The organism is Stenotrophomonas sp. Bg11-02 (genome assembly GCF_002836635.1).
Lineage (GTDB): Bacteria > Pseudomonadota > Gammaproteobacteria > Xanthomonadales > Xanthomonadaceae > Stenotrophomonas > Stenotrophomonas lacuserhaii.
Window position 1 is genome coordinate 57018 of record NZ_PJAY01000052.1, and the last position, 55592, is coordinate 112609.

Genomic DNA, 55592 nt, shown 5'->3' on the forward strand with positions numbered 1-55592 from the left:
CTCTGATGATCGCCGGAGGTAATAGCCGCACCGTGGCACAGGCGGCCGCTGAGCGTCTGGCGCAGGTCAACGAATCTCTGCCGGCCGATATCTTTGCAGAACCGGTGCTTGACCGAAGCGTGCTGGTCAACTCGACCGTCAAGACGGTCGCCAAGAACCTGACTGAAGGTGCTCTGCTGGTAGTTGTGGTTCTCTTCCTGCTACTGGGAAACTTCCGTGCAGCAGCCATTACCGCGCTGGTGATTCCGCTCTCGTTCCTGTTTGCCGTTATCGGCATGAACAAGTTTGGTATCAGCGGCAACCTGATGAGCTTGGGCGCCCTGGATTTCGGCATTCTTGTAGATGGTGCGGTGATCGTGATCGAGTCCACCCTGCTGATGCTGGGCAAACGCCGAGCAGAACTTGGCCGGCCTCTGAATGCCATGGAACGGCTCCGCGTGGCGGCAGATTCAGCCAAGAAGATGGCGCGTCCTGCGGCGTTCGGGCAGATGATTATTCTGCTGGTGTTCGCACCGATCCTCACCTTGGAGGGCGTTGAAGGTAAGACGTTCCAACCGATGGCAGCTACTTTCATGCTCGCCCTGATTGGCGCATTTATCTTCTCCTTTACCTTCGTGCCTGCAATGGCTGCGCTCCTTGTGAGAGATCCAAAGCCTCATGCGAACAAGGACGGCAAGGATTCTCACGACAATGAAGAGCACGAGACTGCAATCATCCGCGTCCTGAGAAGGCGCATTGAGCCAGCAATCCAAGGTGCCATTCGTAGGCCCAAGGCTGTGCTTGCTGGCGCTCTGATGATGCTTGTGATGGGCGTGGTCGGCTTCACGATGCTGGGTCGGGAGTTCATGCCAACGCTTGATGAGGGAAACCTTGCCATGCAGGCGCTTCGCGTTCCCTCGACGTCCTTGGAGCAATCGCTGGCTATGCAACTGGCGCTGGAGAGGTCCATCGCGGCTGAGCCTGAGGTAGTGACCGTCTTCTCAAGAACAGGTACTGCCGAAGCTGCTATCGATCCAATGCCAACCAACATCTCTGACAGCGTGATCGTGCTCAAACCGCGCAAGGATTGGCCTGACTCTTCCTTGAGCAAGGAGGATCTAATCGCCAGGTTTGAGAAGATCGCAGCCTCGCAGATAGGTAACAGCTTCGAGTTCAGTCAGCCCATCGAACTGCGCTTCAACGAGTTGATCTCGGGTGTGCGTACGGATTTGGCTGTCATGATCTACGGCGACAACTTCGAGCAGCTTCAGGCTGTTGCCGATCAGGTTGCGCTGAAGCTGAGGAACGTGGAGGGCGCTGCGGATGTTCGTGTGGAACAGATCTCTGGTCTGCCCACGCTCAATGTAGCGATCGACCACCTTGCAGCAGCACAGTACGGTCTGACGGCTGCAGATGTTAGCGACGCCCTTGCAACGGGCATCGGCGGCGCGGCGGCCGGCAAGATCTTTGAGGGGGATCGTCGTTTCGATGTCGTCGTTCGCCTCGGAGACGATGCCCGCAATGATCCCGATCAGCTTGCATCACTGCCAATTGCAACTCCCACCGGCGGGATTGTGCCCCTCTCATCTGTTGCACGCATCGACATCAGCGAGGGACCTAATCAGATCAGCCGGAACAACGGTAGCCGGCGTGTAGTGGTTCAGGCCAATGTACGCGGCCGTGACTTGGGCGGGTTCGTAGGTGAAGCCCAAGCTGCAGTGAAGGATGTTCAGTTGCCCCCGGGTGCACACATGACTTGGGGCGGGCAGTTCGAGAACCTCCAGCGGGCGGAAAAGCGACTCTTGACCGTCGTGCCGATCGTGTTCCTGCTGATCGGTAGCCTGTTGTTCATGGCACTGGGCAGTGCAAAGGAAGCGGGCCTCGTGTTCAGCTGCGTTCCGCTAGCACTGGTCGGCGGCATTCTCGCTTTGCTCGTTCGTGGCATGCCGTTCTCGGTGTCTGCTGCAGTCGGATTCATTGCGGTTTCTGGCGTGGCAACGCTGAATGGTCTGGTGCTCATGCAGGCTATTCGAGAGCGCCTGGACGCCGGCGATAGCCCTCTGATTGCTGCGATGAATGGCGCCGGCAGCCGAATTCGGGCCGTGGTGACCACCGCGTTGGTCGCCATCGTCGGCTTCATTCCGATGGCTATTGCGAGTGGTTCGGGTGCCGAAGTGCAGAAGCCTCTGGCTACGGTGGTCATTGGTGGCTTGTTGACTGCAACGGTCTTGACGCTGCTTGTCTTGCCGACCTTCGCGGGGCGACTGGCCAAGTCAGATCCTAAGGTGGAGCCGGAGACCGCCCACTGATTGAATGAGTGTTTGGGCCCGGCAGCGCATCTGCCTGCCGGGCCTCCCGATCCAATCTCTTGACGTTGGAGGCAATACGTGAACATGACCACAGAAGTCGAACTGCCGGTCGTACTCCCCGGCGTACCTCAAGAGGACCACTGCGTACAGAGACTGGCCGATGAGCTGGAGGAAATGGCCGGTATATCACGCGTGCATCTGCGCGGGGTAAGCGCAGGAGCTCCGGAGGCCCTATGCATTCACTATGACCCCGAGCTGATCTCACTTCAGCGCGTGCGCGAACTAGCGTCGTCTATGGGGATTGGCCTGGGTGAGCGATACGGCCATCTGTCCTTGGAGATGGACTCGTCCGTGCATGCCCGCAAGGCAAGGACGATCGCGGGGCAGCTACAAGCTATACCCGGTGTCGTTGAAGCGACCACCAGCCCTGCTGGAAGGGTGAACATCGAGTACGACCGGACCCAGACAGGAGAAGCTGATCTGAGGGCGAAGCTCGAGGATTTTGGAGTGGGAAGGAGCGGCCCCGCCCCCGACCAAGGCGCGCAAGGTCAGCACGAAGGTCACAATCATAAGGATGGGCAGGACCATGCTCATTCCCATGGTGGAATCCTTGGTGCCAACAGTGAGCTACTGTTCTCACTCGCATGTGGCCTGCTCCTCCTGATTGGCTTTGCACTTGAAAAGCTCGGCTTGCTCGCAAACGACTGGGTCCCTACTTCTCTTTACGTGGCTGCCTACCTGTTCGGAGGTTGGTTCACGCTCCGCGAAGCTATTGAGAACATCAAGCTAAAGCGCTTTGAGATCGACACGTTGATGCTTGTTGCGGCGGCAGGTGCTGCTGCGCTGGGCGCATGGGCAGAGGGCGCACTGCTTCTGTTCCTCTTCAGCCTCGGCCACGCGCTCGAACACTATGCGATGGGCCGCGCAAAGAGAGCGATTGAGGCGCTTGCCAAGTTGGCCCCGGAGACAGCCAGGGTTGTCAAAGACGGGAAGGTCACTGAAGTCCAGGTTGAGTCGCTGATACCTGGAGACGTGGTGGTTGTTCGTCCCAATGATCGGATGCCGGCGGACGGATTCGTTGTTAAAGGAACCAGCAGCGTTGATCAAGCGCCTGTAACCGGTGAGAGCATCCCGGTAGATAAGCTGCCGGTAGGTGATCGTGCGCTGGCGCGGGTGCGTCCGGACTCCGTTGAGATGCAGTCCCGCGTCTTCGCCGGCACCATTAACGGCTCCGGCGCAATGGAAGTTGAGGTGACCCGCCGATCAGGGGAGTCGGCCTTGGCCCGCGTCGTCAAGATGGTGAGTGAGGCCGAGACCAGAAAGTCGCCAACTCAACGCTTCACCGACAAATTCGAAAGAGTATTCGTTCCGGCAGTTCTGATTCTGGCAGTGCTGTTGCTTTTCTCGTGGGTAGTGATCGACGAGCCATTCCGAGATAGCTTCTATCGAGCGATGGCAGTACTGGTCGCGGCAAGCCCGTGCGCACTGGCTATTGCCACACCAAGTGCCGTTCTGGCCGGTATTGCTAGAGCGGCCCGGGGCGGAGTGCTCATCAAGGGTGGCGCCCCGCTAGAAGAACTGGGAATGGTTCGCGCCATCGCGTTTGACAAGACTGGAACCCTCACCGAGGGAAAGCCGCGAATCACCGACATTAAGGTGATGCAAGGCTCTACAGAGCAGGAACTGCTGCAGGTTGCGGTCGCCGTAGAGGCCTTGAGTGATCACCCACTGGCGGCAGCCATTGTTCGAGATGGCAACGCTCGCTTGGGAGAGGTTCCCGTGCCAGTAGCCACGGATCTCGCTAACTTCACTGGAAGCGGGGTTCAGGCGAGGGTGAATGGCCTAAACGTCTGGATCGGAAAGGCAGAGATGTTCGGCACCGGCGGCATCAGCACCCTGACTGCGGAGGCGCAGTCGGCCATCGACGAGCTTCGCAACGTTGGACGAACCACGATGGCAGTTCGCCTAGGTGACCGTGATATCGGTGTCATTGGCCTTATGGATACGCCGCGCCCAGAAGCACGAGAAGCATTGGACAAGCTGCGAAGCTTGGGCATCCAGCGGATGATCATGATTTCCGGCGACCATCAGACAGTGGCACAGGCCGTGGCAACGGACGTGGGCCTAGACGATGCTTGGGGCAATCTAATGCCCGATGACAAGGTGAAGGCCATCCGCCAGCTCAAGGATACGGAGCGAGTGGCGATGGTTGGTGATGGTGTGAACGACGCGCCTGCGATGGCGAGTGCGAGCGTCGGCATCGCGATGGGCGCCGCGTCCTCGGACGTTGCTCTGGAGACGGCCGACGTAGCACTCATGTCCGAAGACTTGAGGCAGGTAGCGTTCTCAGTGGCGCTTAGTCGACGCACCCGAAGTGTGATCCGCCAGAACGTTTACGTGAGCCTGGGCGTAGTGGCGGTGTTGGTGCCTGCGACAGTCATGGGTCTTGGGATTGGTCCTGCTGTAGCAGTGCATGAGGGATCGACTCTGTTGGTCGTGTTCAATGCGCTGAGACTCCTCGGCTACCGCCAATCCTGACATGCGCATTCTATTGATTGAGCGCGACCTCAAGGACGCAGCGCAAATTCTGGACTACTTCGAGTCCCGTGGTCATCAGCTTGATGTAGTGGCCGATGGTCTGGCGGGCCTACATCTGGCGGCTACCAATCTATACGACGCAGTCGTGCTTGACTGGTTGCTTCCTCGCATGGAAGGACTGGAGGTTCTTAAAAGGATGCGGCTTGACCACGGTGTTCCAGTGCCGGTTTTGATGCTGACCGCGAAGGACGACCTTTCGGACAAGATCACCGCGTTCCGCTCTGGTGTCGACGACTATGTAACCAAACCTTTTGATCTCACCGAGCTTGAGGTTCGACTGGAGGCCTTGGTCACTCGCACAGAAGGGCGGGTGACAAGGAGACAACTGGTGGTTGGAGATCTGACGTTAGATCTTAGGACATTGGAAGCTACAAGGGCTGGAAGGCGACTGCATCTTTATCCAGCTTGCCGGAAGCTCCTTGAGGCGCTGATGCGGGCAAGTCCTGCCGCTGTCACCAGGCAGCAACTGGAGAGCCGGCTTTGGGGCGATAACCCTCCTGACGACGACCTTCTGCGTTCACAGATGTCCAGCCTTCGCCGAGCTCTTGACGGCCCGTTTGATGAGAAAATGATCCAAACGTTGCCGCGCTTTGGTTATCGGCTGATATCAGTATCGGCACCTGTGCACTCGCCCCCTGCTAATGGTGAGGAGCAGCCATGATCTCGGAAAGGTCAGTGCAAACGTGGTGCGGCCAACTTCTTGGCTGTGGGCGCTGAGCGGCTCATGAGCATGTTGAAGCTCTCGGCTCTTCCGCTTGCTGCGTTCATGGGCGCAGCAATTTGGGGCGCTGCAGCCATGGTGCCGTTCGCACCAGGGCCGGACGAAGATATGTTCTGGATACCGGTGTCCTTAGCACTTACGAGCGCGGCGATAGCATCGGTTGCCGCAATCCTGCAAGACATGTTCTTGTTCGGACTGAAGAGATGGAGAGGCTTCAGTAAGGCCTACCCCAGTCTTTGCTCTGAGTTGGTCCCTTTCGTACTGTTCCCGATCGGTCTCACTCTTTCCGGAGCCGCAGCGTTCGATCCAATATTGCTGAGCTCTGTTCTTCTTTTGATTGGATTGTCATTTGGGGAGACGCTAACGTCTGCCGCGTACTACAGAGCTCGGGCAATGCCCACAGCGCTAGTAGTTTTTGTTGAGTGCAGCGCCCTCGTGTTTGCAGCATACATGTACCGGAAGGGCGTGCTAACAAACGTCAGCGTTACTAGCCGATCTTGGTTTGCGACATCTGTTGCATCCATGGGTCTGCTTTCGTTCCTTGTGGGCCGGTATTGGACAAATCTTCTGCGCGATTCTGAGGTGAAGTTCTCGCCCTTACTCAAGCGGCTCCTGGTAACCTTCATAGCTGAGGGGTCGACAACGGAATGGAGTCAATGGAGGCTGAAGCAACGTACGAAGAAGCGGAAACTTCCACAGAATCGGTCGAAATCGGCTTGAAAATTAGCTCTAGCTCTCCTCTGAGCGGACGAGGTAAGCACATATTCCAAACTTTGGGCGGCGGTGAGATGGCCGGATTTGAATCCTCGCTGGAGCGGTACTGGCTCCGGCTAGGCTACGTACCGCGATGTACCCACCACCTCGTTTCCCGTTAGAGTCTGCTACTGAGTCATGCGTTTTGCGTCAAATCCGCTGACGTCAAATTCGGCCATGACCGAGCCTTGCTGATACACATTGAACTCCACTCGGAGGCGCTTGGCTTTACCCAGCTTACTCGTGAGGGTCTTGTATCCCGGGATGAAGACCATCTCGCTGCTGTTGTCGGATGGCTCAGTTCCGGTGAAGGTTTTGGCGGACTCATCGTCGAATCGGATACGCACGGGGCAGGAGCTGAAGCTATGGCACAGGATCTGCCCCTTCTCGATGCTGACCATTACATCGTTGCCCCATCGAGGGTGACGCCTGATCGTGAGCTCTGCCTTCTGCCGGCCTGAGTAGGGGAAGTCAAAGTTGAAGCTGTTGGTGCTGGTTACCCGTGCCGTGCGGACGGGTTTTCCCGACATGTCATCCTGCTGGGTGGAATAGGACCACTGCAGGCCTATCGGGTTAAGCTCGGCGTGGAGTTGAGCCTCCAGCTTCGGCCGCATTGCATCAGCCTCCTTGGCTTGGGCCGAGCCGGCATGATTCTTGAGGATCAGCGTGAGGTTCGCCAAGCGTTCGGAAGTTGGCCGGGCCTGGTCCTTTGCGGCAGCCAGAAGTTCGGGCGCAGACACCTCGACCGTTGTTGCCTTCGCAGCGCTCTGGTCCGATGCGTGACCGGAGGCTGCCCCGCTCTGGCTGGCAGTGCCGCGGCTTGCCGATGGAGTGGCTACTTTCGTCTCGGGCCCCATGCCGTAGCCCAAGACCAACAGGACGAGAAGGCCGACGAGTCCAAGCATAACGAATGTTCCACAGCCCGACTTCTTCGGTGCTGGGCGCGGTGCCGGAATGGAGGTCGCAACAGGCGCTGCTGGCGCGGCTCGGTTCAGATCTGAAGACGGGCCCAGCGGTGGTGGAGTTGGGATGCCAGGAGTCGGGTTGACTCCTGCGGACATCGGGAATCCACAATTCGGACAAGCCGAAGCCTGATCACTGATTTGCTTGCCACATTCGCGGCAGTTCACCAAAGCCATGGCACCCCCTGTGCACACTTTGCCGAAGACAACGCTGTTCCAGGCCGAGGTGTTGCCCTCGGCAGTCCAGCCCTACGCGAATCGTAGCAGCGCATCGGCTGACGCGGCCATAGGACATGACGTACAGAATTTATAAAAAGCGACAATGCACTGCTGCTGCTGTAGGGAAGGTCACTACATCCCTAAGCGCCTTCGCAGAATGCAGGAAGACGGGTTGCTACCGGGAAACCGCGGCCACGTAAGGAGATTGATACTTTCCTGCGGTCCTGTGATGCAGGTCATTTAGGTAGCTTAATAGCCCATCAGAGATGGCTTGTTCGTCAGCCGCCACGGACCTTCCGAAGATGCTGGACAGGGCGCTGTTGACGTCCGGACGGGATCTTACCTTGGCCGATACATAGGCCAACCCGAAGTGGCCGATGATGATTGCGATGGCGTCCTCCAGGCAGAGGATCTGAGCCCAGCTGAAACTTCCTTCCACCGTCCCGCCGACCTTGCACAGCGCAACGAGCGATCGCTTGTCGCCGGTGATCAGGCCGGCGCTACTGTCCTCACAGAGCGCGGCAAACAGGGCCAGCTCTCCGCCATCTATGTCCGGTGTGCCATCCAGCAGGGCGTAGTTCGCCGATTCAACCAGAACCACGACCTCGCTCGCCTGCGCTACGAGTAGGTTGAGCTGCTCAACCGCCAGCGCGCTCCCCAGTTTGGCAAGCGCCTTGGCGGGATTGGCTGCGTGCAGCTGGAACCGCAGCTGGGCCAGGATCGAAAAGTCCCGAAGCTCGACCCGCAGGGCGGTGGCCATGTCCTGAAGGAGGCCGTACTGACAAAGCGCTTTGGCGGCGTCACTGTCCAAGAGGTAGTGCTTGGCGCTCATCAGAATCCTTGCATGCTGAGCAGGTAGGCGCGATTGTCGTCCGTGAGCCTGTCAACATCGCAGTTGGCCAGGAAGCGATCCTTGAGCAGTTCCTTTGCGTTGGCCTGGTCTGGGAAGTAGCCAAGGGCCTGATTAGCCAACAGCCAGTCATCATGATCGCGTGCGTAGCTCAAGATGATGTGTCCTGGGTCGACACTGAGGCTGTCGCCGAGACTCATGGCCATGTTTACCAGCTGGGCAGCCGACATCGTGCCGTGGTTATCGAGGGGAAGGGTAAGTCGCCCGTTGCGTAGCATGGCCAGTGCAAACTGATCGGCCTGGCGCTCCTCTGCGTCGCCATGCTGATCCGCCTCACGCTCGATAGCCTCCGTGATGGCGTCCATTCCCTCATCGATCAGCACGCCGGTACCGGCGACGTGGCCAAGGCAGATATGGGCCAGTTCGTGGGCTAGCACGAACAGCTGCTTTGCATTCTGGCCAGACTGGAAGCCTAGGACGATCACCGGCCTGTCTTCAATCCGCATGGCCATACCGGTAATGCGTTTGCTGCCGCGGGGGAGCTCCTTCAAGAACAGCACGGGGATACCGTGCTGCCAGCAGAAATCCAGCAACGACCCGAATCCTATTGCCGCAGCCCCGGTCGAGGTGCGCACCCTCTTGGACAGCTCCTTGGGGTCTGCCGGGAGCGGGTCGGCGGTGCCATCAGTGCAATACAGCGCAAGCTTGCCCAGGGCCATGCCCAGGCTCGAGCAGACCTGCAGCTCGCTCACCAGCGTGGCAGATCTCTTTTTGTAACGGGCAGGGCGATTTGAGGCGAGCACTTCAAGCTCACCGCTGTCACCAAATCGGACATCCAAGCCAAGCCGTTGCTTGAGTATCGAGGCAAACTCGATAGCCCCGCTGCTTGTCTTGAAAAGTGCGTTGTCCCACCAGTCCGGTAAAAGGCGAGATACAAAACTCTTAGGGTAGCCGGCCGCGCCGAGCGCGTGATATGCGCTCTTGACCGTCACCGTTGGCGTGTTCTTGTTCATCCTTGGCCTCCGTTGGGCCTAGGCCAATTCTTACATGTGGGCCCGCTGGTGGGCAAAAAGAAGCTTCGCCAGGCGATGAGCGTGCCCGTCGGTTCCATCCCATACAGCCGACAGAGCATCCATCAACACCTTGGACTCCCCGGGATCACTGGTGCCCTCGTATGCATCAATGCCTGCATATTTGCATAGATGCTTCAATGTCCGAGTAACGCGCTTGGGCCCACCGAACAAATTCCGGTAGACCTGAGGCTGGCCAATGCTCGCAGCGCGGGCAATCGCAGAACTGGTGGTGAGCCCGTCTGCCTCAAACCTTCCACGCAACTCCAGAGCCAGGCGGTGCGGCTGCTTCAGACGTTTCATGCAAATAGATATTGTGAAGTGCATATAAGCATAACTATGATATCCTCCCGCTGTACACCCCTCCGCCTTGGTTCCCATGAGAGAGCTACAGATCAAACAGGCTTTGGCCGGCCATCTGGCGAGGCAATCTGCTGTCCAAGCGATCTCGCTGCTGGAAGAGCTGCGGCTGCACGGTGGGGAGGTGCGGGCCGATCTGGTGCTGGTTGAGGATATGCATTGCTTTGAGATCAAGAGCGAGGCCGATAGCCTGTCCCGGCTGATCAATCAAGGCTCTCGTTACGGCTGGGTCTTCGATCGGGTCACCTTGGTCATGGCCCCCTGCCACGTGGCCAAGGCTATGGACCTGTTGCCGCCTTGGTGGGGTGCAATGGTGGTCGACGCTGAGACGGGTACCTTCCAGTGCTTGCGCGAGGCGGGCTTGAATGTCCGGCACAAGGCCGCATCCCTCGCTTCCATCCTGAACAAGGAGGAGGCATTGGAGGTACTGCGCTTGGAAGGGCAATTGAGAGGCTGGAAGAGCAAGAGCCTGTACCTGATCCAGCAGCACATCACCGAGACGCTGAGTCTGGAGGAGATCAAGGCACACATTCGCACTGCGCTGCTCGTGCGGGCGAACAGCGCAGTGGCGCTCCACTAATACTGTTTTTTCAGCACATAGCTGATGTGATGTGTCCAGAACTCAGAGATGTGCAGATGGCCGCCGGCTTTGTTCTTCAGCGGAACGGCTGGATCGACCCGATCTGCAATCAGGCGATCGCCGAATGAGAACGGGGCTCCCAAGAATTCGTTGGCATACACCGTGGTCATGACCTTGGAGATGGCGATCGACTCGGCCTTGGTGGCGTTCTGACCGCGTATGATGCGCCACTTGTCATTCAGGGCGTAGCGAATGATGACCCGATTGCCTCGCCGCTTGAGCGTCTCTTCGGACCAGTTGGGGTTGAGCGGTCCATAGTCGGCGAAGCCAATGAGCGTGTCCGGTGCCAACGCATTGATCTGCGTCCATAGCTCCCAGTCCTTGCGCTTTACCTCGCCAGCACCATTGATGTGAGCCAGCGATGCAGGGAAGGAACCCGACGCAAGGTGCACGTGCTTGAAGCCCTGGCCCTTCAGCGCCTGCAGGGAAGCCGCTAGCACCGGTCGGTTTGCAGCAGAGATCGCCGGCGTCTGGCCCAAGTCGACGATGAGTCGCTCCACCCGTTGTCGTAGTCCGGGGACTTCAAGGGCGGCCTTAACAATCAGGATTGCGCCTGGCGCATCGCCTGGCTCAGGGAGGCGCAGACGAAGGGCTATCTTCCTGTTGCCCAGGGATGGCCCAATGGCCGGGAAGTCCTTTGCCGCGGTGGCGGGGTTGAGGACCGGCGTGACCAGCTTGCCTGAGCCGCCTACCACCTTTAAGAACTCGTTGAGTTCCTTGATGCGGCTGGCATTGAGGTCGCCATCCGGATTGGAGTAATCAATCAGCGCTGGCTGCTTCCATACATCAGCATAGGATTCGAGCATGGATGCGTGCTGCCCAGGCAAGCGAACCTCGATGCACGGCAGGGTTCGCCCCACCACTGGAGCAACCAGCTCGGACAATGCGCGCTGCTCGAATTTCTGCCACTTGATGATCGGAACATATTGCGGATGCGTGTCGAATCGAGCCGCCATGGCCCCCTCCTTGGCAGTTAATATGTCCTGGCGAGCCATTGGTGGACATCGCCAGCAATATCACTCCTGAAGGAAACTCCCTCCATGGAGTAGCCCAGATACTCTTAGGGTTTTGAGAAAGAGTCAAATCACCCGACCCAAAGACCGAGCGCCATTTCATTTAGGCAAATGCCGGCTTCTCTCCATGCTCTTCAGCTGGCAAGCCCGTAACCCCGCACCGGTGCCCAATGCAATTGACACGGAGTGTGTGATGTCCGCAGCGGTACGCCACCGCCCAAAAATTTTAGGCTGGAAGCCGTAAGCCGCAGCAGTGGTACGCCGTTGGTTGCTCCGGCGGGGAGGTGACGAACGTCTGCGGGGACGGATCATGCCTGGGAAACGGGAGCCGGCCTCAAATTATCGCGTCAAGTACTGAGGGCGCAGTTCTGTGATAAGTAGCTCCTGATCCCTAAACGTTTTGGGTCAGGACAGGCATCGGCAACCATCCACCGCAAGCAGCGTGCTTGGAGGCCAATCCGTCTTGAGCCAGGTTGTGGTACTCACAGGTCGCCAGGCGCTGGTGTATCCAGCGCCTGAGCGCCAACCATCATTGGCTCTGTGGCGACACCTCCTTCGTCAGGATGGGAGGTCGACGGAACTCGATGCGGATGTCCAGGACCTAATGGCTGATCCGCCTCGCGAGGGGCCTGCGTAACACCGACTGAGAGGGGAGCTGGGCATGATCGTGTACCTGGGATGGGGTTCTCTGGTGTGGCAGCCTCGTGATCTATCGATGGTCGGGGGCTGGCGGGAAGATGGGCCGCCCGTGCAGGTGGAGTACCTGCGGCAGTCAGGCAACGGACGCCTTACCCTGGTTCTAAGCCCGAACACATCTGCGCTCCCATCGTTCTGGACCGTCTACGACGGTGGAGAGGATGTCCTGCAGGCCAAAGACAGCCTGCGTGCTCGTGAGAAAATTCTGCCTCGCAACCTTGATCGCCATGTTGGCGTCTGGCTTTCCGGATCAGCCGATCCGGCCGGCATCCCTGGGTTGCAGCAATGGGCTGCGGCCCGTGAGATCGACGTAGTTCTATGGACGGCCTTGCCGCCCAAGTTCAATGGCGAAGATAACCTGATTGCCAGTGCGGACGAGGTGCTGACCTACCTCAGTGATCTCAACGGTGAGGTGCGGGAGCGGGCAGAGGAGTACATCCGCCGCACGCCTTTGCAGATCGCGACACCCTACAGGCGGGACATCGAGCAACAGCTCGGGTGGACCCCGCTCTAGACGCGAGCGGCCGAAGGGGCATCTTGCCGACGATTGGAGAGCAGCAGTTACGCGGTCAGGATGAACCGTACGACATTGGCCAGCATCGCGCGGTCAATCTCGCCGGCGACACCGGGGTGCCGAATCGACCTCACCGACAGCCCATGCTCATGGTGCTGAAAGAAGTAGGCATCAAGAGAACCGAGGAACAGCTGCGAAGCGCCTACTCTTCGAGTAGGTGGACTATGAAGACCTGAGAAGCGAGCGAGGATGGCGCTGAGGTGCTTCGACGCCGCCGTCGACCTGGCCAGGTGACGAGCCGGCTAGGTCGTCGTGATGGGAGGGGCGACTGACGGTTCTATGGGGGGGGGCCAGAACGGGGTCGGAAGTATGAACGAATGTGCGACTTCCGACCCACCATTTAAGCTGTTTCAGTCGCAGCAAATCTAAGTTCTTGATTCTCGCCGGTAAAAAATTAGCTCGTAGCTTGCAGTGACAGGTGATCGTGCTAAAACTGAGTTGCCGGCACTGCCAGCCTCGACCTGCCGTCCAAGGGGACTGTCGCGAGTACTTTCACCAGTGATTAGAGAAATGGAAAGGAATGAAGCAAATACCGACACGCCCAGCACGTTAGATCTCATCACCAATTTTGGTGTGACGACCTTCAGTGCAGCATCCGGGCTCAGCGTTGATCGTAAGCACGCGTTCATGAGCTGGGCACAGTGCTCTGACATCCCGGACCAACTGGAAGTCACAAAGAGCCACGCGTGGACGAACCTGAAGGCTCTGCAGGGTGCGATGAACGATGCTCATCCCTTGCGCGGTCCAATTGACAGCGAGATCGATGATCTTCAGTCTGGCATGCAGGGCTTGGAGGAACGGATCTTGTCCGCCCAATCTCCTGACGAACTGGCGCAGGCTGTTCTGGAATACCAGGAACCGGTAAATGCCGCCGCCAGCATGTGGTCCGCGCGCACGCCGGGCACCAACTCCGGTGAGTCCTAAGGACGCACCGCCCGAGTCCCTAATAACTCGACAGATGTAACGGAAGGGCGTGCCGTACCCGGCACGCCTTCTTCTTTTGGGTGGAGTCCTGCGCCTCTGCTTTGGGATGCCATCGTGACCAAATGGCCTGTCATGGCCTGGCCGGGACCTGTGCCGGATAAGGTCGGATTTTGAGAGTATTCTCGGACCAGACCACAAGGAGGTTTTTGGACCATGCCTCAACCATCGGTTGGCCAAATCGAAGACGTGAAAGGTGCCGCGGTTCGGACTTTCATACGGATCTCGCAGGCGTGGCGGCTGTCTGACAATGAGCAACGCCAGATCCTTGGGGTGCCCGACCTGCCTCGGTTAGATGAGTCCGTGGAAGGAATGGTTGATGATTCGGTCCTTTTGCGGATCGGGTACATCCTTTCGATCTACAGGGCCTTGCACACCCTGTTCCCTGATGCGGCTCAAGCCGATACCTGGATCCATCGCGCCAACTCTGCGCCATTGTTCGGTGGTGACCCGGCCGTCAGGCCATTGTGCAGCGGGGCTGCTGGTAGCTTGCAGGCGGTCCGGGACTATCTTGAACTTCAATTGGGGTAATTCAGGTGCTGTCCCTACCAGGTCCGAGCCAGCGTACGACACCGAAGCACGGCGGGCTGATCCTTGTCAGAAGGCTTAAGTGATCGACAAGCCCTTGGGGAGGGGCAATGTAAGTGGACGCGACCTTTGAGGGGCCAGACATGAAGCCCTCTATCCTGGCATTGGACCTGGAAGGAACACTCATCTTTAACGCCATCAGCCAGATCCCACGGGCTGGCCTCTATGGATTTCTTGAGGATGCGCGATCGCGATTTGGGGAGCTGGTGATGTTTACCACCGTTCCTGAGGACCGGATGCGCAGCATCGCCGCCCTGCTGGTCAGCGAGGGCAGTGCTCCGGCCTGGTTCGCGCAGCTTCGATATGTGAAATGGTCCGGCAAGACCAAGGATCTTAGCTTTGTGTCTGCTCGCCTTGGCGAGGCGCTATTACTGGATGACCATGGCCCCTACGTCCACCCCGGGCAGGAGAAGTTCTGGGTGGAGATACCGCTGTTCGGATCTCCTTATCCGCTGGAGGACGAAGGCATGAAGGTCGCGTAACAGCAGCTGTTTAAACGAATCGAGACACTGCAAGCTGCCAAAGATCGCTGATCTGAGCCTGCCTAGGTTGGCCTATTCACTTCCGAAAAGTGTGGCTGGTCCCGACGCCACTGTGCAGTTCGGCCGCGCATGGAAGATGGTGCGCGGCACTGTGGCCAGTCGACTGGATCAGAGCTATGTGTCGCCGGAAAGTACCCCAAGGGTTGCTGTAACGGCATGAGCTAGTCGCGTTGATCGTGACTCGTGACACTCTTAGATATCGGCTTAATGCGATTGCTTTAGCGGCATGGATCAGGCTCAGGGTTCATAAAAAACTCGCAGCTAGTTGGCTCCTTACTCGCCAGCTACTAGGTGATAGAGAGTTCGTCGCCATCATTGAGGCATCCAAGCAGGCGTTCCATTGCGAGGCTGAGGCCGTCGTCTTCTGCTGGATAGGGAGATCCAAACAAAGGAATTTTCACCCATAGATGCTCTTGGCCAGGATGCACATAGGGGCCGTAATCATCGAGTAACAGCGCTTGACCTAGATGTGGCGAAATGAGTCGTAGGTCCTTTGTCTTCCCCGACCAGTTGATGTACTGGAGTGATGCAAACCAGTCAGGGGCACTGCCATCTCGAGCCAGAAGTGTGGCGATGGTCCGAAATCGCTCTTCGGGAACAGTGGTGAAGATCATCAATCGATCAAATCGCGTTCGGACGTCCTCCAGGAACCGGCAGAGTCCGGGCCTGGGAATCTGACTGATTGCATTGGAGATGAGCGTTCCTTCAAGGTCCAGCGCCAAGATTGTCGGCTTCATCCCCTGTCTCTGCGAAAGATGCTTGCGCACACATTGCTCCTTTGGCGTGTCTCTGTCTATCTCGCGCGCCTACTGGTTAGGCGAATGCTTGAGCCCGTAGTTCGCAGTGGGGCCGGTTGGACTGGGTTACCTGTTCCAGTAGCTTGCAAGTGACACCGAGGCGGCAGAAGGTTCGTTAGGCGTGAACGATCACTCTGACTCAACTGCAGCGACTCCCAGACGAATCAATAAGTTGTGATTGGGGTCTTGGCGTCCGCCTGCATTCATTCTCAACAATGAACGTCCGACCTCGGCAATCAATGGAAATGACAACTGAACGTAGACCCCCCATGCTTCGATGCTCTTCCGGCGGACAGCCACGTCGCGGTGCACAAGCAAGGATCGGCTTGCGAAAAAGAAATCCGCAAACATCTCATGCACGGTCATTGCCAACACCTCGCTTCGCTAGGGCCTCACGTAGAGAAGCGATCTGGCCGCGGAGGTGAGCATTCTCATCGGATAGGCGGACGTGTTCCTCCTTGTCCCTAAAGGTCGCAGTTCCGCGTATACGTCGCTGTACATCTCGTACGTAAGCAGCTTGGCTGCCAAGGCTTTCTTGGCCAAGTGCACTTGCGATTGACATCGCGATTGCATCGCCTCCTGTGTCTAAGCCCAGTTCAATGCGGGCGTCCAACTCGCGCTCCAGATAGGCGTTGGTGAATCCGCGTCGCCAAGCGTGAAGCCCAGCTCCCCTGGGCCAAGCAAGCGCAATGCGGGCCTTGCTAAACATCGTGGATACAGCGCCAGCGGTGAGTGGATTCCCGGTCCTCTCGTTGAGAAATACAGCGCGACTCACACTATCCGTACGTTGGATGATCGCGCGTCTTTCGTTGTCGATGTAATCAAGCACCTGCAATGCAGCGCCAGCGGGCACACTGAAACTATTGCTGTAGCCAAATTTCTGTGCCGATGGTGCTATCTGTAGGTCCGTGTCAGGCCGATTGCGTGCGGGATCGAAGTCACCTGTGGTCAGGCTGAGGATCGATCCCCGTCGCCATCCGACGGCCCACGCCAGCCCAAAAAGAAGGCAGTTCCGACGCGCCTGATCTGGCGGGCAGGTATCGTAGAAGTACTCGGTGAGCGCGGCGCGATCGGCTTCACCTGGTACAAAGCCCATCCTGTGCTTGCTACGTTCTCCGGCATTGCGGAAGGTCAACGGATAGCGCTTACGTGGTGAAGCTATCTTTTCGGATCTTTCATCCACCAACGTGCTTGTAATCTGGCAAGCTGTGCGACCGAGTAGACGACGGCCGTTGCCATACACGTAATCCCGCTGTAACCAAGCGTAGAACAAGTAAACGTTGCGCAAGTCAAGGTTGACTGTGCGCCGCCGGGCCTGCTGGTCGCCACTGCTATTGATCGCATCACGTGCCATCAGCCCATCGCGGAACTGTTTGATCAAGTTATCCGAGGCTTGCCACAGTTCAAGTCTCCGTTCGGCTAAGTATCGATACCACTTCACCAGTGTGTAGGCGCGGTTTTCAACCGTCTTGTTAGCCAACTGCTGCGTATCAATGCAGTCAATGATGTAATCCAAGAATGGCCAGTCAGTATGGCCATCAGATCCCGTTAGATGCCAGAATATCCGTCCGTCATGGGCGCGGTCCTTACGTAGGACGACTCTGTCGACGCAAATCAAATTACCACCTCCACTCGGTCGTTGAGTGATACGGGGTCGGTGATCTTGGGCACGGCTAAAGATATCAACTGGTCAGAGCTGGAATCGATCTTCAGCATCTGGGTGGCAACCACGACCGTGCGCTGGTTGGCAAGGCAGTGAACTTCCTCCCACCAGCCGATAGTTGGCGACTGTGCCGTCGGCCAGACGATGATCAAGGTTTCGAATTCACTCCCCTCGAACCAGCTATGGGGAGCCGTTCCAGTGTGCATCTCGACGATGTTGGTGCATCGCATGTGTTTGTGATGCCATTGCCGCAGAAGGGCATCGCGCTGGGAATCGCTCAGCCCCACCACACACACCGAACCCTCTAAAGCAGCTTGATAGCATACCCCCAGTAGTGCAGCCTCGAGCTGCTGTTGCGCTATCTGAAGCACCAAATCACCTTTGCGGTCAGCCCGTCGAGAGTCGTACGAAGGCAGCTGTAAGACACCATCTGAGTCAATCGCGGGGATACGTCCATCATCGGTGACTAATTGCGCTAGCCGCGTCTCCTCCGATTCGCAGCGCTTCAACATCGTCGCCACGACATCGTCCCCAGATCGTGCTGATCCATCATCGACGACGGTCAGGCAGCATACGTGCCGCACGTTGGCCAGAATGCGGGCTAAGACACGAACCCTGGCTCTGGCGGTGACCCATATCACCCGGGTCGCGCTTTCCAGCAAGGCGCAGGGCATGCCGATTTTCTGCTGTTCCACGATAGTGGCGCCAGGCAATCGAGTCCGTAGACAGTTGGTGACGACCGCGCTATCAGTCACGACAACTGTGATGCCACCCTGTGGCGCGGTTTCAAGGCGGCTATGTAGCTGTGCGATTTGGTTGGTATCCGTCCACCCTCGCACCCAGTGAATTCTTCTCGGCTCCGAGGGTTGCGCGTCTACTTCTGGACGATCCGCAGGTTCCCAAGCGCCGCCTGCATCGCCGCTACACATCATATGGAGCCGCGTTGCAACGAATGTGATCACATGGCTTGTTGCATCACTGATCCACGCATCCCGTGGGGCGTTGACAATGCGGCCAGATTGACACGAAGCAGAGATAGCTAGCGTTGCACCTACGCGATCACCTAAGACGCTCACCAGCGCCTCTCGCAAGTCGGAATCCGGCAATGCATCCCGTCCAACATCGAGCGCCTGATGCATCAGGTCATCCACGGCGCCACGCAGCCGACGAAGGTCGTGAGATTGAACGCCGAGATTGCCCGCAATGGCGTCCACCGTAGCAAAGGACGCAAAGGCGAGCATTCTATAAGGGTCATCGTTTAGCATCGCAGCGGCAGCTTCGCCATAATGGTCCAGCATATGTGCGGCCAACTCGTCGCTTGCTTCGTGCTCGTTCATCTCTCGCACCAATGCCAAATGGTGGGTCTGGCGCTGCCAGTACTCCACAGCTTGCGTGGCCCAGCAGTCCGCTAACGGGTGGGGGGCGAGCACTTCCGCGAGTTCTGTGTATCGGGCTCTAGTAAGAGCATCACCAAGTGATCCGGGCCAACGCTTCTGCCAGCGCGCCGCCCGGTATTTCACCAAGCCTGGAATGTGGTAGCTCAGAAAGCGTGAAATCAGAGCACCTGGGGGCAGGGCGCGCTCTCCGCGCTGAACTTGCCATAGCTCTCCACCCATAGGGTGATGCATCGCCCTCCCCAAGAATCTCCATACCTGCCCTGTCTTGGGTCCAGCGGGCAGTACGCCAGTGGGAACATGGATGCGCCAAGCTCCATTCTCGGTTTGCCAGCGTACAAACAGGCCAGCTTCATCAATCTCCAGTACGCTTTCAATCATGCCGATGTGCCACACCGGATCCTCGTTCGCTAATGTGCCCTTCATGATCGAATGATCCGACCGGATGACAGTAGCCATGAGACGGACTTCAGTTGACGCTTGAGTTGCGCGTTCTCTTCGCGCAGTCTGGCGAGTTCGTGCTCGATTACCGCCTGAGTGGGGCATCTGGTGTTTGAAGGATAAGACAGGGAGTCGTCGCCACCATCCAGTGAATCTATCAGTGCGCGCAGGTCGACGTTACTGTTGGCCGAAGACCGGCTAAGGCCAACCAAGCGACACAGAGCAGCACGGTTTACCCGACCACGAATTCGCGGAACCCTATGGCCCTCGGTGAGCCAGCCCTCCAGTCGTTCCACCAAAGAGATGCCTGGATCATTTGCCTTAGGTGCCATGGCCGCTCTTCCTCAGCGGAGTAATTTTTGCCATCAGAGCGGCTAACTCTGCGTTGCGCCCGCGCTCCTCGTTCAGAGCACTGCTCAAGCGGTCGAACACGCGTTTGAACTCTTCAGTTTCGCCTTGATGCTTGGCCTGCAGGTTTGAGTAATCACGACGCAAGTCCCGAATTTGACGCTGTTGCTCTCGGATTTCCCCAATACGCAGGTCTACGGCCTGGCGCGTCAATCGTAGCTCCACCTCAAGGCGGCGCAGGGTCGACGCTCGCCCTTCTTCCATTTGGCTCCTTGCGCGATCTCGCAAGGTGGCGATCAGTCTTACCGCCTGCTCTGTACTGGTTGGTCGTTTCGCAAGTGTATCGTTGCCTGTAACACTCAGCCTGGGCAAGGCGGTCCTCAGTTCAGGTGAGTTCTGCGAACCATCCCATTGCTTGAATTGACGCAAGCTCGACGGAAAATATTCCAGTAGCTTTCTGTCATGCGTATCCAGCAAGGTGTGTCCACTCGCGTCGTGCCGATAGGGGATGCCGTTGCTTGCCCAGTCGCGCAGCACAGCCAATTTTCGGTCGATTGCCGCCTGCGCGGCCTGCTTGGCAACTTGCGACTGGTGAGCTGAGGTCTTCATGACTTGGCCCGCTGAGCCCGCAAGGCGCGCATGTGCTCGGCATTGGAGTCCATGTTCTCCCGTGTGAGACTGATCAAGCGGTCAAGATTGGAGTGATCAAAGCGAGCGCGTGCCTGCTGCATCGGGGGTAGCAGAATGTCGTGCGCTTCCTGCTCCAGTTGCCGCAAGTCCTCTTGCAGGTTCTCCAAGTAAGCCTCATTGTTGAAATGATAGGGGCAGGCGTGACATTGGCGCGCACCAGCATGCTCGCGTGCAAGCTCGCCTGCGCGCTCACATCGCGCCTTCAGGTGACGATTGCTGTCTGGCGCGTGGCATTGGCCATGGCTCATTGGCCGCACTCGGTAGCCGCGCCCGGCGAGCTTATCGGCAATCTCGGGTATCTGATCAGCGCCTATCGTGATCTGCGAAGACATCTGTCGATACAGCTTCCGCACAACACGACTAAAGCCTCCTGCGGTGGGTCTACCTTCCAGAACCTGTTCGATCGCCTGCTCCAATTTCTCTCGCTCAACCTCAGCCAATGCAGCGTCCAGGTCACCTTGCTGTTCATCGAGTGCAGTGCGCACCTTCTCATTAGCGACCATGAACCGGTCGCGTCCCAGGGTAGCGCGGATCTGCTCAGCTAATGGGCGTGATGCGGGATCGGTGACGTATACTCGCGTCATCGCTACGTCAAGATGTCGCAAATGTTGCTTGAGCGCGCGCAACTCGGCGTGGTCGTACTGATGGTAGTAAAGAATTGCATAGAAGCGTCGGAACATATGAGTGGAGAAGGGAGAACGTTCCGCGTCGCCAAACGCTACCTGCAAGAAGCTCGATAAAGATCGCGTGCGCCCCTTATCGAAGGTGAATGCATAGTGGGCTTCTGGCTTCACTCCAACTTGGGTGCGTCGCCCGCAAGCGAATAAGCTATCACCAGCAGTGATCGCGGTATCGAACGGAGCGCAGGCAATTTTAAGCATCTCTAGGCAGCGCAGGGAATCGGCAGAGGTGCGATTGATGTAGAAGGTATGGCGATCGAAGTACGTCTTCTGGATGTAGAAGCTTGTCTGATAGATCCCAAGATCGTCATCGAGAACTTCTAGGTCGCCCACGCGCACGCCAATATGAGGATCGCAGATCTCTCGCTGTCGGCGGGCGTTCATCGCGGCCAATAGCACGCCGCACGCTCCCTGGACTGCACCAATCAACTGTTCCACCGTATACACATCATCCTGCTTGCCGTAATGGCCGCTATTAACCCAGCGGGCCACGGGCTTTCCTGTCAGCGTGCCAAGTTCTTTGGTAATAGGCTGTGACTGCAGCCATTCGGCCGATAGGATTGGGGCGGGTGTAACGGCGCACTGGACAGCCTTTGCGTACTGGCAGAGTTCAACAACGCGTGGCGCGACGTCATACAGAAGGCGCAAGGAAGCCTTCAGAAGATCAATCGCCGTTGGCAGGCTGAGGTTGTCGGTGCGCCCTGCTGCCTTAAGTGACATACGCGCTGCGACATGCGAGGGTCGGTTAGCAACGCGGTGCCGAAGGCGATCAACAGTAGCGGGTAGATTGCACCAGTCGTTAAGCCAGCCCAGTGTGTTATGAACTACTCCTTCTCCTGGAGCACCGTCTGAGATGACGGACCGGTCTGTCCATCCCTGCGAGAGTGGTGCATCCACCATGCTCTCGATGCGCGCCTTGATGATCTCTGGAAGTCCCAGAATCCCGCCCCAGCCTAGTCGTGCTCGCCAGAAAGGCTGCAGAAGCGTTTCGATGTGCGCGATAGAGCCACCTTGAATGCGGTAGTGGAAACCGCGGGCGAGCTCGTCAGGTGTGATCACATCAAGAGCGCGGTGCCATCGGGCGGTCAGGTCCAATGCTCCGGGCCAGCCACGGGTAACAAACTCTTTGATCAAGGTGCTGGTGTGTTCTGAAGTAGCGTCAGATAGGCGATACACACCGTGTGCACGTAGCCAGTCGAGAGTATGGCGGAACAGGTAGAGCTGGCGACTAAGCATGCGCGGCGCAGGCATGCCCGTTTTTGCGCTAAGCAGTCGGCGATCGGCGATGGCCAGTGCGGTGGCCAAGTACGCCGGCTCGTCGGGCAGCCGTGATACGGCTTGGTGCGAGCTGGTCGGAGGGAGAAATAGTTCGGACAGATCAAATTGGTGAGTGCTGTCGTCTGCTCGATAGCTCAGGTAAGTCCCTTCCAGAGTCAAGCGGTTGGACTGAACCAGATAGGGATCGGATGCAGTGGAAGCGGATTCGGAACCAAGTCGTGCTTTAGGCAGCATCATGTCAGTGCCCTTTGCGCGTTTCGGAGAAGGTCTGGGCGACGGTCCTGCACGATCTTCAATAGCACGTGCATATACAGCAGGCGAGGAAGGTGAATGCGGGAGAATGCCTCAGGATTGGAGCGTGAGAGCTCGAACCAACGTGCGCGATAGTAACTCTGGGTTCGTAGTGCCATCTCTAGCGTGTGCTCGTCGGCGTGAAGCCGATAGTGAGGACAGCCCACCCCTGTCTGGCAATGCAAGCCCGCACATGGTTCGTCGGTTTCCATTGAGTGGCCTGGTGGTCCGGAGAAAGGGTTCGTGCACAAGCCCCCGTCACCGGTGGGTAGCATGAGCGCGGCATCGACATCGAGCAATCGTAGTTGGCGCTTATCTACGAGGGTCTCGCCGCCTTGAGCGAAAGTAATCGTGGTCTCGATGCGGCGCTGAAACTGAAGCATGTTTGCTTCGTTCATGCGGAAGAAGAGCGTGTCACGGAGGTACGAATCAGTGACGGTCAAGTCGTTATGTCCAAGTAGGACGCGTACCGCCTCGAGATCACGCTGCGGGAGGTAAGTGAGCCCAGCCTTCAGCGTTCGTATCTCCGAAGGTCTGAAGCGTTCTAGGCCATTTCTCTCGCAGAAGGCGTGGATTCGCTTGTCCGAGGTGAAGGCTGTGATGTTGGAGAAGTTGTCGCGTTGCCAGCCAAACCAGACACGACGTTCGGAAGCGTCTATCAGTCCGGCCTTCTCCAGTTGGCTACGGTTCCATAGAAGTAAGGAAACCGCCTTGCACACCATTCTCGCGGAAGGTGGGATGTCTACGACTGGAGTGTCGTCGTCGGTTTTGCCTTTGTATCCTTGAAGTCGATACCCTCCTTGGACAAGTGGCTGAATGCCATTAAGGGTGAGCGAGCCCACCGAGCCGGTGTTCCAGCCCGTGTGTAGCATTAGGGCAAGAAAGATGGCGGTCAACACCGCGTTGGGCAGTCGATCGCGTGCGTGGAACCATGGTGAAGATACCGCGCGAAATAGGTATGCGCCGAAACCTTCAAGCGCTGCGAACTCCTCTTGCACGGGATAACGTCCGATGGGCCAACCGTTCGCTGCGTATGCCGTGCGCGGGCCGGTTTGCTCCTGCAGAAGCACTGCGACGATGTCGCTGATCGGAGCATCTTGTAATCTGACACGCCCCCCGACAGGGTTCGATGCGTTCATCCAGCGAAGGACCAGGTCGCGCGTGCCTTCTGGAACTTGGACGATTAGCAGTTCCTCCTGCCACGTGCAGAGACGCTCGTACGCCGCAAACTCATTGGCGATCGCGGATTCAATCGCATTATTGCGACTCTGCAGGAGCGCGTGAGTCTTCTGGCGTAGATCGTCCCAGTCTTCGTGAGATTGGACGGCAATACTTGCCGGAAGATCATTTCGGCGGAGCTTCGGCGGGCGACGTAGTCGGGGAAAGTGTTCTTGGATCGTGTGCTGCAAACTATTTCCGTCCTTGAGAACGTCAGGCCCGGATGTGATGACCTGACGAAGCGCCGCTGAGTACTTGGTCCTAGTATTAATGGAGAGGCCCTGCGTGCTCTGAAGGTCGCCCTCGATAGCATGCAGTAACGCAACTACCTCTCCTGCGGTGATTTGGTCTACACGCTTTCGCAACAAAGCGATGGAACCGATCTGTAGGCACTTGAGTGCCCGTCTGAAGGAGGACACCGGGCCGCAAGGCATAGGTGTCAAGAGGGCTTTTTGCTGGAAGGCGACTACCGCTTGGTAAAGCGCTGAATCCGCTGGCCAATCTGACAGATCCAGCAAGCTGGTGCCGATGCTGCGCCTGCCTCCGCGTTGACGCTCCACTGAAATGGCAAGATCTCGCTTCTCGCTCCCTGCTATACGCGATCCTAGTGATCCCTCAGCAGTGGATAAAAAAAAAGTGTTCGGTTCCAATAGCTTAAGCCGCGTGGTCGGTAGGTACACATTTCCTAGAATACACTCGATGACGGTCACCAGTTGGAAACGCGCGGGGAACACCGCGCTACGCGCCGCGCGGCTGATCCGGATATGGCCCGACTCCAGTGGCTCACGCAGGATCTCCAACGCCATGCGCGACCACTCCGGCAGCTCGTCCAGGAACAGCACACCGTTGTGCGCCAGCGAGATCTCGCCGGGGTGCGGCGGGTTGCCTCCACCGGCCAATGCGGCAGGGCTGGCGCTGTGGTGCGGCGCGCGGAACGGCCGCTGCCGCCAGCGACGCGGGTCCAGCCCGCTGCCGCTGATCGAGGCGATGGCTGCGCTCTGCAGGGCCTCGGCCTGGCTGGCTTCGGGCAGGATGCCGGCCAGCCGGGAGGCCAGCAGGGTCTTGCCGCAGCCAGGACTGCCAATCAGCAGCAGGTGGTGACCGCCGGCCGCAGCGACCTCCAGCGCACGCCGCGCATGCGGCTGGCCGCGCACATCGGTGAGGTCCAGCGGTGGATCGGCCTCGATGCTGGCACGTTCGGCGCGGGGCAGGCGGGAGGGATTTTCGACAGATGCGCAGACCTCCAGCAGCGTGCGTGCCACGCGGACGTCCGCATGCTCGGCCAGCGCGGCTTCGGCGGCATTGGCGGGCGGCACGAACAGCGTACGGTTGGCCTCCGCTGCGGCAATGGCGGCGGGCAGCACGCCATCCACGGGGCGCAGCTCGCCAGTGAGCGCGAGTTCGGCCACGTACTCGTGGCGGACCACCTGCTGCGGGTCCAGCTGGCCACTGGCAGCCAGTATGCCCATCGCGATGGCAAGATCGAAGCGGCCCCCCTCTTTGGGCAGATCCGCGGGGCCCAGGTTGATGGTGATGCGGCGCTGCGGGTAGTCGAAACGCGCACAGAGCAGCGCCGCGCGCACGCGTTCACGCGATTCGCGGACGGTGGTTTCCGGCAGGCCGACGATCTGGGTAGCGGGCAGGCCACCAGACAGATGCACCTCGACACGAACCAGCGGCGCATCGGCGCCGGCACGGGCGCGGCTGTGGACCAGCGCGAGGCTCATGCGGTGACTCCCTCGGATTCAGGCAGCCAGTGTGGTGCCATGGAGGCAGGGTGTCCGTCGGTGTATGGATCAGACGAAGGTAGTCGGAATCCGGTCACGTTACATGGCTCAGGAACTCAACTGCTTCGCCATCTGCTTGATGACCAACTCGATGACCGTGCGCAGCATACGCATCTCGCCTTGAAGCGTCGGTCCCGCTACTCCGGCCCACTGCGCGTTCTCCGATTCAATCTCTGCCAACACCGACGCGGCCAGCGGGACGACGTCGGAAGCCATTTCCGCAAGGCGGCGCTGCGCCATGCGCGGTGGAAGGCGCAGCTTAATGCCGGCGTCGATCAGCAAGCTGGGCGTGATGTCAGCAAAGCGCTCTACGCCCAACAGGTCCCACGCAAGCGTGGATGCTTGTGGCCAACTCGCACCGTCCTGCTTGTAGGCATGACTGCGTCCTGCCACCGTACTGAGAAGATCGTAATGTGGCGCCAGGTTGATGCCGTCTGCGTCGACCAGGAAGCTCAGGTTCTTCAAATGGGCGTCGTCGTTGCCGGTCAGTACGTTGAACACCAGCCAGTCAAACAGTCGCCTGCGCGTGCTCAGCCTCTCGCGACAGTGGGTGATCACTGATTCCAGTGTCTGGATGCTACCTGCTCTGTACTTGTCATTGCGTTGAAGGTTCAACAGTTGGCAGGCATCGATGGCATGCAAGCGGCGTGTGCCGTCCTCATCCGATACACGATCAAAGCGTTCGATCAGAAACGCAGGCTCCGGCACGTAACGTCTATGAACCTGTGGCACCATCAGTCCCATCGCGCGAGCCAGTCGCATGACGAAGTACTCGTTGATGACGGTGTGCGGATAGTCGGGGTCGGTACTGTCTGGCTTGAGGATATGGGTGGAAGCCTCCGCGCCGATCGGCTGGTACAGCGCGCCGCGATCTTCGATGACAGCCAGTTTGTGCTGTGCGCCAGCAAGCGACATTCGTTTTTCCGCGCCGCCAGCCAGTGAATGCCGTGGCAGGTCGCGTATGCGCTGCGCGAGTTCGTCATCCGGCAGCGGTGCCCGACTACCCGGGTCAAGCGTTACCTGCGGGGGTAGCAGCGTGAGCGAGCCTGCAGATTCAGAGCCGTAGCAGGTGAGCAAGGCGAAGTCGTCGCTACCGCGGACACCGGCATCGTGTGCCATGCGTGCGCGCTGCTGGTCCTCCGGAAGCAGGTTGTCGAAGTACCACTGCACGGGGCGCGAGGTGCTGCCGTCAAGAATGTTACCCAAGCTGCGTGGGAGCCACGGAGACAGGTCGAAGCTCCTTGGGTGTTCCAGCCATGCCGACGCGTATTCGAACCGCCACAGGTTGCGATGTTCGCGAAGGGTGCCGACATGCTGGCCGTCCCATGTGGCCAACAGCGAACGGTCCGGATATTGCAATCCGTCCGAAGAGACTTCCATTATTGTCGGAGGCGCTGCCTTGATGGAGTGGCGGCTCATCGCGGGACTCCGCGCTTCTTCACCTGCTTCTGCAGCATCGCCATTGCTGTGTCTGGCACGTCGATTTCTACGCGGATGCCCATTTCAGTCAGAACCTGAAACAGCTTCTGCCACTGCACGCTGCCTCCCCCCCGCTCGACCTTGGCCAGGAAGTTCTCGCTGACGCCGATACCTTCGGCGGTATCGTCTTGGCGCATGCCTTGGGCCTTGCGCGTGGCACGAACCAGCGGACCCAGTTCCTCGTGGCTCTTGAGCGTGACCTTCATGCTGAATCCTTGCAGGCGTGAGGATTTTTACTTGACTGACGAACTGTACTCCAATATCCGCAAGTACGTAAGGATTGTGAGCAAGTCCCACTTGGGTGCGTATCAATCCTTATGATCGTGAGGTTTTCAATGTGTCGCAACGTGGTGCTTCAGTGCTTAGTGGACTCACTCACACGGTTATCCGCCTTGCCGTCGAATTTGCCACGTAGCGTCGATGTTTGCCGCGTAGTGTCGAGCTCGCTCGACACGGGCGGATGTCGAGCAAGCTCGACACTACGTTGCTGCCGCCTGCGTTAGAACGGGAGCCGACCTCAAACAAAGGGCTTCCTGATGGGCATGCTGGTTGACGGCGAATGGCAGACCGGTACCGCGGGCGGTGCCGGCGAAGACGGGCACTTCCATCGCGAAGAATCCACCTTCCGCCGCTGGCTCACTGCGGACGGCGGCTGCGCCCCGAACGGACAACCGGTGCTGATCGCCGAACCCGAGCGATTCCGGCTGTACGTCAGCCTGGCCTGCCCATGGGCCCATCGCACGCTGATCGTGCGCGCGCTGAAAGGACTGGAACCGCTGATCCCGCTGTCCGTCGTGAACTGGCATATGGGCGACAACGGCTGGAACTTCGCGCCTGGCCCCTTGGTGACGCCAGACCCCGAGCGCGGCGCTCAGTACCTGCATCAGCTGTATCAGGCCGCCAAGCCCGGCATGACCGGAAAGGCGACCGTCCCCGTGCTGTGGGACCGCACGGAGGGGGAGATCGTCAGCAATGAATCAGCCGACATCATCCGCATGTTCAACGAAGCCTACGATCACTTGGGCGCACGACCGGGCAACTACTATCCCGAAGCGCTGCGGGAAGAGATTGATCGCATCAACGAGCGTGTGTATGAAACGCTCAACAACGGCGTCTACCAGGCCGGCTTCGCCGCCACGCAGGAAGCGTATGACGAAGCCATCGGGCCCCTGTTCGAGACGCTGGAGTGGCTGGATGGTTTGTTGACGGACCAGCAATGGCTGGTCGGCGGGGTGATGACCGAGGCGGATATCCGGCTGTTCACCACGCTGATCCGCTTCGACCCGGTCTACTACGTGCACTTCAAATGCAACGTCAAGCGCATCGCCGACTACCCCGGCCTGCATGCGTTCGTGCAACGCATGATGGCCATCCCGGAGGTGGAGGGGACGGTCAATTTCGAGCACATCAAACATCATTACTACGGTAGCCACAAACACATCAATCCGTCCGGGATCGTGCCGGCAGGGCCTGCGGCTCCCTACTGAGGGGAGGATGATTTGCCTTGCTAGCGACAACGCCCACCCCAACCTGAACAGGCGCCGGTTCATCTCAGGGTACGCAATGTTCCGGCAATCTTCGGCGACCAGATTGAACCGTGCGGGGACAGCACAACGCCCGCTCCCCGCAACTGATCACCTGTCCTATTGGAGGATTTGACGATGCTTACCTCAACCGCTTCCGTATTCCGTGGCCTGGCCCTGGCATTGGCACTCACCGCCGGCGTTACCGTCGCCAGCGACGCCGATGCCATGTCGCGCAAGGACAAGAACACTGCGATCGGTGCGGTGGTCGGTGGTGTCGCAGGTCACGTCCTGTCCAATGGCGATCCGATGATGACCGTAGGCGGTGCCGTGGCCGGCGGTGCGATCGGCAACGTGACCACCAAGGATCGCCGCGACAACCGCAATTATCGCTACGACCGTGATCGTCGCTATGACCGCGACCACCGCTATGAGCGCAGCAGCCGTCACGACCGTCGCGATGACCGCCGTCATTGGAACAACGGCCGTCGTGGCAATGATCGCCATCATGGTGGTTGGCGCTGAGTTGATTGGGCCGGGTAAGGCGTGACGACTAACAGTCGTCACCCACCGGGCAGTCATCACCCAACGGGTGATGCCACTGTCACCCATCGGCTTTCAATCGTTGGCCAGCGCGTCCTGCAGGAAGCTCACGCAGGCGCGCACTTTGGCTGAGCTGCGTAGTCGCTCTGGATACACCGCCCAGATGTTTGCTTCTTGGCGATAATCAGGCAGCACACGCACCAGCCTGCCATCGCGCAGCATCGCATCTACCTGCCACGTCGAGCGCAGCACGATGCCCAATCCTTCCATCGCCCACTGCACGGCAATTTCGCCGTGGTTGGTCGACATCGGCCCGGTAACCTTTACGGTCTCGCGCCCGGCACTCCCTTCCAGCCGCCACACGCCGAACGGATGATCGCGCTCGCGGATAACCACGCAGTCGTGCGCAACGAGCTCGGCCAGCGTGCGCGGCGTGCCACGTCGCTGCAGGTATTCCGGAGACGCACACAGCACGCGCTGGTTTGAAGCCAGCCGCGTTGCGACGAACTGCGGCGCGATCTCATCGCCGATCCGCACGTCCAGGTCAAAGCCTTCGTCGGCGATGTCGATCAGGTGATCGAACAGCTCCAGCCGCACCGCCAGTTCCGGATGCGCCGATGCCATGCGCGCCAGCGCGGGCGCGACCACCTGCCGCCCGAAGCCGAAGCTGCTGCTGACCCGCAACACGCCGCGCGGCAGGGCAGGGCTGGCAGCCACCGACTCGACCAGGCTGTCCATGTCATCCAGCACACGCTGCGCCCAGCCGAACACGCGCTCGCCTTCTTCGGTGATGTTCACCTTGCGCGTCGTGCGATGCAGCAGCTTGGTGCCGAGCGTGGCTTCCAGCAGCCCGATGCGCTTGGTCACATAGGCGGGGGATACGCCCAGTTCCAACGCGGCAGCACGAAAGCTGGCGCGGCGGGCGACGATGACGAAGACGCGCAGGTCATCGATGGGCGGACTGTTGTTCACGAAATGGGCACGATCAAACCACGGTTGCGCCAATAGTAATGCGATCCGTGAATGCCTAGCATCGGGAACACCCCTTTTCCCTGCGATACCCCCATGACCCAGACCTTCAAGATTGCCGTCATCCCCGGCGATGGCATTGGCCAGGAGGTCATGCCCGAGGGCCTGCGTGTGCTGGAAGCCGCCGCACGCCGCTTCCAGCTGGACCTGCAGTTCACCCACATCGACTGGGCCAGCTGCGATTACTACCAGCAGCACGGTCAGATGATGCCCGATGACTGGAAAACGCAGCTGCAAGGCATGGATGCGATCTTCTTCGGCGCGGTCGGCTGGCCGGACACGGTGCCGGACCACGTCTCGTTGTGGGGTTCCCTGCTGAAATTCCGTCGCGAGTTCGACCAGTACATCAACCTGCGTCCGGTGCGTTTGTTTGAAGGTGTGCCGTGCCCGCTGGCAGGGCGCAAGCCGGGTGATATCGACTTCCTGGTGGTGCGCGAAAACACCGAAGGCGAGTACACCAACCTGGGCGGCATCATGTACGCCGGCACCGAGCGCGAAATCGTCATCCAGGAGACGGTGATGAGCCGCCACGGGGCCGACCGTGTGCTGAAATATGCCTATGAACTGGCGCAGTCGCGTGCGCGCCGCCACCTGACCGTGGCGACCAAGAGCAATGGCATCGCCATCAGCATGCCGTGGTGGGATGGCCGTGCGGATGCGGTAGGCGCGGCCTATCCGGAGGTCACCGTCGACAAGCAGCACATCGACATCCTCACCGCGCGTTTCGTGCTGCAGCCGCAGCGCTTCGACGTAGTGGTGGCGAGCAACCTGTTCGGCGACATCCTGTCCGACCTGGGCCCGGCCTGCACCGGCACGATCGGCCTGGCGCCGTCGGCCAACCTCAATCCGGAGCGCGATTTCCCGTCGCTGTTCGAGCCCGTGCATGGCTCGGCACCGGACATCTTCGGCAAGGGCATTGCCAACCCGATCGCGATGATCTGGTCGGGTGCGCTGATGCTGAAGTTCCTGGGGTGCGAGGAGGCGCACGACGCCATCATGGCGGCGATCGAGGACGTGCTGGCGCAGGGGCCGTTGACGCCGGATCTGGGCGGCAAGGCGACGACGGCGCAGCTGGGTGAGGCGGTGGCGAAGGCGGTAGCAGGCTGACGCGAAGCACGGCTAGATCATCAAGAGAATGAGGAACAGCAAAGGCGCAGTCACCAGCATGGCGCGAGCGAGATGCAGCCTGGCCTTGAGGCCGAACACGTAATGCCGCTTGGGCATCTCGCGATCCAGAAGCAGCGTTGCGGCAAACAGGGATCTTGAAAAATAGCCGGCTGCGGGCGCATTCGCGTATTTCCGGTACGAAGGGTCAACGCGATCGACCTCCGCAGCGACTCGGTCGATTACGAAGAGGTACATGCCCAAGTACACAACCATCGCGAAGAATGCCAGATTCAGATCCATGCGAGCCTCCTGCTCAAAGCGTTCGATGTGGCGAAGGCTCTAAAAGTCTAGCGCGAAGCACGGCCCATCTGGATCCCCGACAGGCAGGCTGTCCTGCCCGGTCCGAAGGAGAAGGTCACGCGGGACTGGCCGGTCACCGTTGCAAGGGAGTAGCTGTCGGCGGGCTGGTCCATCAAGGGGAGCCGGGTTGCCTGCAAGGCGGGATAGCGCGCGTGCAACGGTCGTGACCCATCGCCGTGACGGTGCCATTGATGCCGCTGAGCATTTTGCCGATCCGTATCCGTCTGTTCGATGGATCTGACGCTGCTCTCAGGGTATTGGAGAAATCGGCGTTGTCCTGTGGCAGCGCGACGGCGAGCGCTTCGGTGAACGTCCACAGAGCGTGCTGATCGTCCACCGATGCGACCGGGGGCGATGCCGGCGCGATAACGGGCAGGGCAATCAGCGTGAAGGCGATTGCGGCAGTGGCGGTTCCGTGCATCGTGGTTTTCTCTTCCTGAGTCGTGGGCGGTGCAGCGTCGTGTTGCGCCTGCCGTGGTGTCGCTGCGGGCGCGGTTCGCACAGGAAACTACAACTTTCCTGATGTACGTCCAATGCCCTGCCTGCGCACGATAACCCCGACTGGTGCCGAAGAGTGCCAGCCGGGATTGCAGTCCCGTTGAAAACACCCGATTTGGCTCTGTTTTGCCCACGTGGGCACGGCGGAGAATGCATTGCCTTGCCGCTTCCATGGCGGGCGAATGCGTGGGGATTTTATCCACTGAATCCGCCGGTCTTTTCGGGTGTTTATCCGGTACTGCAACCCGCATCGCCTGCCACCTCGCAATCCCGCAGGTGGCATCACCCGATGGGAGGCCACCGATGTTGCAGAAGACCCTGGACCATTACCTGAGCCGACCGGCGCTGAGCCTGCCGCCGCTGGACGAATCCGCCCGGCAAAACCTGGCCTCGGCCCAGCGCAGCCTGCAGGGTCTGGCAGCTGTGCTGGACGTGCTGGGAGCGGATCACCTCGTCTACAAGGTGGGCCCGAGCGAACTGCCGGCGGCACCCCAACTGGTGGATGGCCTGTTGATGGCCGGTCGCCAGCTGATCGCCTCCGCCTAGGCCGCGGTGGAGCGCCCATGAGCCGCGCCGAACAGGCGCCCGCCGCCACACCGCAGGCCATCGTCGACCAGTTGCAGGCCTGCCTGCAGGACAACGACGGCGATCCCAAGGTTTTCATCGCAGCGCTTGCGGCCATTGCCGAAAACCATGGCCTGGTGACCCTGGCAGCCCAGTGCGGCGGTGTATCCGCCACGACGCTGCGCCGCCAGTTGTGCGGGCACTACCCGACCTCATTACCGACCGTGATGCGGGTGCTGCGCGTGCTGGGCATCCGCCTGCAGGTGCAGGCGAGGTAAGCGGCGTCAGGGCTGCCATGGCGAACGGAGCGCCGCAGTGAAAATGTGACGGCCAGCACGCCTTCACGACTGTCTAAATCGCTTAACAGGTCTCCCGGTATGCTCCATGCACCCGCGCGCCGCCGTAGGCGCGCGAACGACCGATCAGGAGGATCCGTTGTCTCAATCACGCTCTCTCGCGCTGCTGGCGCTCTCGCTGGGCCTGGCCCTTACCGCGTGCAAACCCACCGAGCCGACGACGCCGGCAGGAACACAGCCGGCTACCCCGGCACCGGCCACCACTGCGGCAACCACCGCACCCGCCGCACCGGCTGATGCCGCCACGCAGTGCCCGCATGCCGACTTCAATACCTTCCTGGCGCATTTCGGCAACGACATCGCCCTGCAGGAGAAGTCCGTCGCCGACCCGCTGCTCACCGAATCCATCGATGCCAACGCCCAGCCCGAACCGGCGAAGGTGACCAGGCAGGTGCCATTGGCGGAGGTGGAGTGGCCGGTGATTCCGGACCCGGCGGCGCTCTCGCGCCAAGGCCGCGAACTGCAGGTCACCCCGCAGGCCGATGGCAGCGTGCAGGTGCTCATCCGCAAGCCGAACACCAGCGACCAGCAGATCTATACGTTCGCGCAGAAGCCGTGCTGGCAGCTGCAGAGCGTGGACGATCAATCGATCTGATCCCATTGGCGACAGGCCCTGCTGACAGGCCCTGTCGCCGCTTCCCGGAGCCCGACGCATGACGTCAAAGTTTGTCGCCCCTGCCCTGATGCTGTTGTTGGCCGCCTGCAGCGATCCGGCGGCTGAACCCTCCACGCCGGCCGCACCGGCTGCGGCGGCCAACCCGCCTGCAGGTGCCACCGCTGCTCCCCCGGCGGCACCCGCCACGGCTTCCACGACCCCCTCCACCCAGCAGGACGACACAGGAATGCACATCGAATGCCAGGGAACCCGCCTGACCGTGGCGGGGCTGCCTGACCAGGGCAATGACGCCCCGCCGCAGACGCGGCTGGATATCGAAAAAGACGGCCAGCGCCGCACCTTGGACAAGCCGGCCGAGATGACCGACTACACCGCCGTGGGCCTTGCCTGCGTGCAGGACAAGGACAACACGCCGTATTTCGTCGTGCAGTACGGCGAGCTGCCATTCGGTTGCCAGTTCTGCGAATGGTTCTACCTGTATGACGCCGACGGCAAGCAGCTGACCCACAGCAACCCACCGCTCCGTGGCGAGGCGCCGTCGCAGGAACCCAACAACGACGAGTACGAGCAGTGGTTGGCCAAGCTCGGCGTGACCCACCCGGAGGTGACCTACTTCAAACCCTGAAAGCGATAGGAAGCACGCTGCACCGTTACACCTGGAGCAACACCCCTTAAGGAAATTCCCTTTTTCATAGAATGGATCGCACCGCTATGCCTGACATCTACCAGAACATGATCCAGCCCCGCGGGGCCGGATACCGCAGTGATCAGATAAAACCCTATAGCCACTACCGCGAGCCTATCGATCAGACCGATGGCCGCTTGCACGGTGAATCGCGCCGTTGGGGCGATGCCTCGCCGGAAGTGCAGTCACGCGTGATCGATACGCTGATTGAATCTTCCCGCGAAGCCGGGCTTTCCCCACGCGAGACCGCGCATGTGCTGGCCATCGCCCGCGTCGAATCCGGGTTCAATCCCGATGCTGCCGCCGGCACCACGTCCGCCTCCGGGCTGGGCCAGTTCATCGACGGTACCGGCAATGCCTACCAGTTGAACAACGGCAACCGCTTCGATGTGGAAGCGCAGTCCGATGCGCTGGTGCAGCACTTCATCGACAACCGCCAGCTGGCCCAGCGTCGCGGCCAGGGCGAGGAGTACATCTACAAGTACCACCACGATGGCCCGACCCGCGATTACGGTGGCCTGGGGCTGGCTGAGAGCAAGGTGATGCCGCGCCTTGCCGAGTACGAGCAGTTCGTCAAGGAGCGCCTGGCGCAGTCGCAGGGCCAGTCGCAGGGCCAGAGCCAGACGCAGACGCAGGCTTCGCCGGCGCAGACCGTGGGCGCGGCCGCCGCCGTGGCCGGTGGCGCAGTGGCCGGCGTTGCTGCCGCGCAGGCAGCGCAGCAGCAGACGGGATCGTTCCAGCACACCATGCAGGTGATGCTGCCGCCGCAGAACGGGGTCAAGCCGCACATCACCGGGCATTACGGTGAGGAACGCGGTGCGAAGGACCACGGCGGTACCGACTTCAACTATGTCGGTGGCCAGACCGGGGTCAATCGGCAGCATCCGACGATCAACGCGCCGATCTCGGGCAAGGTGACCTTCGCCGGTGGCAGCTACGGCACGGTGAAGATCCTGGATGCGCAGGGCAACTCGCACGAGATCCTGCACATGAACAATGTGCAGGTGAAAGAAGGCCAGACCATCCAGGCCGGCCAGCCGATCGGCACGATGGGGGGACGCGGCCCGAATGGTGCCGATCAGTACGCCCAGCACGTGCACTACCAACTGAAGGACCCGGCCGGGAGGCTGCAGAGCCCGGAAGCGTTCTGGGACCAGCGCCGCGTGCAGGACGGTGCCGCAGCCGGACAGGGACGCGCCGAGGAGGCCTCATCGGTGCTGCGCCACGGCGCACGCAACGAAGAAGTGGCCAAGCTGCAGCAGGAGCTGAACCGCCAAGGTATCCGCGATGCCAACGGCAACCGGCTGGCCGAGGACGGCCGCTTCGGCGACCACACGCGCGATGCGGTGACTGCCTACCAGCAGGCCAATGGCCTGAAGGCCGATGGCATTGCCGGGCCGCAGACGCTGGGTCGTCTGGGTGAGAGTCGACAGGCCACGCATGGGCATTCGCATGAGGCGCCGGTACGTGGACCGCAGCTGGGCGAAGCCGGGCATGCGGACACCCCGTTGCATGCGGCGATCCGTGGCCAGCTGCCGTCAGCGGTGTCCAACGACATGGCCGCGCACATCACCCACATGGCCAAGCAGGCCGGCATCGACAGCCCGGAGAAGCTGCAGGGCGTTGCGGTGCAGGATGGCAAGGCGTTCGTGATGGGCACCACGCCGGGCTTCCGCGCGATGGTGGACATGAGCCAGCCGGCGCCTGCCGCCGAGCAGACCAGTGCCACGCTGTTGGGCGAGCGTATGAGTGCCCAGGTGCAGCAGGGCCAGGAAGAGCAGCAGCGCGCCGCGGTGGCGATGCGCTGAGGTTCCGGTGGTAATCCGGTGGGTGACGACCGTTGGTCGTCACCTGCTGGGCGGAGAAGCGTGACGACCAACGGTCGTCACCCACCGAAGCAAGCTGCTCACCCACCGAAGCAAGCTGCTCACCCACCGAAGCAAGCTGCTCACCCACCGAAGCAAGCTGCTCACCCACCGAAGCAAGCTGCTCACCCATCGAAGGGCTGGTCCGCCCACCGAAGCAGGGCGGCCCACCCACCGCTATGTCACTCGGCCGGGGGCTGCGGCTTTTCCATCGCGGCGATCACCTGTTCGAGTGCATCAAGCTTTTCGCGCGTGCGCAGCAGTACCGCGCGCTGTACGTCGAACTCCTCCCGGGTGACCAGGTCCAGCTTGGACAGGCCGGCCTGCAGGGCGCTCTTGAAGGTGGACTGCAGCTCTTCGCGCGATTGGCGCAGGCCCGGCGGCACCAGGTCGCTGAGGCGGCGGGCGAGGTCATCCAGCTGGTTGAGGTCGATCATGGGGGCTCCTGGGGCTGCCGCGTGGCCGCCACGGCAGGCGGGCGCCACGTGCATTACGAATGAGGGATGCCAAGGATACTCTCGCCACTGCAGGCGCACAGGCGCTATCCTCGCGGCCGAGTACAGGAGGATCCACGATGAAGATGGTCATGGCGGTGATCAAGCCCTTCAAGCTTGATGACGTGCGCGAAGCGCTGGCCGAGCGCGGGGTCACCGGGATCACGGTGACCGAGGTGAAAGGCTTCGGGCGGCAGAAGGGCCACACCGAGCTGTACCGCGGCGCCGAGTACGTGGTGGACTTCCTGCCCAAGGTGAAGCTGGAAGTCGCCGTTACCGACGATCAGGTGGAGAGCGTGGTCGAATCGATCGTCAAGGCGGCCGGCACCGGCAAGATCGGCGACGGCAAGGTATTCGTCTACGAGCTGGGCAGCGTGGTGCGCATACGCACGGGCGAACTGGACGCAGACGCGCTGTAACGCCCAGTGATCGGTAGCGCCGAGCCGTGCTCGGCGAGCGCAGCGGCAAAGGCAACGGCGTGACGACCAACGGTCGTCACCCACCAGATGCAACGGGGTGACGGCCAGCGGCCGTCACTACGGGGGCCAGAACGGTAGCGCCGAGCCGTACTCGGCGAGCGCAGCGGCAAGGGCAACGGCGTGACGGCCAGCGCTCGTCGCTAGCGGGGCTGTTTTGCCCACGCGTAGAAGCGCTTCCAGCCTTGGCGGATGGCGGCCACCCAGCCCGGGTCGGCCACGCGCGCGGCCAGCGCGTCGCTGGGCCGCTGGCCGGTCAGGCGCTGGCGCATCTTCACCAGGTTCTTCAGGTCGCTGCGGCTCAGCTGGCGGCTGATCGGGTTACGCCGCAGCCAGCGCGGCGTGCGCCAGGCGGAGGTGAAGTCCAGCAGCACCGGCACCCCTCCACTGACCACCACGTTGGTGCCATGCAGATCGTTGTGGGTGATGCCGGCGGCATGCAGGCGGTCCAGCGCCTGCTGCAGTTGTTCGAACACCTCACCGCCCACCGCCTGCGCGGTGCTCAGGGTCTGCCCTGGAATGAACTCCATGCCCAGCGCGAGGCCGCCGATGGTGCCCAGCAGGGCGGGGGCATGCTTCCAGCCGCTCAGGCGCTGCAACATGTGGGCTTCGTGATGCACCAGCACGCGCGCGAGCAGGGACAGCGGCGTGCCCCGATAGCGCGTGTAGTCCTTCACCACGGCCGGCTGTCCGTCCATGCAGGTGCGATAGACGTCCGGTTCGAGAAAACGTTCGCCGCGCTTGAGCAGCAGCGGCATCGCGGCGTCGCCGCCGCAGATCGGAGAGGGGGAAGTAACAGGGGTGTCCATGACGTTCTCTGACAGCCCGGTGGGTGGCGCAGAGCGTCAAGCGAACCGGTGGAAGGGCATTAGCGGAGCCGCTAATTTTAGTACCCGCCAGTTCTCTAATGAATAACTGTGACGGGTTCGGCAGCGCAACAGTGCGTCATGCCACTCGGACAATATTGTCTCAGTTGTTTGTTATTCGTTATCCATCAACAGGTTGCGCCTTGGGCGGCGGTCGCTTCAAGCCAAACCGGACATGAATGCGAACGTGGCAGTCGCCCGTGCGACGCTGCCAACGCCCTGCGGCGCTTGACCGGGGTCGCCCAGCTGCCGACCATTGCGCGTTCCCTGCGCGCTTGGTCGGACCGCCTGGTCGGCACGTCCCCCGCCCCGTGCGTTACCGGCGCGGCTGCATACGCGCCCGTTCCCTGCCCACCTGCGTCCGGCCCCCGCCGGAGGACTCATCAATGATCAAGATCGTGCTGGCCGTGCTGTTCATCGCCTGCGTGTTGTACATCCACTATCGCGGCAAGGTCCGCGCGCGCTGGTCGCGCCAGTTGCTGGACCACTCCAGCTTCATGGCGCCGATCAACGTGGTCATGTATCTGTTTTCGAAGGTGCCGACCACGCCGTTCCTGGATCCGGGCAAGGAGTTCCCGCAGTTGGAACCGCTGCGGCAGAACTGGACCGTGATCCGCGACGAGGCGCTGGCGTTGCGCGATGCGCAGAAAATCGCCGCCTCAAGCAGCTTCAACGATGCCGGCTTCAATTCGTTCTTCCGCCGTGGTTGGAAGCGCTTCTACCTTCGCTGGTACGGCCCGTCGCATCCATCGGCCAAGCAGTTCTGCCCGCAGACCGTGGCGCTGATCGAGTCAATCCCGGACGTGCGCGCGGCGATGTTCGCCCAGCTTCCGCCGGGCAGCGAGCTGCGCCCGCACCGCGATCCGTTCGCCGGTTCGCTGCGGCTGCACCTGGGCCTGAGCACACCCAACGATGACCGCTGCTACATCGAGGTGGACGGGGTGCGCAAGAGTTGGCGCGATGGTGAATGGATGATGTTCGACGAGACCTACATCCACCACGCGCACAACGAGACCGAGCAGGACCGCGTGATCCTGTTCTGCGATATCGCCCGTCCGCTGCGTTTCGGCCTGCCTAGCCTGTTCAACCGGGCGGTGGCGTCCACGCTGCTGGCCGGTGGCGCCTCGCCGAACCTGCCGGGCGACCCGACCGGTGGGGTGAACAAGGCGTTCGGCGGCGTCTACAAGGTGCGGCTGAAGGCCAAGGCGCTGCGTGCGCGCAGTGCGTTTGCCTACCACGCGATCAAGTGGGGTCTGGTGGTGGCGGTCATCGCGGGCATCTGGGCGATCTGACGCTGGCTGGTCCGGGCCGGGCTAGATGTCCAGCTCCAGCTGCGTTCCACGGCAACCGGAGTCCGCTGCTGCTGTCTTCATCGTTGCCAGCCGGCGCAGCACCTCCTCGCTATAGGTGGCGCCGCAGGGGTTGGAGTGCCGTGGCACGCACCACATCCCGCGGATCAGCGGATCCTGGGCCACCTGTCTCTCCACCTGGTCCATGTCAGGACCATCGGCGCCCATCGGTACCGGCACCATCGCAATGCCATGGTCGCGGCAGATGGCGAAATGGCGGTCGTACCCCGGAACCGGGCAGAGGAAGCGGATTTGCCTGGCCGCTGCCCACGGGGCGTGGCCGGGCAGGCCAGTACGCCACGCCAGCCCGATGGCGGCGTGCATCAGTGCCAGGCTGCTGTTGCCGCCCACTGCGGCCTGAGCGGCCGGCACGCCGAGCAGCAACGGTGCGAGCAGGGCCCGTAGCTGGGGAATTCCCTGTTGGCCGCCGTAATTGAGCCAATCCTGGCCGTCCCCGCTGTCAAACGGCGTCGGCCCCGGCAGCGACAACATCGCGTGCGACAGCGCGATCTGCTCGGCAGAGGGCAGCCCACGGGTCATGTCCACCGCCACCGGGGCGTCCCGGAAGGCGGCATGCCATGCCTGCAGTGCTCCGAGGTCATCGGAGGGAAGGGCGGGGCCGATCATCTCAGCCGACTCCCAGCAGCAAGGCGGACGCGTAGAGGGCGGTGCAGGCCATCAGGGGGCGGAACACACTGCGCAGCCATGACGCCAGGCCGCCCGCGAGGATGACGATTGCCAGCTTCAACAGCGCGTCGGCATCGTGCAGATGCGCCACAGGCCGCGTAAAGAAGGATTCGCCGAACAGGGCCAGGTAGATCACGCTGCCCATCACCGCCGAGGCCGCATGCTGCAGCAATCGGACCACCGGGCTTTCCGAGGAGAGGGTCAGTCGCCGGAACACCACCAGCGGGAGGGAACGCATGAGGTAGGACGCGGCCGCGGCGGTGCCGATCAGGAGCCAGCCGTTCATGGCGCAGCCCTCTGTGAGCGGTTGTCCACCGCACATAGCAGAACGGCAACGCCGATCGGAACCACCAGCACATGCAGGCTTCCCAGTAGCCCGCCTATCAACGGAGTGAGCACGAAGCCGGCCACGGTCGCCTGCAGTGCCCGGTTTCCGCCGGCAGCGTGGCAGGCCAGCGCGGTGAAGTGCACCGGCAGGATGATCGTGACGAGCTGGGTTACCAGCGCTGACGGGATCGCGCCGATGAGGTGGCCGGCTGCGGTGGCCGCGATGGCGCAGCCCAGCGTCGTGGTGCCGCACCCGAGGTAGTAGGCGTACACATCGCCGGGCCCCTTGCCGCATCGGTTGGAAAGCGTGAAGGTGGAAATGGACAGCAGTTGTGCGGACAGCAGCGACCGCCCCAGGCTGACATGCTGGAACTGCTCGGCGAGCACCGAGGACATGATGACGAAGCGGAAATTGACCAGCACCGTGGCCGCCAGCAGGGCGACCAGGCCCAGCGTATCCGACTGCTGGACGATCAGGGCCTGCAGTGGGGCGGCGTGGACGGTCAGGGTCATGACGGTAGCCTGCAACAGTGAAAATCCGGCTTTGCTGGCCAGTGCACCGATCGAGGAGAACAGGAACCCGAAGGTAAGGCAGACGGGCAGGGAGTCGCGGCACCCCTGCAGGAAGCTGCTGCGCGCGGCAGGCGAGGCATTCATTGCACGTCTCCTTGATCGCCAACAGGGGCGCGCAGCCCATTGAGCAGTCTCACGCTGTCTGCGAGCGTGCCGCCACGGGTCTCAAACCCCACCACGCCCCGCCAGCGCGCGGCTGAGATGGCGGCTACCAGCGCACCGAAGGGCAGGTTGCCGGCGCCCAACGGCAAGTGCGCGTCGCGATCCTGGTTGTTGTCGCTGAAGGACATGCCGACGATGCGACGGTGGAAGCGCCGGAACATCGCCACCGGGTCGCCGCCGTTGACGTAGGCGTGGGACACATCGAAGAAAAGATGCAGGCCGGGGACCTGTTCCAGCACCGTGGCGATTTCCTCGGGGGTGGTGCAGATGTAATAAAAGGGATGGAAGCGGGTGTAGTTGCACAGATTCTCCAGCCAGATCTGCACGCCGCGCGGTGCGGCATAGGCAACCAGTGCGCGGAGGTTGGCGATCAGCTGGTGCAGCCCCGCCTGGCGCACGTCGGCAACCAGCCGTGGTTCGACCACACCGCCGCCATGCACGATCAATGGCGCGCCGCCCAGCCGGCTGCAGGCATCAACTTCGCGGCACGCATAGTGCAGCGCGGCGGTAGCCAGCGCTGGAACGTCGCTGCCGAGCGGAGATTTGAAATTGCCGTGGTAGATCGGCCGCATGCCGGTCTGCTGCATCAGTTCCAGCAGTGCTTCCAGGCGCTCTGGTGGGAAATCTTCCGGGCGTTCGCCGTGCAGGCTTCCGTCCACGTACCAGTGGCTGTAACCCTGTTGCAGGGCACGGGCGAGGCCCGACTCGGCGTCCAGGTAGTCCTGTTGGGCGGCCGCGGCCATGAAGTCCGGCCATGACGCGGCGGACGAAGGGGGAAACGCTGCGTAATCGGAAACCGGGCTGCCCATGGTCGACGCTCGCTGCAGGATGTGCAGCTACTCTGCGCCGGGCAGAACGCGTCGTATGTCAGTCAAATAACGACCCGCGCGGTGGCAGTTTGCCTGTGTGCGCGGTAAGTGGGCCGCTGCTGCGATAGGGCCGAGGTCGCTCGGCCCTATCCACCCTCGATCGGCTCAGCCCTTCAGTGCGGCCTGCACGAACGGCGGTGTCACCAGCACGCCGGTATGCAGCGCGGCGGTGTAATACAGCGTATCGAAGCCCTTTGCTGCGGCGTCGGACTGGCGGAAATCAAACCCGCTTTCGCCCTTGCGCGCCAGCGTCACGCTCCACCAGCCGGTGGGGTAGCACGGCTGCGGGAACGGCAAAGTCTTGAACGAACCGAAGCCGGCCTTGCCCATCTCGGTGCGCATTTCGTTGATCAGGTCCAGCTGCATCAGCGGCGATTCGGACTGCTGCACCAGGATGCCGTCGTCCTTCAGGGCCTTGAAGCAGCTCTCGTAGAAGGCCTTGTTGAACAGGCCTTCGCCAGGGCCGACCGGGTCGGTCGAATCGACGATCACCACGTCCACGCTGCCGGCCGGGCAGTTGGCCATGTAGGCCACGCCGTCGTCGAACATCAGCTCGGCGCGCGGGTCATCGTTGGAATCGCACAGTTCCGGGAAGTGCTTGCGCGCCATCACCGTGACCTGCTCGTCGATATCGCACTGGGTCACGCTCTCCACGTTCTTGTGCTTGAGCACCTCACGCAGGGTGCCGCAGTCACCGCCGCCGATGATCACCACGCGCTTGGGGGCGGCGTGGGTGAACAGCACCGGGTGGCTGATCATCTCGTGGTAGAAGAAGTTGTCCTTGCTGGTCAACATGATGGCCCCATCGATGGTCATCAGGTTGCCCCAGTCGGTGGTCTGGAAGATCTCGATCTTCTGGAACGGCGACTGCACTTCGTCCAGCTTGCCGGTGATGCGGTAGCCGATGGCCGAGCCAGTGCGCTCGAAGTGTTCGATATACCAGTTGCTGTTGTCAGTCATGGAGGAGCAATCCTTTTCGGAGGATGGGACGCCGGGCTGGCGGAAGCGGGGCCGCAGGGCGGCCCGCCCGTTCAGGTCCAGGCAGCGACCACGGGCGCGGGCGCGCATGATAACGAACCCTTCGTCGATCAGGGGTTATCATGCACCCCCTTTTTTACCAACCAGGCCGACTTCAATGACCGATTGGTCCCTCGACCAAGCCCGCAAGACCTACTCGATCCCGCATTGGGCGGACGGTTACTTCGACGTGGATCAGGCCGGGCACATGGTGGTGAGGCCGACCGGGGCCGATGGCCCGGTGGTTTCGCTGCCCGACGTGGTCGATGCGGCGCGCGCCAACGGGGCCAAACTGCCCCTGCTGGTGCGCTTCCCGGACATCCTGGGCCAGCGCCTGGGCAAGCTGCAGGCCGCCTTCGCGCAGGCCCAAGCCGATTGGGAGTACCCGGGCGGCTACACCGCCGTGTACCCGATCAAGGTCAACCAGCATCGCGGCGTGGCCGGCACCCTGGCCAGCCACCACGGCGAAGGCTTCGGCCTGGAAGCAGGCAGCAAACCGGAACTGATGGCCGTGCTGGCGCTGTCGCGCCCGGGCGGGCTGATCGTCTGCAATGGCTACAAGGACCGCGAGTACATCCGCCTGGCGCTGATCGGCCGCAAGCTGGGCCTGCAGACCTACATCGTCATCGAGAAGCCGTCCGAGCTGAAGCTGGTGCTGGAAGAATCCAAGGCGCTGGACGTGAAGCCGGGCCTGGGTGTGCGCATGCGGCTGGCCTCGCTGGGCGCGGGCAAGTGGCAGAACAGCGGCGGCGACAAGGCCAAGTTCGGCCTGTCCCCGCGCCAGCTGCTGGACCTGTGGAAGTCGCTGCGAGACACCGAATACGCCGACTGCCTGAGCCTGCTGCACTTCCACATGGGTTCGCAGATCTCCAACGTACGCGACATCGCCAACGGCATGCGCGAAGCCACCCGCTACTACGTGGAAATGTCGCAGCTTGGCGCGAAGATCACCCACGTCGACGTGGGCGGTGGCCTGGGCGTGGATTACGAAGGCACCCGTTCGCGCAGCTTCTGCTCGATCAATTACGGGCTCAACTCGTATGCCAGCAGCATCGTGCAGCCGCTGGCCGATGCCTGCAAGGAACACGGCTTGAAGCCGCCGCGCATCGTCACCGAGTGCGGCCGCGCGATGACCGCCCACCACGCGGTGCTGATCGCCAACGTGTCCGAAGTGGAACAGGCGATGGAGGGCCGCGTGCCGGACCAGCACGACGACGAGCCGGCATCGATCCGCCACCTGCGCGAGATCCATTCCGAACTGGGCCAGCGCCCGGCGATCGAGCTTTTCCAGGAAGCCCAGCATTTCCATGCCGAAGGCCTGTCCAGCTATGCGCTGGGCCAGATCGACCTGCCGCAGCGCGCGCGCATCGACGACCTGTTCTATGCCATCGCCCATGCCGTGCGTGCCCGCCTGAGCTTCGACGAAAAGAGCCATCGGCCGGTGCTGGACGAGCTCAACGAGCGGCTGGTGGACAAGTATTTCGTCAACTTCAGCGTGTTCGAATCGATCCCGGACGTGTGGGCGATCGACCAGGTGTTCCCGATCGTGCCGATCGAGCGGCTGGACGAGCAGCCGGACCGTCGCGGCATCATCGCCGACATGACCTGCGATTCGGACGGCATGGTGGAAACCTACGTCGGCAACGAGAGCCTGGACAGTTCGCTGCCGCTGCATGCGCTGCGTTCCGGTGAAAGTTACCGGATCGGGTTCTTCATGGTCGGTGCGTACCAGGAGATCCTGGGCGACATCCACAACCTGTTCGGCGATACCGATGCGGTGGAAGTGCGTGCCGGCGCGGAGGGCTATGCAATCACCCAGCAGCGCCGTGGTGACACCACCGATGTGATGCTGGACTACGTGGGCTACAGCCTGGCCGAACTGCGCGCGACCTACGCCGAGCGCGTGGCCGCGGCAGGCCTTGGCGCCGAGCGCGCGCAGGAGCTGTCCGAGGCGTTGGAAGCCGGGCTGACCGGTTACACGTACCTGTCCGACGAACCGCTGATGTAAGCGGGTGTGGTGGGTGACGACCCTCTTCTGGTGGGTGACGACCGTTGGTCGTCACGCTTGTTCTTGAAGCAACAGCGTGACGACCAACGGTCGTCACCCACCGACCACCAGGCCACCCACCGACCACCCACCAGGCCACCCACCAGACCAGCGGCCGTCACTACCGGCGGGTCAGCCCGCCGGCAGCCACAGGGTGGCGCGCAGGCCGGGTGAGGCGTTCTCCAGTTTCAGCTCGCCGCCATGACTGGCGGCGATGTCGCCGACGATTGCCAGGCCAAGGCCGCTGCTGTCTTCGCGCTGGTCCAGCCGCACGCCCCGCTGCAGTACGGTCTGCAGCTGCGATTCCTGCAGCCCTGGACCGTCATCGCGCACGTCGATGCGAAGCCGTTTGCCGTCCACCGAAGCACTGACCCGCACCTGCTGCATGGCCCACTTGCCGGCGTTGTCCAGCAGGTTGCCGAGCATCTCCTCCAGATCGGCGGCATCGCCGGCAAAGCGCAGTGCCGGATCGATGGTATCGCTGCTGAAGTGCACGCCGCGCCCACCGTGTACGCGGCCCATCAGGCGGCACAGCGACTGCACCGCCGGGGCAACGTCGGCGCGCTGCCGGTGATCGACCGCCAGCCCTGCCGCCAGGTAGCGTTCGATGCTGGCCTGCATGTGCCCGCCCTGCGCGCGCACGGTCTGCTGCCAGTCGCCACCGGGATGTTCTGCCTCAGCGGCGAGCACGCTCAGCGGTGTCTTCAGCGCGTGGGCCAGGTCCTGTGCGCTGGTACGCGCGCGCGCCACCATGCGCTGGTGGTGGTCGAGCAGGGCGTTGAGTTCTTCAGCCAGCGGCGCGATCTCCGTGCTCAAGCCGCGGGTATCCACCCGCTGGGCTTCGCCGCGGCGCACGCCTTCCACCTGTTGCCCCAGCCGCCGCAGCGGGCGCAGGCCGAAGTGGATCTGGCTGGCCAGCACCGCCAGCCAGACGGCGACCAGCACCGCCAGCGCCAACGCGCTACGTTGCCGGAACTGCGCCACCTGGGCCTGCAGGTCGCTGCGATCAAGCGCCACGAGAACCTGCAGCGGTGCCTGTGTGCGCGGCAGGCGGACTTCGCGGGCCAGCACGCGCAGCGGCTGCTGCAGCGGACCGGTGATGTCGGCGGCAATGCCCGCGCTGCTTGCGGCCGGCGCGGTGAGGCTTTCATCCCACAATGAGCGCGACTGCAGCAGGGGCGTACCATCGGCCGCGCCGACCTGCCAGTACGCACCGGAGAACACCCGCTGGAAGCGGGCTTCGTTGGGTTCCTGGCGCAGCACCACGCGCCCGTCCGGATTGACTTCGGCCTGTGCCAGCACGGTCAGCAGGTCCTGCTCCAGCGCCGCATCCAGACTGTCACGCGCGGCACGTTCGAACAGATGGCCAAGCAACGCGGTGGCCAGCGCGGTGACCAGCAGCAGGCCCAGCCCGCCCGCCAGCAGCAGCCGGTTGCGCAGCGAGGCGCGCTTCATGGTGCCGCCCTCATGCGGGTGCCGTCAGCCGCCAGCCCTGGCCGCGCACGGTCTGGATCAGGTCGACGTCGAGCTTGCGCCGCACCCGTCCGAGCAGCACGTCCAGGGCATTGGAATCGGGATCGAAGCCGCTGTCGAACACGTGCTCACCCAGCCGCTCACGGCTGATCACCGTATCCACGTGGTGGATGAAATAACCGAGCAGCCGGAATTCCTGCGGGCTGAGTGCCAGCTCGCTGCCGTGCAGGCTGAAGCGGCCCGCGTTGACGTCCAGCTGCAGCGGTCCGCACTGCAGGCGCGGAGTGGCATGGCCGGTGCTGCGGCGTATCAACGCGCGCAGGCGCAGCACCAGTTCGTCAGGCTGGAAGGGCTTGGTCAGGTAGTCGTCGGCACCGGCATCGAATCCGGCCAGTTTGTCGTGCCAGCGCCCGCGTGCGGTCAGCACCAGCACCGGGAAGGTGCGGCCATTGCCGCGCCAGCGTTCGATGATGCTCAGGCCATCCAGGCCCGGCAGGCCGAGGTCCACGATGGCCGCCTGGAGGTCTTCGACCTGGCCGTGTTCTTCGGCCGCACGGCCATCGGCGAAGGCATCCACCACGAAGCCGGCCTGCTCCAGCAGGGGCTGCAGGCGTTGCGCCAGGTCGTGGTCATCTTCGGCCAGCAGGATCCGCATCAGTCGTCCAGTTCGGTCTTCAGCAGCTTGCCGTTGCGCGCATCATAGTCCAGCTCCACCACCACGCCGTCGGCGCGCAGGATCTCGACTTCGTACACGGCATCGTCCAGTTCCACTTCCAGCAGCGTGCCGGGATGGCGCCGCATGGCATCGCGCACCACGTCTTCCAGCGGTACGTAGCGGCCCTGTTCCACGGCACGCCGTGCGGTCTGCTGGGCATGGTCGTCGCCTGCCGCCACCGGCATGGCGGGCAGCAGCGCGAGCGCGATCACGACAAGGGTTTTCAACGGATACATGCGCCTATCAATAGCGCAGTGGACTAACCGTTGGCTAACAGCCCGGGCTAGGTGGCTGTTAGGTGGGCTGGGCAGACTGTGTTGGCCGGACCCGCCGCGGTCCACTTTTCCGGAGAACACCATGAACAAGCTGTCCCTGATTGCCGGCGCCACCGTTGCCGCCCTGCTGGGTACCACCGTGGCGGTCACCGCCCATGCCGCACCGCTGGGCCTGGCCCAGGTGGAACAGAAGCTGCGCGACGCCGGCTACAGCCGCATCCACGAGATCGAAAAGGATGACGGGCTGTGGGAAGCCGACGTGACCCGCGACGATGGTCGCTTCCGCGAAGTGTATGTGGACCCGAAGACCGGCGAGATCTTCGACGAGTTCGATGGCCGCACCCAGCTGAACATCGACCAGCTGCTGGCCAAGGCCAAGGAGCAGGGCCTGAAGGACATCCATTCGGTGGAGCGCGATGGTGCGACGTGGCAGCTGGAAGCACGCAACGCGCGCAACCAGAAGGTGGACGTGCGCCTGAGCGGGCATGATGGCCGCATCCTGGACAGCGAGCGCGACGGCTGGCTGGATTGACCCACGCGCCATCACGCCCGGACCGGTAGCGCCGAGTCATGCTCGGCGAGCGCAGCGGTTGAACGCTGCTTACCAGCCGAACGGCGGCGGGCGATCCCAGTAGCCGGGGCCCGGACCATAGCCGCCGCCGAAGCCACCGCCATACGGGCCATCCCAGGGACCGAAGAAACCCGGTCCCTTGCCTTCGCTGACGTGGATGTTGACGTTGACCCCGCGGGTCTTGCCCTCGTCGGTGGTGTAGTTCTTGCTCAGGTTCAGCGTGGCCGCGTTGTAGTGGCTGTTGCCGTAGCCTTCGGAGTAGCCGATGCCGGTGCTGACACTTCCCGAAACGCGCAGCTTGTCATCGGTGACCTCGGCGATGCCGTTATCGCTGCCGCCACGTGCGCGGGGGCCGCTCTTGTCGCCGTAATAGGTGCCTGGGGCGTCCTGCTGGAAGCTGGGATCGTTGAGATAGCGCAGCGGTTCGCTGGGCACGGCCAGGTTCAGGCCGGTGGCCGACTGCGGGCCGGTTGCGCCGGCAGCGCTCTGCGCAAGCACCGCCGAGGGGGCGCAGGCCAGGCACAGCAGGATCAAGGGGCGGATCATGGCACGACGCTCCAGCAGCGGACGGGGCAGGGCACGCGGGCCCTCATGGCGACGCTAGCAGCTGCTGGTTGAATGATGCCTGTCGTTGCGCTTGCAGGGTAGCGCCGAGCCATCCTCGGCGGGCAACAAAGGGGCCGCTGCGCGCGCCGAGCGTGGCTCGGCGCTACCGGGCATCGTGCCGGGCGGCAATACGTCATCGTGCCGGACGGCAGGACCGGCGTGGATTTGCGATCAGCGCTCCAGCCGTTCGAAGCCGAACAGCGATTGCAGCGGGTGGCGCCTGCGTTCGATGTTCGCGCGCAGCAGGCCTGCGCCGATCATCGAATAGGTGATCCCGTTGCCGCCGTAGGCCATCGCGAACTGGACGCGGGGCCCCCACTGCGCATGCGGCCCGAAGAACGGCAGGCCGTCGGCGGTTTCAGCGAACGTGCCGCCCCATGCAAACGCCGATACCGGGTCCAGCGAGGGAAACCAGCGCTTCAGACCCTTCATCAATTTGTCCGCCTTGCCATCCACGCGGCGGTCGCGGCGTGCCGGGACATCCACCGCATCGTCCAGTCCGCCCAGCAACAGTCGACCATCGCCGGTGCTGCGCAGGTACAGATACGGCCGCGCGCTTTCCCAGACCATGGTGGTGGCCAGCGGCCCGAGTTCATCGGCGTGCAGTGGATCGGTGATCAAAGCGTAGCTGCTGCGGTTGCGCGCCACGCGCGTGTCCAGCCATCGCTGGTTGGCGTATCCCTGGGCCAGCACCACGTGCCCGGCGCGTACCTGCATTCCGTCTTCGGTCCGTGCGGTGACGCCGCGCGCGGTGGGCTGCAGTGAATGCAGCACGGTCCGGTCGTGCACCTGTCCGCCACGCCGCTTCACCCGCTCCAGCAGCCGGTAGGTCAGGCAGTAGGGGTCCACCCGGGCGGCCTGGCGGGTCAGCAGCGCACCATCACCGTCCATCCCCATGCGCTCGCGCAGTGCACCGCGATCCAGCCAGCGTGCGTCCAGTCCGTGCTGGCGGCGTGCCGCGCCTTCGGCCTGCAACACCGGCACGTGGCGGGACTTGCTGGCCACGTACACGCTGTCCATCTGCTTGAAGTCCACCCCGGACAGGCCGCGGGTGACGTTGCGCAGTTGCGGCAGCGCCTGCGCGCAGGCCTCGTAGGCCAATGCGGCATCGTCCTCGCCGTACTGACGCGCCAGGTCGATCAGATGGGTATCGATCTCGTACTGCAGCAGGGCCGTGCTCGCCGCCGTGCTGCCCCAGCCGATATCGCGCTGTTCGATCACCGTCACCCCGTGCCCATGAGCGGACAGTTCATCGGCGATCAGTGCGCCGGTGATGCCGCCGCCGACCACCAGCACATCGCAGTGCAGGTCGGCTTCAAGCGGAGGGAACGCCTGGATGAGCCCGTTGCGGACGGACCAGTACGGATAGCCGCTTTTAAGATCCATGGGGTCAGGCCGTCGGCTTGCCGGTGTGCGGGGTGTCGATCAGTTTGGACAGATCGAAGCCCTGCTGGCGGGCGCTGGCCAGATAATGGTCGCGAACGGTCTTGTCCAGGTGCGGGGTACGCGATAACAGCCACAGATACTGCCGGTCCGGACTGCCGACCAGCGACACGCTGTAATCCGGCGCGATCTGGATCACCCAGTAGTCGCCCTTGGTGAACGGCAGCCAGCGTAGGCCCTTGGGCAGGAAGCTGACCGCCAGCCGCGCGCTGTCGTTGTCCACGACGCTCGCCTCACCGATGGCTTCCTCGATCTCGCCGTCCATCCGGCAACGGTTGTGGACGCGGATGTTGCCGTTGTCCTGCAGGCTGTAATGCGCCGACACGTCGGTGCAGGCCTCCGGTTCGTGGCGCATCGGCAGCCGGGCGATTTCGTACCAGGTGCCGAGGTAGCGCGGCAGCTTGAGGTCGGGGACGGTTTTGAGGTCGTCGTGGGTGGTCATGTCGGTCTCGTCCCGGAAGCGGTAGGCCACCTTGCCGCGCCCGCCGCCACGGACAGGTGAAACCGTCTTGCCATGGCGTAGGCGCAACAGTGCGTAGCGGCCGACGGGTTTATCGGGAAGATACGCCGGTCCATGCTGATGAACAGTGTCAAGGAGCAATGCCGATGTACCAGGTGATCCTGCTGAAATCCGAATCCAGCTTCGTCCGCGCCAGCTGGGAGCGGGCCGAGGAGGTGGTCGAGCATGAGGGCGTGGCCTACACGCTGCGTGCCGGCCCCCGCCAGCCGCTGCCCACCGACCACGCCTGGGACCCGATCGTGGTGTATGCCCCGGAAGAGATTCCTGAAGAAGAATTCCAGGAGTGGTATGCCGCCCAGCAGCCGCAGGTGGAGGAGCTGCGCCTGAAGTACTGATCCGATCCCCACCCGCCACGTCGTATAGTCCGCGCAGGCGCGGTGGTCCGCGCATGCCGGTATCGTGTTTTGTCTCTTTCCAGCCTGATTCCAAAGCGCGGTGCCCTCGTCGCCGTGCTGATGTTGCTGTTCCTGGCCGGCGCTCCGGTGCTGGCGCAGGAGCCGGCCGACCTGACACCTGACGCCCGGGTAGCCCGGGCCGAGGCCACGCTGAAGTCCGCGCGGGCCTCGCTGGAGGACGCCGAAACGCCCGATACGCTTGCCACCCTGAGCGAGCGGGCGAAGGCGGCCAAGGACGACGCGGACGCGGCCGCCAAGGCGCTGCAGCCGCAGCTGGACCAGCTCAACGAGCAGCTGGCACCCCTGGGCGAGGTGGCCGAGGGCAGCACGGAAGCACGCGAAGTGGCGGTGCAGCGCACCAGCCTGACCAAGCGGCGGAACAGCATCGACGGCACCCTCAAGCGGGCCGAGCTGGCGGTGGTCAACGCCAACCAGCTGGCTGCGGATATCGAAAAGCTGCGCGCCAGCCAGTTCAGCGAGGAGCTGGGCCGCAAGGTCGCCTCGCCGCTGTCGCCGGCCTTGTGGAGCCAGGTGGCCGCGACCGCGCCGGCCGATACCACGCGGGTGCTGGCGCTGTACCGGTTGGGCACCAATGCGGTACGCGATGCGTTGAAGCGTGAGGGCGGGGGCCTGCCGCTGCTGGGCCTTGGGGTATGCCTGGTGCTGTTCTTCCCGGTGCGGCTGTGGCTGCGGGCGCTGGGGCGGCGCTATGCGGCCGCCGAGAACGCGCCGCAGGGTCGCCTGCGCCGGACCGGCCTTGCGGTCTGGCTGCTGGTGGTGGGCACGGCGATGCCCGGGTTGGCGGCCTGGGCGCTGGTGGCGGCGATGGACGCGGTGGGTGCCATCCCGCCGCGCCTGCAGACCGTTTCCAATTACTTCCTGGGGGCCACCTGCTTTGCGGCCTTCATCGTGGCCTTGAGTGCCTGCCTGCTGGCCCCCAAACGACCGTCGTGGCGCCTGCTGGACCTGGACGACACCGCAGCGCGCAACCTGCGCAAGTACGCGTGGAGCGCGGCGGCGGTGAGCTGGATCAGCATCATGCTGGCGGCGGTGGATCGTGCGGCGCGCACCAGCGAGATCAACACCATCGCGCTGGATGGTGTGATCGCGCTGATCTACCTGTGCCTGATCATGGCGATGCTGGTCACGCTGTCCCGGTTGCACCGGCGGCAGACCGCCGAGGCCGCCGAGCGCGCTGAAGCGCAGGCGGCCGATGCACGCGCCCGTGGCCCGGCCCACCGCAGTGGCTGGATCGTGCTGACCCGAGTGGCCGGCAACGTGGTGGTGGCCGCGGCGATCATCGCCTCGCTGTTCGGTTACCTCAATTTCGCCAAGTTCGTGACCTCGCAGCTGGTCTGGGGCGGCATCGTCGCGCTGACCACCAGCCTCCTGCTCAAGTTCGCCGATGATCTGTGCACCTGGATGCTGCATCCGGACAGCCGCATAGGCCGCACCGTGGTGTTGACCACCGGCCTGAGCGCAGCACAGGTGGAGCAGGCCGGTGTGCTGCTGTCGGCCTTCAGCCGCATCGTGCTGGTGCTGCTGGCGCTGCTGATCTTCACTGCTCCGTTCGGCAATGTCGGGTCGGTGCTGGGCAGCGTGGAGGCGCTGTCGAAGGGCATACCGATCAGTGCAGAGATCACGCTGCGGCCTGGCAAGATTCTGCTGGCCATCGTGGTGCTGCTGGCCGGCCTGGCCTTGATGCAGGCCCTGCAGCGCTGGCTGGTGGAGACCTACCTGCCGAAGACCGAGCTGGATTCCGGGGCGCAGAATTCGATCAGTACCGTGGCGCGTTACCTGGGCATCATCCTTGCGGTGCTGTGGGCACTGGGCGCGCTGGGCATTGGCATGGGCCAGCTGGCGCTGGTGGTCAGCGCGCTGTCGGTGGGTATTGGTTTCGGCCTCCAGGCGATCACCCAGAACTTCGTCTCCGGGCTGATCCTGCTGGCCGAGCGGCCGGTGAAGATCGGTGACTGGGTGAAGATCGGCGACCAGGAAGGCGACATCCGCCGCATCAACGTGCGCTCCACCGAAATAACGGTCGGCGACAAGTCGACCTTGATCGTGCCGAACTCGGAGCTGATCACCAAGACGGTGCGCAACATGACCATGGGCAGCGCGCAGGGCCGGATCCAGATCCAGTTCACCCTGCCCTTGAACGCGGACGTGGCGGCGGTGAAGCAGGTGCTGCTGGATGCCTACACGGCGCATTCCAGCGTGCTGTCCGACCCGGCGCCGTCGGTGTTCATCGACTCGATCAGCGGCGGTCAGGTGGCGATCAACAGCTTTGCCTACGTCTCCAGCCCGCGCCAGGTGTACGGCACGCGCAGCGACCTGTTCTTCAGCCTGCTGCAGGAACTGGCGGCCAGAGGCATCGCGTTGTCCTCGCCGACGGACATCCACCTGGTGCGGGATCCTGACACTGATCGAGTCGGCTGAGCAGGAGCAACGTCTACAGCCGGAGGGCTATGTGTAGGCGGGGCGGGGTGGGTTGGCGGGGGACGGCAAGGGCCGCATCCATGCGGGCCTCGTCTCGCACCATCCATGGCGCTCAACGCCCCCGCCAACCCACCCCGCCCCGCCTTTGACAGCTCCATGGTGGCCTTGGACATGCGGTTCTGGTGGCGCCGACCCATGTTCGGCGGATTCGTGGGGCAATGGGGTCCAATGGTCTCCGCCGACCATGGGTCGGCGCTACCGCTTTTAATTCTTTTCTATGCGCGGGTGGCGGCCACCGGAACCTGTCAGGGGGTCGGGCGGTGGGGCTGGGCGGGGGCGTTGAGCGCCATGGATGGCGCGAAACGAGGCCCGCAGGAGCGGCTTTTGCCGTCCCCCGACCAGCCTCACCGCCCGGCCCAGACCAAGGCTGCTGCTTTCAAGCCACCCGCGAGGGGGTCTCACCCGTTCGACCCACTACCCACGCGGCCGCCGCGACGGCACCAGCGCAAACGTATCCACCGCCAGCTTCTCGGCATGGTTCAGCCACGCCCGGATCTCCAGGTCATCCACCTCATGGTCCAGACCGAAGCTCAGATTGATGCGGCCACTGGCATCGGGCTGCACCCATTGCTGGGCCAGCACCACCTGCCGCTGCGATGACACCGCTTCGATCCAGAAACCGCGCTGCGGCTGCGTACTCGCCACCAGTTCCAGCATGTACTGGCCGGCGCGCGTGCGGCGGCCCTTGTCGGTGATCATGTGCGCCTGGCGCACGCTGGGGCGCGGACCCTCGAAGGCGTCCAGCGCGGCATCCACCTGCACGCCGCCGCGCAGTTCGTCATCGCGGTACAGCTTGATGCCGTTCTCGCGGTTGACCAGCAGCGCGCACCAGTCGCCATCGGCGGAACCGTCTTCAAAGGCGGTGCAGCGGTCCACGTAAGCCAGCGTGCTGTCCTTGTCGGCCTCGTCGAACTGGCGCGAGGTGTTCTCCAGGTAGACCGACTTCAGGGCCCAGTCCTTGTCGTACTCCAGCAGCACCGGCGGCTGCACGTGCTGCACACCGACCACCACCTGGTTTCCCTCGTCGATGCGCAGCTCGCGGGTGGGTTCGCCCAGCCACAGCGAACGGGCGAAGGCCAGGTATTTGGGGTAGTCGCGGCCGTTGTCCTTGCGCGCAGCCACGCTGGCGCTGGCCGGACGCTGAGGATCCAGCAGCGAGCGGCCGAAGCCGATGCGCTGGATCGAAGGGTCCAGCAGGCTCAGCAGGGTCGCGCCGCTGTCCAGCGTGGTGGCATCGTCCACCTGCAGCTGGCGCGGTTCAATGCCATTTCCCACGAACAGCAGAAGGTTCTCGCGCTCCTGCCTGGCCAGTACGTGGCTGAGGTCGTTGGGCATGGCCAAGTGATCGGACGACACCACGATCAACGTGTCCTTGCCATACGGGCTGGCCTGGATGCGCGCGACCAGCTGGGAGATCAGGCGATCGGTGCACTTGAGGGCATTGAGCAGGCCGATGTTGCCGTGCTCGCTCTCATAGCGCTCGTTGCGGCACGACACCGGCAGGTGGCCCGCAGGATGATGGGTGTCCATGGTCAGCGTGGTCAGCATGAACGGCTCTTTGCCACGCGAGAGCTGCTCGAAGCGGCGATACGCGGTGTCCAGCAGCACGTCGTCGTGCACGCCCCAGGCCGAGTAATGGATGCGACCGACCTTCTTCTGCTGCTTGAACCACGCCAGGTCATGCACTTCATCGAAACCGTGGCTGGCCAGGAACTGGCCCTTGCCGGCGAACTGCCCGTTGGCGCCACCGAGGTAATGATTGGTGTAACCCTGCTGCTTCAGGTAATCCCCCAGGCACACGGCCTTGGGCAGGAAGCTGCCCATGCGGTCCATGCTGTTCTCATCGCCCTGGGCGGTGGTCAGCGGCACGCCGCACATCGAGGAAACCAGCCCGGCGATGGTCCAGCCGCTGCCTTCCGGTGAATCCAGCCCGCGCACGTCGAGCGAACGCGCCGCCAGCTTGTTGAGGTTGGGCATCAGGCCGGGGAAGACCTTCTCGTCCAGATAAGTACGTTCCAGGCTTTCGCCGTAGATCCACACGATGTTGCGCGGACGCTGCAACGGCTGCGTGGGCACCTGGTACTCGGGCGCGATCCCGGCGAAATCGACCGGGCGCAGCTGGTAATACAGGCGCTGGCCATCGGCGAACAGCGGGCTGATG

52 protein-coding genes and 1 pseudogene (2 of these 53 cut by a window edge) are annotated in these 55592 nt (G+C 62.3%); 22 read left to right on the forward strand and 31 right to left on the reverse strand.

The window, feature by feature from the left end; translation table 11 throughout:
- From CXG43_RS06630 to CXG43_RS06645, 4 genes are all read left to right on the forward strand, one after another.
- Positions 1-2288 carry the 3' portion of a CusA/CzcA family heavy metal efflux RND transporter gene (locus CXG43_RS06630; protein ID WP_101099244.1) on the forward strand. 949 nt of this gene lie to the left of the window's left edge, so only the last 2288 of its 3237 coding nucleotides appear in the window; the start codon falls outside the window, past its left edge; its stop codon occupies positions 2286-2288.
- Between the two features lie 84 nt (positions 2289-2372).
- Positions 2373-4826, forward strand: a complete 2454-nt coding sequence (locus tag CXG43_RS06635) for a heavy metal translocating P-type ATPase (protein WP_232767661.1) — start codon at positions 2373-2375, stop codon at positions 4824-4826.
- 1 nt (position 4827) lies between these two features.
- Complete coding sequence (locus tag CXG43_RS06640; protein WP_054663593.1) at positions 4828-5547, forward strand: response regulator transcription factor; 720 nt, start codon at positions 4828-4830, stop codon at positions 5545-5547.
- A gap of 63 nt (positions 5548-5610) precedes the next feature.
- Positions 5611-6327 (forward strand): hypothetical protein, encoded by a 717-nt coding sequence (locus CXG43_RS06645; RefSeq protein WP_101116303.1) that lies wholly within the window; start codon positions 5611-5613, stop codon positions 6325-6327.
- A 161-nt stretch (positions 6328-6488) separates the two neighbouring features.
- On the opposite strand, the gene CXG43_RS06650 is transcribed toward CXG43_RS06645, so the two are convergent.
- From CXG43_RS06650 to CXG43_RS06665, 4 genes are all read right to left on the reverse strand, one after another.
- Positions 6489-7265 carry a hypothetical protein gene (locus CXG43_RS06650; RefSeq protein WP_101099247.1) on the reverse strand — a complete coding sequence of 259 codons (777 nt, stop codon included), beginning with the start codon at positions 7263-7265 and terminating at the stop codon, positions 6489-6491.
- Between the two features lie 451 nt (positions 7266-7716).
- A complete protein-coding gene (locus CXG43_RS06655; protein ID WP_101099248.1) occupies positions 7717-8373 on the reverse strand; it encodes a hypothetical protein in 657 nt (218 codons plus the stop codon).
- Positions 8373-9404, reverse strand: coding sequence for an ImmA/IrrE family metallo-endopeptidase (locus tag CXG43_RS06660; RefSeq protein WP_101099249.1), 1032 nt, complete (start codon positions 9402-9404; stop codon positions 8373-8375). The genes CXG43_RS06655 and CXG43_RS06660 overlap by 1 nt, the downstream gene beginning before the upstream one ends.
- A gap of 30 nt (positions 9405-9434) precedes the next feature.
- On the reverse strand, positions 9435-9764 hold the full coding sequence (locus CXG43_RS06665; protein WP_102946302.1) for a hypothetical protein: 330 nt from the start codon (positions 9762-9764) through the stop codon (positions 9435-9437).
- Between the two features lie 76 nt (positions 9765-9840).
- Here CXG43_RS06665 and CXG43_RS06670 point away from each other — a divergent pair, with 76 nt between their 5' ends.
- Positions 9841-10401 carry a sce7726 family protein gene (locus tag CXG43_RS06670; protein WP_101099251.1) on the forward strand — a complete coding sequence of 187 codons (561 nt, stop codon included), beginning with the start codon at positions 9841-9843 and terminating at the stop codon, positions 10399-10401.
- Here the strand turns inward: CXG43_RS06670 and CXG43_RS06675 are convergent.
- Entirely contained in the window at positions 10398-11417 is a 1020-nt protein-coding gene (locus tag CXG43_RS06675; protein WP_157825119.1) for a hypothetical protein, read from the reverse strand. The two genes, CXG43_RS06670 and CXG43_RS06675, sit on opposite strands and share 4 nt — an antisense overlap.
- Before the next feature lie 718 nt (positions 11418-12135).
- Here CXG43_RS06675 and CXG43_RS06680 point away from each other — a divergent pair.
- From CXG43_RS06680 to CXG43_RS06700, 3 genes are all read left to right on the forward strand, one after another.
- Positions 12136-12684: a hypothetical protein gene (locus tag CXG43_RS06680; RefSeq protein ID WP_101116305.1), complete on the forward strand. Its 549-nt coding sequence runs from the start codon at positions 12136-12138 to the stop codon at positions 12682-12684.
- Between the two features lie 570 nt (positions 12685-13254).
- A complete protein-coding gene (locus CXG43_RS06690; RefSeq protein WP_101099255.1) occupies positions 13255-13668 on the forward strand; it encodes a hypothetical protein in 414 nt (137 codons plus the stop codon).
- A 728-nt stretch (positions 13669-14396) separates the two neighbouring features.
- Positions 14397-14795 (forward strand): hypothetical protein, encoded by a 399-nt coding sequence (locus CXG43_RS06700; protein WP_101099348.1) that lies wholly within the window; start codon positions 14397-14399, stop codon positions 14793-14795.
- Between the two features lie 347 nt (positions 14796-15142).
- Here the strand turns inward: CXG43_RS06700 and CXG43_RS06705 are convergent, their stop codons facing one another.
- The 9 genes and pseudogenes from CXG43_RS06705 to CXG43_RS06740 all read right to left on the reverse strand — a co-directional run bounded on the left by CXG43_RS06705 (position 15143) and on the right by CXG43_RS06740 (position 27127).
- Positions 15143-15622 carry an NIF family HAD-type phosphatase gene (locus CXG43_RS06705; RefSeq protein WP_232767659.1) on the reverse strand — a complete coding sequence of 160 codons (480 nt, stop codon included), beginning with the start codon at positions 15620-15622 and terminating at the stop codon, positions 15143-15145.
- Positions 15623-15781: 159 nt separating this feature from the next.
- Entirely contained in the window at positions 15782-16018 is a 237-nt protein-coding gene (locus CXG43_RS19090; RefSeq protein WP_146033470.1) for a hypothetical protein, read from the reverse strand.
- Positions 16005-17168: a tyrosine-type recombinase/integrase gene (locus tag CXG43_RS06710; protein ID WP_101116217.1), complete on the reverse strand. Its 1164-nt coding sequence runs from the start codon at positions 17166-17168 to the stop codon at positions 16005-16007. The genes CXG43_RS19090 and CXG43_RS06710 overlap by 14 nt, the downstream gene beginning before the upstream one ends.
- A gap of 98 nt (positions 17169-17266) precedes the next feature.
- Positions 17267-19168, reverse strand: coding sequence for a helix-hairpin-helix domain-containing protein (locus tag CXG43_RS06715; RefSeq protein ID WP_157825120.1), 1902 nt, complete (start codon positions 19166-19168; stop codon positions 17267-17269).
- A gap of 303 nt (positions 19169-19471) precedes the next feature.
- Positions 19472-20107, reverse strand: coding sequence for a hypothetical protein (locus CXG43_RS06720; protein WP_101099260.1), 636 nt, complete (start codon positions 20105-20107; stop codon positions 19472-19474).
- The gene (locus CXG43_RS06725) at positions 20104-22383 is read right to left on the reverse strand and encodes a hypothetical protein (protein WP_146033471.1); all 2280 of its coding nucleotides are present in this window, start codon (positions 22381-22383) and stop codon (positions 20104-20106) included. The genes CXG43_RS06720 and CXG43_RS06725 overlap by 4 nt, the downstream gene beginning before the upstream one ends.
- Positions 22384-24206: 1823 nt before the next feature.
- A pseudogene (locus CXG43_RS06730) lies at positions 24207-25382 on the reverse strand (YifB family Mg chelatase-like AAA ATPase); the annotation flags it as partial.
- Between the two features lie 108 nt (positions 25383-25490).
- Complete coding sequence (locus CXG43_RS06735) at positions 25491-26861, reverse strand: HipA domain-containing protein (RefSeq protein WP_198551419.1); 1371 nt, start codon at positions 26859-26861, stop codon at positions 25491-25493.
- Complete coding sequence (locus tag CXG43_RS06740) at positions 26858-27127, reverse strand: helix-turn-helix domain-containing protein (protein ID WP_101099263.1); 270 nt, start codon at positions 27125-27127, stop codon at positions 26858-26860. The genes CXG43_RS06735 and CXG43_RS06740 overlap by 4 nt, the downstream gene beginning before the upstream one ends.
- A 330-nt stretch (positions 27128-27457) precedes the next feature.
- Here CXG43_RS06740 and CXG43_RS06745 point away from each other — a divergent pair, with 330 nt between their 5' ends.
- The gene (locus CXG43_RS06745; protein WP_101099264.1) at positions 27458-28408 is read left to right on the forward strand and encodes a glutathione S-transferase family protein; all 951 of its coding nucleotides are present in this window, start codon (positions 27458-27460) and stop codon (positions 28406-28408) included.
- A 174-nt stretch (positions 28409-28582) separates the two neighbouring features.
- A complete protein-coding gene (locus CXG43_RS06750) occupies positions 28583-28969 on the forward strand; it encodes a glycine zipper 2TM domain-containing protein (protein ID WP_101099265.1) in 387 nt (128 codons plus the stop codon).
- Between the two features lie 93 nt (positions 28970-29062).
- Here the strand turns inward: CXG43_RS06750 and CXG43_RS06755 are convergent, their stop codons facing one another.
- Entirely contained in the window at positions 29063-29959 is an 897-nt protein-coding gene (locus CXG43_RS06755; RefSeq protein ID WP_101099349.1) for a LysR family transcriptional regulator, read from the reverse strand.
- A 93-nt stretch (positions 29960-30052) separates the two neighbouring features.
- Here CXG43_RS06755 and CXG43_RS06760 point away from each other — a divergent pair, with 93 nt between their 5' ends.
- Positions 30053-31123 (forward strand): tartrate dehydrogenase, encoded by a 1071-nt coding sequence (locus tag CXG43_RS06760; RefSeq protein ID WP_101099266.1) that lies wholly within the window; start codon positions 30053-30055, stop codon positions 31121-31123.
- A 12-nt stretch (positions 31124-31135) separates the two neighbouring features.
- On the opposite strand, the gene CXG43_RS06765 is transcribed toward CXG43_RS06760, so the two are convergent.
- Positions 31136-31423 (reverse strand): hypothetical protein, encoded by a 288-nt coding sequence (locus tag CXG43_RS06765; RefSeq protein ID WP_101099267.1) that lies wholly within the window; start codon positions 31421-31423, stop codon positions 31136-31138.
- A gap of 172 nt (positions 31424-31595) precedes the next feature.
- Complete coding sequence (locus tag CXG43_RS06770) at positions 31596-31904, reverse strand: hypothetical protein (RefSeq protein WP_101099268.1); 309 nt, start codon at positions 31902-31904, stop codon at positions 31596-31598.
- A 380-nt stretch (positions 31905-32284) separates the two neighbouring features.
- Between CXG43_RS06770 and CXG43_RS06775 the strand changes: the two genes are divergently transcribed.
- The 5 genes from CXG43_RS06775 to CXG43_RS06795 all read left to right on the forward strand — a co-directional run bounded on the left by CXG43_RS06775 (position 32285) and on the right by CXG43_RS06795 (position 36010).
- Positions 32285-32527 (forward strand): hypothetical protein, encoded by a 243-nt coding sequence (locus CXG43_RS06775; RefSeq protein ID WP_101099269.1) that lies wholly within the window; start codon positions 32285-32287, stop codon positions 32525-32527.
- 17 nt (positions 32528-32544) lie between these two features.
- Complete coding sequence (locus CXG43_RS06780) at positions 32545-32823, forward strand: hypothetical protein (protein ID WP_101099270.1); 279 nt, start codon at positions 32545-32547, stop codon at positions 32821-32823.
- 157 nt (positions 32824-32980) lie between these two features.
- Positions 32981-33496 (forward strand): hypothetical protein, encoded by a 516-nt coding sequence (locus CXG43_RS06785; protein ID WP_101099350.1) that lies wholly within the window; start codon positions 32981-32983, stop codon positions 33494-33496.
- Positions 33497-33554: 58 nt separating this feature from the next.
- A complete protein-coding gene (locus CXG43_RS06790) occupies positions 33555-34142 on the forward strand; it encodes a hypothetical protein (RefSeq protein ID WP_223181711.1) in 588 nt (195 codons plus the stop codon).
- Positions 34143-34228: 86 nt separating this feature from the next.
- Positions 34229-36010 carry a peptidoglycan-binding protein gene (locus CXG43_RS06795; protein ID WP_101099272.1) on the forward strand — a complete coding sequence of 594 codons (1782 nt, stop codon included), beginning with the start codon at positions 34229-34231 and terminating at the stop codon, positions 36008-36010.
- 239 nt (positions 36011-36249) lie between these two features.
- On the opposite strand, the gene CXG43_RS06800 is transcribed toward CXG43_RS06795, so the two are convergent.
- Complete coding sequence (locus CXG43_RS06800) at positions 36250-36504, reverse strand: accessory factor UbiK family protein (RefSeq protein WP_101099273.1); 255 nt, start codon at positions 36502-36504, stop codon at positions 36250-36252.
- A gap of 137 nt (positions 36505-36641) precedes the next feature.
- Here CXG43_RS06800 and CXG43_RS06805 point away from each other — a divergent pair, with 137 nt between their 5' ends.
- Positions 36642-36980, forward strand: a complete 339-nt coding sequence (locus tag CXG43_RS06805; RefSeq protein WP_042613243.1) for a P-II family nitrogen regulator — start codon at positions 36642-36644, stop codon at positions 36978-36980.
- A gap of 200 nt (positions 36981-37180) precedes the next feature.
- Here the strand turns inward: CXG43_RS06805 and CXG43_RS06810 are convergent, their stop codons facing one another.
- Positions 37181-37846 carry an RIO1 family regulatory kinase/ATPase gene (locus CXG43_RS06810; RefSeq protein WP_101099274.1) on the reverse strand — a complete coding sequence of 222 codons (666 nt, stop codon included), beginning with the start codon at positions 37844-37846 and terminating at the stop codon, positions 37181-37183.
- 443 nt (positions 37847-38289) lie between these two features.
- On the opposite strand from CXG43_RS06810, the gene CXG43_RS06815 reads away from it, so the two are divergent.
- Positions 38290-39195, forward strand: a complete 906-nt coding sequence (locus CXG43_RS06815) for an aspartyl/asparaginyl beta-hydroxylase domain-containing protein (protein WP_101099275.1) — start codon at positions 38290-38292, stop codon at positions 39193-39195.
- A 21-nt stretch (positions 39196-39216) separates the two neighbouring features.
- Here the strand turns inward: CXG43_RS06815 and CXG43_RS06820 are convergent, their stop codons facing one another.
- From CXG43_RS06820 to speE, 5 genes are all read right to left on the reverse strand, one after another.
- Positions 39217-39879: an aminotransferase class I/II-fold pyridoxal phosphate-dependent enzyme gene (locus CXG43_RS06820; RefSeq protein WP_101099276.1), complete on the reverse strand. Its 663-nt coding sequence runs from the start codon at positions 39877-39879 to the stop codon at positions 39217-39219.
- Between the two features lies 1 nt (position 39880).
- Positions 39881-40225: an AzlD domain-containing protein gene (locus CXG43_RS06825; protein ID WP_157825121.1), complete on the reverse strand. Its 345-nt coding sequence runs from the start codon at positions 40223-40225 to the stop codon at positions 39881-39883.
- On the reverse strand, positions 40222-40923 hold the full coding sequence (locus CXG43_RS06830) for an AzlC family ABC transporter permease (protein ID WP_101099278.1): 702 nt from the start codon (positions 40921-40923) through the stop codon (positions 40222-40224). Before CXG43_RS06830 ends, CXG43_RS06825 begins: the two co-directional genes overlap by 4 nt.
- Positions 40920-41744: a sugar phosphate isomerase/epimerase family protein gene (locus CXG43_RS06835; protein WP_198551418.1), complete on the reverse strand. Its 825-nt coding sequence runs from the start codon at positions 41742-41744 to the stop codon at positions 40920-40922. Before CXG43_RS06835 ends, CXG43_RS06830 begins: the two co-directional genes overlap by 4 nt.
- A 231-nt stretch (positions 41745-41975) precedes the next feature.
- The gene (gene speE / locus CXG43_RS06840; RefSeq protein ID WP_101099280.1) at positions 41976-42830 is read right to left on the reverse strand and encodes a polyamine aminopropyltransferase; all 855 of its coding nucleotides are present in this window, start codon (positions 42828-42830) and stop codon (positions 41976-41978) included.
- A 175-nt stretch (positions 42831-43005) separates the two neighbouring features.
- Between speE and speA the strand changes: the two genes are divergently transcribed.
- Positions 43006-44895 (forward strand): arginine decarboxylase, encoded by a 1890-nt coding sequence (speA, locus tag CXG43_RS06845; protein ID WP_101099281.1) that lies wholly within the window; start codon positions 43006-43008, stop codon positions 44893-44895.
- Positions 44896-45066: 171 nt separating this feature from the next.
- On the opposite strand, the gene CXG43_RS06850 is transcribed toward speA, so the two are convergent.
- The 3 genes from CXG43_RS06850 to CXG43_RS06860 are packed head-to-tail and all read right to left on the reverse strand — an operon-like array spanning position 45067 to position 47358.
- The gene (locus tag CXG43_RS06850; protein WP_101099282.1) at positions 45067-46389 is read right to left on the reverse strand and encodes a sensor histidine kinase; all 1323 of its coding nucleotides are present in this window, start codon (positions 46387-46389) and stop codon (positions 45067-45069) included.
- Between the two features lie 10 nt (positions 46390-46399).
- Positions 46400-47062 carry a response regulator transcription factor gene (locus CXG43_RS06855; protein ID WP_101099283.1) on the reverse strand — a complete coding sequence of 221 codons (663 nt, stop codon included), beginning with the start codon at positions 47060-47062 and terminating at the stop codon, positions 46400-46402.
- The gene (locus CXG43_RS06860) at positions 47062-47358 is read right to left on the reverse strand and encodes a PepSY domain-containing protein (RefSeq protein ID WP_101099284.1); all 297 of its coding nucleotides are present in this window, start codon (positions 47356-47358) and stop codon (positions 47062-47064) included. The genes CXG43_RS06855 and CXG43_RS06860 overlap by 1 nt, the downstream gene beginning before the upstream one ends.
- 121 nt (positions 47359-47479) lie before the next feature.
- Between CXG43_RS06860 and CXG43_RS06865 the strand changes: the two genes are divergently transcribed.
- Complete coding sequence (locus tag CXG43_RS06865) at positions 47480-47929, forward strand: PepSY domain-containing protein (RefSeq protein WP_101099285.1); 450 nt, start codon at positions 47480-47482, stop codon at positions 47927-47929.
- A gap of 69 nt (positions 47930-47998) precedes the next feature.
- On the opposite strand, the gene CXG43_RS06870 is transcribed toward CXG43_RS06865, so the two are convergent.
- The 3 genes from CXG43_RS06870 to CXG43_RS06880 all read right to left on the reverse strand — a co-directional run bounded on the left by CXG43_RS06870 (position 47999) and on the right by CXG43_RS06880 (position 50459).
- Positions 47999-48514: a hypothetical protein gene (locus CXG43_RS06870; protein ID WP_101099286.1), complete on the reverse strand. Its 516-nt coding sequence runs from the start codon at positions 48512-48514 to the stop codon at positions 47999-48001.
- A gap of 231 nt (positions 48515-48745) precedes the next feature.
- Positions 48746-49960: an FAD-dependent oxidoreductase gene (locus CXG43_RS06875; protein WP_101099287.1), complete on the reverse strand. Its 1215-nt coding sequence runs from the start codon at positions 49958-49960 to the stop codon at positions 48746-48748.
- 4 nt (positions 49961-49964) lie between these two features.
- A complete protein-coding gene (locus CXG43_RS06880) occupies positions 49965-50459 on the reverse strand; it encodes a lipocalin family protein (RefSeq protein WP_101099351.1) in 495 nt (164 codons plus the stop codon).
- A gap of 164 nt (positions 50460-50623) precedes the next feature.
- Between CXG43_RS06880 and CXG43_RS06885 the strand changes: the two genes are divergently transcribed.
- Together CXG43_RS06885 and CXG43_RS06890 are read left to right on the forward strand one after the other, a co-directional pair.
- Positions 50624-50872: a hypothetical protein gene (locus CXG43_RS06885; protein ID WP_101099352.1), complete on the forward strand. Its 249-nt coding sequence runs from the start codon at positions 50624-50626 to the stop codon at positions 50870-50872.
- A 120-nt stretch (positions 50873-50992) separates the two neighbouring features.
- On the forward strand, positions 50993-53371 hold the full coding sequence (locus tag CXG43_RS06890; RefSeq protein WP_101099353.1) for a DUF3772 domain-containing protein: 2379 nt from the start codon (positions 50993-50995) through the stop codon (positions 53369-53371).
- A 474-nt stretch (positions 53372-53845) separates the two neighbouring features.
- Here CXG43_RS06890 and CXG43_RS06895 read toward each other — a convergent pair whose 3' ends face one another.
- Positions 53846-55592: the 3' portion of a phosphoglycerol transferase I gene (locus tag CXG43_RS06895; RefSeq protein WP_101099288.1), read on the reverse strand. Its footprint extends 356 nt past the window's final position; 1747 of the gene's 2103 nt are visible here — the last part of the coding sequence; its start codon lies off the right edge, out of view; it ends in the stop codon at positions 53846-53848.

What these genes read in the sequence shown, in the direction of transcription:
- CXG43_RS06635 (WP_232767661.1), top strand. Translation starts at nt 2,373, where the DNA reads ATGACCACAGAAGTCGAACTGCCGGTCGTACTCCCCGGCGTACCTCAA.
- CXG43_RS06640 (WP_054663593.1), top strand. Translation starts at nt 4,828, where the DNA reads ATGCGCATTCTATTGATTGAGCGCGACCTCAAGGACGCAGCGCAAATT.
- CXG43_RS06645 (WP_101116303.1), top strand. Translation starts at nt 5,611, where the DNA reads ATGAGCATGTTGAAGCTCTCGGCTCTTCCGCTTGCTGCGTTCATGGGC.
- CXG43_RS06650 (WP_101099247.1), bottom strand. Translation starts at nt 7,265, where the DNA reads ATGCTTGGACTCGTCGGCCTTCTCGTCCTGTTGGTCTTGGGCTACGGC.
- CXG43_RS06655 (WP_101099248.1), bottom strand. Translation starts at nt 8,373, where the DNA reads ATGAGCGCCAAGCACTACCTCTTGGACAGTGACGCCGCCAAAGCGCTT.
- CXG43_RS06660 (WP_101099249.1), bottom strand. Translation starts at nt 9,404, where the DNA reads ATGAACAAGAACACGCCAACGGTGACGGTCAAGAGCGCATATCACGCG.
- CXG43_RS06665 (WP_102946302.1), bottom strand. Translation starts at nt 9,764, where the DNA reads ATGAAACGTCTGAAGCAGCCGCACCGCCTGGCTCTGGAGTTGCGTGGA.
- CXG43_RS06670 (WP_101099251.1), top strand. Translation starts at nt 9,841, where the DNA reads ATGAGAGAGCTACAGATCAAACAGGCTTTGGCCGGCCATCTGGCGAGG.
- CXG43_RS06675 (WP_157825119.1), bottom strand. Translation starts at nt 11,417, where the DNA reads ATGGCGGCTCGATTCGACACGCATCCGCAATATGTTCCGATCATCAAG.
- CXG43_RS06680 (WP_101116305.1), top strand. Translation starts at nt 12,136, where the DNA reads ATGATCGTGTACCTGGGATGGGGTTCTCTGGTGTGGCAGCCTCGTGAT.
- CXG43_RS06690 (WP_101099255.1), top strand. Translation starts at nt 13,255, where the DNA reads ATGGAAAGGAATGAAGCAAATACCGACACGCCCAGCACGTTAGATCTC.
- CXG43_RS06700 (WP_101099348.1), top strand. Translation starts at nt 14,397, where the DNA reads ATGAAGCCCTCTATCCTGGCATTGGACCTGGAAGGAACACTCATCTTT.
- CXG43_RS19090 (WP_146033470.1), bottom strand. Translation starts at nt 16,018, where the DNA reads ATGACCGTGCATGAGATGTTTGCGGATTTCTTTTTCGCAAGCCGATCC.
- CXG43_RS06715 (WP_157825120.1), bottom strand. Translation starts at nt 19,168, where the DNA reads ATGGCTACTGTCATCCGGTCGGATCATTCGATCATGAAGGGCACATTA.
- CXG43_RS06720 (WP_101099260.1), bottom strand. Translation starts at nt 20,107, where the DNA reads ATGAAGACCTCAGCTCACCAGTCGCAAGTTGCCAAGCAGGCCGCGCAG.
- CXG43_RS06725 (WP_146033471.1), bottom strand. Translation starts at nt 22,383, where the DNA reads ATGATGCTGCCTAAAGCACGACTTGGTTCCGAATCCGCTTCCACTGCA.
- CXG43_RS06735 (WP_198551419.1), bottom strand. Translation starts at nt 26,861, where the DNA reads ATGAGCCGCCACTCCATCAAGGCAGCGCCTCCGACAATAATGGAAGTC.
- CXG43_RS06740 (WP_101099263.1), bottom strand. Translation starts at nt 27,127, where the DNA reads ATGAAGGTCACGCTCAAGAGCCACGAGGAACTGGGTCCGCTGGTTCGT.
- CXG43_RS06745 (WP_101099264.1), top strand. Translation starts at nt 27,458, where the DNA reads ATGGGCATGCTGGTTGACGGCGAATGGCAGACCGGTACCGCGGGCGGT.
- CXG43_RS06750 (WP_101099265.1), top strand. Translation starts at nt 28,583, where the DNA reads ATGCTTACCTCAACCGCTTCCGTATTCCGTGGCCTGGCCCTGGCATTG.
- CXG43_RS06760 (WP_101099266.1), top strand. Translation starts at nt 30,053, where the DNA reads ATGACCCAGACCTTCAAGATTGCCGTCATCCCCGGCGATGGCATTGGC.
- CXG43_RS06765 (WP_101099267.1), bottom strand. Translation starts at nt 31,423, where the DNA reads ATGGATCTGAATCTGGCATTCTTCGCGATGGTTGTGTACTTGGGCATG.
- CXG43_RS06770 (WP_101099268.1), bottom strand. Translation starts at nt 31,904, where the DNA reads ATGCACGGAACCGCCACTGCCGCAATCGCCTTCACGCTGATTGCCCTG.
- CXG43_RS06775 (WP_101099269.1), top strand. Translation starts at nt 32,285, where the DNA reads ATGTTGCAGAAGACCCTGGACCATTACCTGAGCCGACCGGCGCTGAGC.
- CXG43_RS06780 (WP_101099270.1), top strand. Translation starts at nt 32,545, where the DNA reads ATGAGCCGCGCCGAACAGGCGCCCGCCGCCACACCGCAGGCCATCGTC.
- CXG43_RS06790 (WP_223181711.1), top strand. Translation starts at nt 33,555, where the DNA reads ATGACGTCAAAGTTTGTCGCCCCTGCCCTGATGCTGTTGTTGGCCGCC.
- CXG43_RS06795 (WP_101099272.1), top strand. Translation starts at nt 34,229, where the DNA reads ATGCCTGACATCTACCAGAACATGATCCAGCCCCGCGGGGCCGGATAC.
- CXG43_RS06800 (WP_101099273.1), bottom strand. Translation starts at nt 36,504, where the DNA reads ATGATCGACCTCAACCAGCTGGATGACCTCGCCCGCCGCCTCAGCGAC.
- CXG43_RS06805 (WP_042613243.1), top strand. Translation starts at nt 36,642, where the DNA reads ATGAAGATGGTCATGGCGGTGATCAAGCCCTTCAAGCTTGATGACGTG.
- CXG43_RS06810 (WP_101099274.1), bottom strand. Translation starts at nt 37,846, where the DNA reads ATGGACACCCCTGTTACTTCCCCCTCTCCGATCTGCGGCGGCGACGCC.
- CXG43_RS06815 (WP_101099275.1), top strand. Translation starts at nt 38,290, where the DNA reads ATGATCAAGATCGTGCTGGCCGTGCTGTTCATCGCCTGCGTGTTGTAC.
- CXG43_RS06820 (WP_101099276.1), bottom strand. Translation starts at nt 39,879, where the DNA reads ATGATCGGCCCCGCCCTTCCCTCCGATGACCTCGGAGCACTGCAGGCA.
- CXG43_RS06825 (WP_157825121.1), bottom strand. Translation starts at nt 40,225, where the DNA reads ATGAACGGCTGGCTCCTGATCGGCACCGCCGCGGCCGCGTCCTACCTC.
- CXG43_RS06830 (WP_101099278.1), bottom strand. Translation starts at nt 40,923, where the DNA reads ATGAATGCCTCGCCTGCCGCGCGCAGCAGCTTCCTGCAGGGGTGCCGC.
- CXG43_RS06835 (WP_198551418.1), bottom strand. Translation starts at nt 41,744, where the DNA reads ATGGCCGCGGCCGCCCAACAGGACTACCTGGACGCCGAGTCGGGCCTC.
- speE (WP_101099280.1), bottom strand. Translation starts at nt 42,830, where the DNA reads ATGACTGACAACAGCAACTGGTATATCGAACACTTCGAGCGCACTGGC.
- speA (WP_101099281.1), top strand. Translation starts at nt 43,006, where the DNA reads ATGACCGATTGGTCCCTCGACCAAGCCCGCAAGACCTACTCGATCCCG.
- CXG43_RS06850 (WP_101099282.1), bottom strand. Translation starts at nt 46,389, where the DNA reads ATGAAGCGCGCCTCGCTGCGCAACCGGCTGCTGCTGGCGGGCGGGCTG.
- CXG43_RS06855 (WP_101099283.1), bottom strand. Translation starts at nt 47,062, where the DNA reads ATGCGGATCCTGCTGGCCGAAGATGACCACGACCTGGCGCAACGCCTG.
- CXG43_RS06860 (WP_101099284.1), bottom strand. Translation starts at nt 47,358, where the DNA reads ATGTATCCGTTGAAAACCCTTGTCGTGATCGCGCTCGCGCTGCTGCCC.
- CXG43_RS06865 (WP_101099285.1), top strand. Translation starts at nt 47,480, where the DNA reads ATGAACAAGCTGTCCCTGATTGCCGGCGCCACCGTTGCCGCCCTGCTG.
- CXG43_RS06870 (WP_101099286.1), bottom strand. Translation starts at nt 48,514, where the DNA reads ATGATCCGCCCCTTGATCCTGCTGTGCCTGGCCTGCGCCCCCTCGGCG.
- CXG43_RS06875 (WP_101099287.1), bottom strand. Translation starts at nt 49,960, where the DNA reads ATGGATCTTAAAAGCGGCTATCCGTACTGGTCCGTCCGCAACGGGCTC.
- CXG43_RS06880 (WP_101099351.1), bottom strand. Translation starts at nt 50,459, where the DNA reads ATGACCACCCACGACGACCTCAAAACCGTCCCCGACCTCAAGCTGCCG.
- CXG43_RS06885 (WP_101099352.1), top strand. Translation starts at nt 50,624, where the DNA reads ATGTACCAGGTGATCCTGCTGAAATCCGAATCCAGCTTCGTCCGCGCC.
- CXG43_RS06890 (WP_101099353.1), top strand. Translation starts at nt 50,993, where the DNA reads ATGTTGCTGTTCCTGGCCGGCGCTCCGGTGCTGGCGCAGGAGCCGGCC.